Annotated in this window: 62 protein-coding genes (2 of these 62 cut by a window edge); 24 read left to right on the forward strand and 38 right to left on the reverse strand. The window is 38.4% G+C overall.

The window, feature by feature from the left end; all coding sequences use genetic code 11:
• On the reverse strand, positions 1-423 hold the 5' end (the start) of the coding sequence (locus tag A9501_RS06055) for a D-alanyl-D-alanine carboxypeptidase family protein (protein ID WP_065265289.1). 456 nt of this gene lie to the left of the window's left edge; only the first 423 of its 879 coding nucleotides appear in the window; the start codon lies at positions 421-423; the stop codon falls past the left edge of the window.
• A gap of 246 nt (positions 424-669) precedes the next feature.
• Between A9501_RS06055 and A9501_RS06060 the strand changes: the two genes are divergently transcribed.
• From A9501_RS06060 to A9501_RS06085, 6 genes are all read left to right on the forward strand, one after another.
• Positions 670-1,821, forward strand: a complete 1,152-nt coding sequence (locus tag A9501_RS06060; RefSeq protein ID WP_065265290.1) for a bifunctional tRNA (adenosine(37)-C2)-methyltransferase TrmG/ribosomal RNA large subunit methyltransferase RlmN — start codon at positions 670-672, stop codon at positions 1,819-1,821.
• Positions 1,822-1,921: 100 nt separating this feature from the next.
• Positions 1,922-2,464: a type IV pilus biogenesis/stability protein PilW gene (gene pilW, locus A9501_RS06065; RefSeq protein ID WP_065265291.1), complete on the forward strand. Its 543-nt coding sequence runs from the start codon at positions 1,922-1,924 to the stop codon at positions 2,462-2,464.
• A 70-nt stretch (positions 2,465-2,534) separates the two neighbouring features.
• Positions 2,535-3,446, forward strand: coding sequence for a RodZ domain-containing protein (locus tag A9501_RS06070; RefSeq protein WP_065265292.1), 912 nt, complete (start codon positions 2,535-2,537; stop codon positions 3,444-3,446).
• An 11-nt stretch (positions 3,447-3,457) separates the two neighbouring features.
• Positions 3,458-4,564 (forward strand): flavodoxin-dependent (E)-4-hydroxy-3-methylbut-2-enyl-diphosphate synthase, encoded by a 1,107-nt coding sequence (gene ispG / locus A9501_RS06075; RefSeq protein WP_005630108.1) that lies wholly within the window; start codon positions 3,458-3,460, stop codon positions 4,562-4,564.
• Positions 4,565-4,573: 9 nt separating this feature from the next.
• Positions 4,574-5,845, forward strand: a complete 1,272-nt coding sequence (hisS, locus tag A9501_RS06080; RefSeq protein ID WP_065265293.1) for a histidine--tRNA ligase — start codon at positions 4,574-4,576, stop codon at positions 5,843-5,845.
• A 17-nt stretch (positions 5,846-5,862) separates the two neighbouring features.
• A complete protein-coding gene (locus A9501_RS06085) occupies positions 5,863-6,477 on the forward strand; it encodes a YfgM family protein (RefSeq protein WP_065265294.1) in 615 nt (204 codons plus the stop codon).
• A 53-nt stretch (positions 6,478-6,530) separates the two neighbouring features.
• Here the strand turns inward: A9501_RS06085 and A9501_RS06090 are convergent, their stop codons facing one another.
• Entirely contained in the window at positions 6,531-7,292 is a 762-nt protein-coding gene (locus tag A9501_RS06090; RefSeq protein ID WP_065265295.1) for a class I SAM-dependent methyltransferase, read from the reverse strand.
• A gap of 7 nt (positions 7,293-7,299) precedes the next feature.
• Entirely contained in the window at positions 7,300-7,716 is a 417-nt protein-coding gene (locus tag A9501_RS06095) for an EamA family transporter (protein ID WP_065265296.1), read from the reverse strand.
• A gap of 86 nt (positions 7,717-7,802) precedes the next feature.
• On the opposite strand from A9501_RS06095, the gene A9501_RS06100 reads away from it, so the two are divergent.
• From A9501_RS06100 to xseA, 3 genes are read left to right on the forward strand one after another with little or no spacing between them, the layout of a single operon-like run.
• Positions 7,803-8,114, forward strand: coding sequence for an RnfH family protein (locus A9501_RS06100; protein WP_065265297.1), 312 nt, complete (start codon positions 7,803-7,805; stop codon positions 8,112-8,114).
• Between the two features lie 2 nt (positions 8,115-8,116).
• Positions 8,117-9,331 (forward strand): ribosomal protein uL16 3-hydroxylase, encoded by a 1,215-nt coding sequence (locus A9501_RS06105; RefSeq protein ID WP_065265298.1) that lies wholly within the window; start codon positions 8,117-8,119, stop codon positions 9,329-9,331.
• A gap of 60 nt (positions 9,332-9,391) precedes the next feature.
• Positions 9,392-10,711, forward strand: coding sequence for an exodeoxyribonuclease VII large subunit (xseA, locus tag A9501_RS06110; RefSeq protein ID WP_065265299.1), 1,320 nt, complete (start codon positions 9,392-9,394; stop codon positions 10,709-10,711).
• Between the two features lie 64 nt (positions 10,712-10,775).
• On the opposite strand, the gene A9501_RS06115 is transcribed toward xseA, so the two are convergent.
• On the reverse strand, positions 10,776-12,095 hold the full coding sequence (locus A9501_RS06115; protein ID WP_065265300.1) for an NCS2 family permease: 1,320 nt from the start codon (positions 12,093-12,095) through the stop codon (positions 10,776-10,778).
• A gap of 233 nt (positions 12,096-12,328) precedes the next feature.
• Here A9501_RS06115 and A9501_RS06120 point away from each other — a divergent pair, with 233 nt between their 5' ends.
• Both A9501_RS06120 and A9501_RS06125 read left to right on the forward strand, forming a co-directional pair.
• Positions 12,329-12,859 (forward strand): inorganic diphosphatase, encoded by a 531-nt coding sequence (locus A9501_RS06120; RefSeq protein ID WP_005630160.1) that lies wholly within the window; start codon positions 12,329-12,331, stop codon positions 12,857-12,859.
• 328 nt (positions 12,860-13,187) lie between these two features.
• Positions 13,188-15,425: a nitric-oxide reductase large subunit gene (locus A9501_RS06125; RefSeq protein WP_065265301.1), complete on the forward strand. Its 2,238-nt coding sequence runs from the start codon at positions 13,188-13,190 to the stop codon at positions 15,423-15,425.
• 198 nt (positions 15,426-15,623) lie between these two features.
• On the opposite strand, the gene mglC is transcribed toward A9501_RS06125, so the two are convergent.
• From mglC to A9501_RS06145, 4 genes are all read right to left on the reverse strand, one after another.
• A complete protein-coding gene (mglC, locus tag A9501_RS06130; protein WP_048953854.1) occupies positions 15,624-16,634 on the reverse strand; it encodes a galactose/methyl galactoside ABC transporter permease MglC in 1,011 nt (336 codons plus the stop codon).
• Positions 16,635-16,649: 15 nt separating this feature from the next.
• The gene (gene mglA, locus A9501_RS06135; RefSeq protein WP_065265302.1) at positions 16,650-18,170 is read right to left on the reverse strand and encodes a galactose/methyl galactoside ABC transporter ATP-binding protein MglA; all 1,521 of its coding nucleotides are present in this window, start codon (positions 18,168-18,170) and stop codon (positions 16,650-16,652) included.
• Between the two features lie 65 nt (positions 18,171-18,235).
• Positions 18,236-19,231: a galactose/glucose ABC transporter substrate-binding protein MglB gene (gene mglB, locus A9501_RS06140; RefSeq protein ID WP_005628316.1), complete on the reverse strand. Its 996-nt coding sequence runs from the start codon at positions 19,229-19,231 to the stop codon at positions 18,236-18,238.
• A gap of 186 nt (positions 19,232-19,417) precedes the next feature.
• On the reverse strand, positions 19,418-20,416 hold the full coding sequence (locus A9501_RS06145; protein ID WP_065265303.1) for a substrate-binding domain-containing protein: 999 nt from the start codon (positions 20,414-20,416) through the stop codon (positions 19,418-19,420).
• Between the two features lie 210 nt (positions 20,417-20,626).
• Between A9501_RS06145 and galT the strand changes: the two genes are divergently transcribed.
• The 3 genes from galT to galM all read left to right on the forward strand — a co-directional run bounded on the left by galT (position 20,627) and on the right by galM (position 23,938).
• Positions 20,627-21,676 (forward strand): galactose-1-phosphate uridylyltransferase, encoded by a 1,050-nt coding sequence (gene galT / locus A9501_RS06150; RefSeq protein ID WP_065265304.1) that lies wholly within the window; start codon positions 20,627-20,629, stop codon positions 21,674-21,676.
• Positions 21,677-21,745: 69 nt separating this feature from the next.
• Positions 21,746-22,900 carry a galactokinase gene (gene galK, locus A9501_RS06155; protein WP_065265305.1) on the forward strand — a complete coding sequence of 385 codons (1,155 nt, stop codon included), beginning with the start codon at positions 21,746-21,748 and terminating at the stop codon, positions 22,898-22,900.
• Between the two features lie 9 nt (positions 22,901-22,909).
• Positions 22,910-23,938, forward strand: a complete 1,029-nt coding sequence (gene galM, locus A9501_RS06160) for a galactose-1-epimerase (RefSeq protein ID WP_065265306.1) — start codon at positions 22,910-22,912, stop codon at positions 23,936-23,938.
• An 85-nt stretch (positions 23,939-24,023) separates the two neighbouring features.
• On the opposite strand, the gene murA is transcribed toward galM, so the two are convergent.
• From murA to A9501_RS06215, 11 genes are all read right to left on the reverse strand, one after another.
• Entirely contained in the window at positions 24,024-25,298 is a 1,275-nt protein-coding gene (gene murA / locus A9501_RS06165) for a UDP-N-acetylglucosamine 1-carboxyvinyltransferase (RefSeq protein WP_065265307.1), read from the reverse strand.
• Between the two features lie 10 nt (positions 25,299-25,308).
• Complete coding sequence (locus A9501_RS06170; protein WP_005631356.1) at positions 25,309-25,566, reverse strand: BolA family protein; 258 nt, start codon at positions 25,564-25,566, stop codon at positions 25,309-25,311.
• Between the two features lie 11 nt (positions 25,567-25,577).
• Positions 25,578-25,904, reverse strand: coding sequence for an STAS domain-containing protein (locus A9501_RS06175; RefSeq protein ID WP_065265308.1), 327 nt, complete (start codon positions 25,902-25,904; stop codon positions 25,578-25,580).
• 10 nt (positions 25,905-25,914) lie between these two features.
• Entirely contained in the window at positions 25,915-26,559 is a 645-nt protein-coding gene (gene mlaC, locus A9501_RS06180; RefSeq protein ID WP_179222720.1) for a phospholipid-binding protein MlaC, read from the reverse strand.
• 28 nt (positions 26,560-26,587) lie between these two features.
• On the reverse strand, positions 26,588-27,094 hold the full coding sequence (gene mlaD / locus A9501_RS06185; protein WP_065265310.1) for an outer membrane lipid asymmetry maintenance protein MlaD: 507 nt from the start codon (positions 27,092-27,094) through the stop codon (positions 26,588-26,590).
• A 9-nt stretch (positions 27,095-27,103) separates the two neighbouring features.
• Positions 27,104-27,889, reverse strand: coding sequence for a lipid asymmetry maintenance ABC transporter permease subunit MlaE (gene mlaE / locus A9501_RS06190; RefSeq protein WP_065265311.1), 786 nt, complete (start codon positions 27,887-27,889; stop codon positions 27,104-27,106).
• The gene (gene mlaF, locus A9501_RS06195; protein WP_065265312.1) at positions 27,886-28,680 is read right to left on the reverse strand and encodes a phospholipid ABC transporter ATP-binding protein MlaF; all 795 of its coding nucleotides are present in this window, start codon (positions 28,678-28,680) and stop codon (positions 27,886-27,888) included. Before mlaF ends, mlaE begins: the two co-directional genes overlap by 4 nt.
• A gap of 39 nt (positions 28,681-28,719) precedes the next feature.
• Positions 28,720-30,258, reverse strand: a complete 1,539-nt coding sequence (gene lnt, locus A9501_RS06200) for an apolipoprotein N-acyltransferase (protein ID WP_083071915.1) — start codon at positions 30,256-30,258, stop codon at positions 28,720-28,722.
• Between the two features lie 122 nt (positions 30,259-30,380).
• Positions 30,381-31,280 (reverse strand): CNNM family magnesium/cobalt transport protein CorC, encoded by a 900-nt coding sequence (corC, locus tag A9501_RS06205; RefSeq protein ID WP_065265314.1) that lies wholly within the window; start codon positions 31,278-31,280, stop codon positions 30,381-30,383.
• Positions 31,281-31,294: 14 nt separating this feature from the next.
• Positions 31,295-33,052: a DUF3413 domain-containing protein gene (locus tag A9501_RS06210; RefSeq protein WP_065265315.1), complete on the reverse strand. Its 1,758-nt coding sequence runs from the start codon at positions 33,050-33,052 to the stop codon at positions 31,295-31,297.
• Between the two features lies 1 nt (position 33,053).
• A complete protein-coding gene (locus A9501_RS06215) occupies positions 33,054-33,272 on the reverse strand; it encodes a YejL family protein (protein ID WP_005625990.1) in 219 nt (72 codons plus the stop codon).
• Positions 33,273-33,400: 128 nt separating this feature from the next.
• Between A9501_RS06215 and yejK the strand changes: the two genes are divergently transcribed.
• The 4 genes from yejK (at position 33,401) to cpxA (ending at position 37,065) form a co-directional block, all read left to right on the forward strand.
• Entirely contained in the window at positions 33,401-34,417 is a 1,017-nt protein-coding gene (gene yejK / locus A9501_RS06220) for a nucleoid-associated protein YejK (RefSeq protein ID WP_065265316.1), read from the forward strand.
• 64 nt (positions 34,418-34,481) lie between these two features.
• Positions 34,482-34,895, forward strand: coding sequence for an outer membrane protein assembly factor BamE (bamE, locus tag A9501_RS06225; protein WP_005634176.1), 414 nt, complete (start codon positions 34,482-34,484; stop codon positions 34,893-34,895).
• A 54-nt stretch (positions 34,896-34,949) separates the two neighbouring features.
• The gene (locus tag A9501_RS06230; RefSeq protein WP_065265317.1) at positions 34,950-35,657 is read left to right on the forward strand and encodes a response regulator; all 708 of its coding nucleotides are present in this window, start codon (positions 34,950-34,952) and stop codon (positions 35,655-35,657) included.
• Between the two features lie 4 nt (positions 35,658-35,661).
• Entirely contained in the window at positions 35,662-37,065 is a 1,404-nt protein-coding gene (cpxA, locus tag A9501_RS06235) for an envelope stress sensor histidine kinase CpxA (protein ID WP_065265318.1), read from the forward strand.
• A gap of 38 nt (positions 37,066-37,103) precedes the next feature.
• On the opposite strand, the gene epmA is transcribed toward cpxA, so the two are convergent.
• Positions 37,104-38,075, reverse strand: a complete 972-nt coding sequence (epmA, locus tag A9501_RS06240) for an elongation factor P--(R)-beta-lysine ligase (protein ID WP_065265319.1) — start codon at positions 38,073-38,075, stop codon at positions 37,104-37,106.
• Positions 38,076-38,291: 216 nt separating this feature from the next.
• Between epmA and frdA the strand changes: the two genes are divergently transcribed.
• From frdA to frdD, 4 genes are read left to right on the forward strand one after another with little or no spacing between them, the layout of a single operon-like run.
• Positions 38,292-40,091, forward strand: a complete 1,800-nt coding sequence (gene frdA, locus A9501_RS06245) for a fumarate reductase (quinol) flavoprotein subunit (RefSeq protein ID WP_046942098.1) — start codon at positions 38,292-38,294, stop codon at positions 40,089-40,091.
• On the forward strand, positions 40,084-40,854 hold the full coding sequence (locus tag A9501_RS06250; protein WP_005645965.1) for a succinate dehydrogenase/fumarate reductase iron-sulfur subunit: 771 nt from the start codon (positions 40,084-40,086) through the stop codon (positions 40,852-40,854). The genes frdA and A9501_RS06250 overlap by 8 nt, the downstream gene beginning before the upstream one ends.
• Positions 40,855-40,864: 10 nt before the next feature.
• Positions 40,865-41,275 carry a fumarate reductase subunit FrdC gene (gene frdC / locus A9501_RS06255; RefSeq protein ID WP_048953886.1) on the forward strand — a complete coding sequence of 137 codons (411 nt, stop codon included), beginning with the start codon at positions 40,865-40,867 and terminating at the stop codon, positions 41,273-41,275.
• Between the two features lie 12 nt (positions 41,276-41,287).
• Positions 41,288-41,632, forward strand: a complete 345-nt coding sequence (gene frdD / locus A9501_RS06260; protein WP_048953887.1) for a fumarate reductase subunit FrdD — start codon at positions 41,288-41,290, stop codon at positions 41,630-41,632.
• A 128-nt stretch (positions 41,633-41,760) separates the two neighbouring features.
• Here frdD and A9501_RS06265 read toward each other — a convergent pair whose 3' ends face one another.
• The 11 genes from A9501_RS06265 to ccmA form a co-directional block, all read right to left on the reverse strand.
• Positions 41,761-42,054 carry a hypothetical protein gene (locus A9501_RS06265; RefSeq protein WP_048953952.1) on the reverse strand — a complete coding sequence of 98 codons (294 nt, stop codon included), beginning with the start codon at positions 42,052-42,054 and terminating at the stop codon, positions 41,761-41,763.
• An 8-nt stretch (positions 42,055-42,062) separates the two neighbouring features.
• A complete protein-coding gene (locus A9501_RS06270) occupies positions 42,063-42,578 on the reverse strand; it encodes a hypothetical protein (protein ID WP_048953888.1) in 516 nt (171 codons plus the stop codon).
• 210 nt (positions 42,579-42,788) lie between these two features.
• Entirely contained in the window at positions 42,789-43,706 is a 918-nt protein-coding gene (gene ccmI, locus A9501_RS06275; protein ID WP_048953889.1) for a c-type cytochrome biogenesis protein CcmI, read from the reverse strand.
• Positions 43,707-44,168: a cytochrome c-type biogenesis protein gene (locus tag A9501_RS06280; RefSeq protein ID WP_048953890.1), complete on the reverse strand. Its 462-nt coding sequence runs from the start codon at positions 44,166-44,168 to the stop codon at positions 43,707-43,709.
• On the reverse strand, positions 44,168-44,713 hold the full coding sequence (locus A9501_RS06285) for a DsbE family thiol:disulfide interchange protein (protein WP_046942240.1): 546 nt from the start codon (positions 44,711-44,713) through the stop codon (positions 44,168-44,170). Before A9501_RS06285 ends, A9501_RS06280 begins: the two co-directional genes overlap by 1 nt.
• A gap of 113 nt (positions 44,714-44,826) precedes the next feature.
• Entirely contained in the window at positions 44,827-46,773 is a 1,947-nt protein-coding gene (locus A9501_RS06290) for a heme lyase CcmF/NrfE family subunit (RefSeq protein WP_065265320.1), read from the reverse strand.
• Positions 46,770-47,291 carry a cytochrome c maturation protein CcmE gene (gene ccmE, locus A9501_RS06295; RefSeq protein ID WP_065265321.1) on the reverse strand — a complete coding sequence of 174 codons (522 nt, stop codon included), beginning with the start codon at positions 47,289-47,291 and terminating at the stop codon, positions 46,770-46,772. The genes A9501_RS06290 and ccmE overlap by 4 nt, the downstream gene beginning before the upstream one ends.
• Positions 47,288-47,491, reverse strand: a complete 204-nt coding sequence (gene ccmD, locus A9501_RS06300) for a heme exporter protein CcmD (protein ID WP_053466203.1) — start codon at positions 47,489-47,491, stop codon at positions 47,288-47,290. The genes ccmE and ccmD overlap by 4 nt, the downstream gene beginning before the upstream one ends.
• 43 nt (positions 47,492-47,534) lie before the next feature.
• Positions 47,535-48,275 (reverse strand): heme ABC transporter permease, encoded by a 741-nt coding sequence (locus tag A9501_RS06305; RefSeq protein WP_065265322.1) that lies wholly within the window; start codon positions 48,273-48,275, stop codon positions 47,535-47,537.
• Positions 48,276-48,335: 60 nt separating this feature from the next.
• Positions 48,336-49,001: a heme exporter protein CcmB gene (ccmB, locus tag A9501_RS06310; protein WP_065265323.1), complete on the reverse strand. Its 666-nt coding sequence runs from the start codon at positions 48,999-49,001 to the stop codon at positions 48,336-48,338.
• A gap of 4 nt (positions 49,002-49,005) precedes the next feature.
• Positions 49,006-49,644 carry a cytochrome c biogenesis heme-transporting ATPase CcmA gene (ccmA, locus tag A9501_RS06315; protein ID WP_048953892.1) on the reverse strand — a complete coding sequence of 213 codons (639 nt, stop codon included), beginning with the start codon at positions 49,642-49,644 and terminating at the stop codon, positions 49,006-49,008.
• Between the two features lie 261 nt (positions 49,645-49,905).
• Here ccmA and sodA point away from each other — a divergent pair, with 261 nt between their 5' ends.
• Positions 49,906-50,559 carry a superoxide dismutase [Mn] gene (sodA, locus tag A9501_RS06320; RefSeq protein ID WP_048953893.1) on the forward strand — a complete coding sequence of 218 codons (654 nt, stop codon included), beginning with the start codon at positions 49,906-49,908 and terminating at the stop codon, positions 50,557-50,559.
• A gap of 44 nt (positions 50,560-50,603) precedes the next feature.
• Here the strand turns inward: sodA and A9501_RS06325 are convergent, their stop codons facing one another.
• From A9501_RS06325 to A9501_RS06355, 7 genes are all read right to left on the reverse strand, one after another.
• Positions 50,604-51,359 carry a class I SAM-dependent methyltransferase gene (locus tag A9501_RS06325; protein ID WP_048953894.1) on the reverse strand — a complete coding sequence of 252 codons (756 nt, stop codon included), beginning with the start codon at positions 51,357-51,359 and terminating at the stop codon, positions 50,604-50,606.
• 132 nt (positions 51,360-51,491) lie between these two features.
• A complete protein-coding gene (gene nagA / locus A9501_RS06330; RefSeq protein ID WP_048953895.1) occupies positions 51,492-52,637 on the reverse strand; it encodes an N-acetylglucosamine-6-phosphate deacetylase in 1,146 nt (381 codons plus the stop codon).
• A gap of 57 nt (positions 52,638-52,694) precedes the next feature.
• On the reverse strand, positions 52,695-53,498 hold the full coding sequence (gene nagB, locus A9501_RS06335) for a glucosamine-6-phosphate deaminase (RefSeq protein ID WP_048953896.1): 804 nt from the start codon (positions 53,496-53,498) through the stop codon (positions 52,695-52,697).
• A gap of 177 nt (positions 53,499-53,675) precedes the next feature.
• Entirely contained in the window at positions 53,676-54,554 is an 879-nt protein-coding gene (nanA, locus tag A9501_RS06340) for an N-acetylneuraminate lyase (protein WP_005631506.1), read from the reverse strand.
• A 10-nt stretch (positions 54,555-54,564) separates the two neighbouring features.
• Complete coding sequence (locus tag A9501_RS06345; RefSeq protein ID WP_048953897.1) at positions 54,565-55,431, reverse strand: MurR/RpiR family transcriptional regulator; 867 nt, start codon at positions 55,429-55,431, stop codon at positions 54,565-54,567.
• Positions 55,424-56,326 carry an N-acetylmannosamine kinase gene (locus A9501_RS06350; RefSeq protein ID WP_048953898.1) on the reverse strand — a complete coding sequence of 301 codons (903 nt, stop codon included), beginning with the start codon at positions 56,324-56,326 and terminating at the stop codon, positions 55,424-55,426. Before A9501_RS06350 ends, A9501_RS06345 begins: the two co-directional genes overlap by 8 nt.
• Positions 56,327-56,370: 44 nt before the next feature.
• On the reverse strand, positions 56,371-57,057 hold the full coding sequence (locus A9501_RS06355) for a putative N-acetylmannosamine-6-phosphate 2-epimerase (protein WP_048953899.1): 687 nt from the start codon (positions 57,055-57,057) through the stop codon (positions 56,371-56,373).
• Positions 57,058-57,333: 276 nt separating this feature from the next.
• Between A9501_RS06355 and A9501_RS06360 the strand changes: the two genes are divergently transcribed.
• On the forward strand, positions 57,334-57,419 hold the beginning of the coding sequence (locus A9501_RS06360; protein ID WP_080351572.1) for a sialic acid TRAP transporter substrate-binding protein SiaP. The gene runs 901 nt beyond the window's last position; 86 of the gene's 987 nt are visible here — the first part of the coding sequence; its start codon is at positions 57,334-57,336; its stop codon lies beyond the right edge, outside the window.

Consider the following 57,419-nt stretch of genomic DNA (forward strand, 5'->3'; position numbering starts at 1 on the left):
ATCATGAAAACGAGTAGAATACATACCTAATTGACGAGCTTTTTCATTCATTTTATTAATGAATTGTATTCTGCTCATTCCTGCTGCACGAGAAAGCGCATGGGCGGCATAGTTATCAGAATGCACGAGCATCGCCTTTAATAATTCTCTGCAAGCCATCGGAACATTCATCGGTAATTTCGTGCTTGTACCTTTAATGTAATCACGATCGTCACTGGTTATCGCAATAGTGCAATTAGGATTTGTATTATTCTCTAGAAAAACGTTCGCCGTCATTAATTTCGTTACAGAAGCAATAGGCTGAACGCTATCAGGCGCATGGCTTTCCAACACTCGATTATGCGTAAAATCATACACAACATAAGACTGTGCCACTGCAAAAGAAGGACACAAAGATAAAATAAATAAAGCTTTTTTAAACATTATTGGTCACCTTAAAAAATAGGCTCACATTTTACCGCACTTTTTACGCTGTAATTGGAAATATTTTCGATCTAGATCGCAAAAAAGTTCGGTGATATTTTCCATAGTTTTTCAATTCCGCTAGATTATACGGTGACAAATCTGTACAATCGCCGTTCATTTTTTAATTGCGAATTTTTCGTTGTGAGCTTTTGATAAAAACACCAACACAACGCTATCGCCACAATGTGTAATAACGAGGCTAAAATGTCAGAATTATTGTCTGTGCAATCAGATGCACCTGCTAAAAAAATTAATCTAATGGATTTAACGCGCCAACAAATGCGCGAATTTTTTAAAGAACTCGGCGAAAAACCATTCCGAGCAGATCAGTTAGTAAAATGGATTTATCATTTTGGCGAAGATAACTTCGACAATATGACAAACATTAATAAAAAATTACGAGAAAAACTTAAAGCTGTTGCAGAAATTAAAGCCCCAGAAGTTGCCGTTGAACAGCGTTCAGCCGATGGCACAATAAAATGGGCAATGCAAGTGGGTGAACAACAAGTTGAAACTGTGTATATTCCCGAAGCAGATCGCGCTACGCTTTGTGTATCTTCCCAAGTGGGCTGCGCCTTAGCTTGCACATTCTGTTCAACCGCACAACAAGGATTTAATCGCAATTTAACGGTTTCAGAAATTATCGGCCAAGTTTGGAGAGCCTCTAAAATTATTGGCAACTTTGGGGTGACTGGCATTAGACCAATTACCAATGTGGTAATGATGGGAATGGGTGAACCCTTGTTAAATGTCGCTAACGTTGTTCCCGCAATGGAAATTATGTTAGATGATTTTGCCTATGGTTTATCAAAACGTCGTGTCACTTTATCAACTTCTGGCGTCGTGCCAGCACTAGATAATTTGAGCAAAATGATCGATGTGGCTTTGGCTATTTCATTACATGCCCCAAACGATGAATTGCGTGATGAAATTGTGCCAATCAACAAAAAATATAATATCAAAATGTTGATTGACTCGGTAAATCGTTATTTAAGCGTATCAAATGCAAACCACGGCAAAGTTACGATTGAATATGTCATGCTCGATCATGTGAATGATGCTGTAGAACATGCTCATCAACTTGCAGAAGTATTAAAAAATACGCCTTGTAAAATTAATTTAATTCCGTGGAATCCGTTCCCAGAAGCACCTTATGCAAAAAGCTCGAATACGCGTATTGACCGCTTCCAAAAAACCTTGATGGAATATGGCTTTACCGTGATTATCCGTAAAACTCGAGGAGATGACATTGATGCAGCTTGCGGACAGCTAGCCGGAGATGTTATCGATCGTACTAAACGTACGGCAATGAAACGCCAATTTGGACAAAATATTGGGGTGACAGAAATTAATTAATATTCTAGGCATGTGAATTAATCAAATTCACATGCCCTATGTTTTCATAAAAATTAAAGTATATTAAATATTTCTTCCTGCCCTGTTAAAAGGAGAAAAAATGCAAACAATAAGTAAACAACTCAGTGCGGTGATTTTCCCTTTCATTTTTTCTGCTTGCGTTTCTCAATCAACCATTCAAGATTTCAATCAACAATCAGCAGCTAAAGCTCGCGTAGAACTTGCACTAGGTTACCTTCAACAAAATAATCCTCAACTCGCTAAAATCAACTTAGATAAAGCGCTTCAACACGATAAAGATTACTATCTCGTGCATTCAGCGCTTGCGCATTATTATCAACAACAAGGGGAAATCGAGAACGCACATCGTGAATATGAAATAGCTTTAAAACTCAATAATCAACAGGGAGACTTACATAATAATTTTGGCACATTTTTATGTCGTCAAAAGCAATTTGAACAAGCTCAGCAGCAATTTCAACTCGCACTGAATTCACCTAATTATTATCATCAAGCAGATACATTTGAAAATATGGCTCTTTGTGCTTATTCCGCTCAAAAAATGGATATTTATCAACAAGCATTACAAAAATTGCGACAAACAGATAGTAAACGAGCGGAAAAATTTAATACCTTTAAATAAAGCATTGCCAAATCAAGCGTTGGACTTTAAAATTTAGCCTTTATTTATCGCATATTATTTAATTGAATTTATGAATCCAACAACTGAGCAAGAACTTTCACCAGGTGAGATTTTTCGCCAAGCACGTGAAAACTTGAATCTTTCTCTCGAAGACGTGGCCAAAGAAATTTCGCTGCGTCCCTCCATATTACAACAACTTGAAAACAACGAATTTATTCAAAAATCTACCCCTGCAATCTTTGTAAAAGGCTATGTGCGTAGCTATGCCAAGTTCTTACGCTTACCTGATTCTGTATGGGAAAATATTACATTTGCAGAAAATGATAAAAACGATCTGAGTAAAAATGCTCGTTCAACTCGTGAAGTAAATCAATATTCATCGCACTCTCGTTGGGTCGGGCGTTTATCTATCATTGTACTTATTTTAGTCCTTGGCATGACTGGACTTTGGTGGTGGCAAAGTTACCAACAAAATAACCAAGAACGTGATGATTTAGTACAAAGCTATGTTACCTCTACCGAAAATAATCAATCAGCTACAGCTCTTGTGACGACAGAAGAAAGTAATAAAATTGCACCAGAAACAACAGCACCTGTCTCACAACCAGTAGAAATAACAAATAATGTATTACCAGAAATAACACAAGAAAATACCGTTCCACAAACAAAAAACGATGAAAAATCAATTTCAGACACTCAAAGTGCGGTAGAAAATCCATCAATTTCTCCTGCAGCCCCTACTGTGAAAGGAGACTTGATTGTAGAAATCTTAAATAATACTAGCTGGCTCAGCGTAAAAGATAAAAATCGCCGAGTATTAGCACAAAAAGAATACAAAAAAGGTGAAATATTAACTTTTAATGGCAATGAGTTTTCATTAATTGTTGGAGCACCAAGTAATGTACGTATCACCTATAAAGGTGAAAATTATCCATTAAAAGTAGATGGCCGCATTGCAAAATTCAAACTTTCACAGCCTTAATAAGGAAAAAGATGTCAGCTTTTCAACCAAGCATTAAGCGTCGTGAATCGACAAAAATTTATGTGGGAAATGTACCCGTTGGTGGTGATGCACCAATTGCCGTGCAATCAATGACAAATACTCGCACCACTGATGTGGAGGCGACTGTTGCTCAAATTAAATCATTAGAACGTGTTGGCGCAGATATCGTTCGCGTATCTGTTCCAACAATGGATGCCGCAGAAGCATTTAAACAAATTAAACAGCAAGTGAATGTCCCGCTCGTAGCAGATATTCATTTCGACTATCGTATCGCGCTAAAAGTCGCAGAATATGGAGTAGATTGTTTACGTATCAATCCAGGCAATATTGGTCGTGAAGATCGTATCCGTGCCGTTGTTGATTGTGCTCGTGACAAAAATATTCCGATTCGTATCGGCGTAAACGCAGGCTCTTTAGAAAAAGATCTGCAAGAAAAATACGGCGAGCCAACACCAGAAGCATTATTAGAATCAGCATTGCGTCATGTAGAAATTCTAGACCGTCTTAACTTCGATCAATTTAAGGTGAGTGTAAAAGCCTCTGATGTGTTCTTAGCGGTAGAAGCTTATCGTTTACTTGCCAAATCTATCAAACAGCCATTGCATTTAGGTATTACTGAGGCAGGCGGCGCGCGTGCAGGTGCAGTTAAATCTGCAATAGGTTTAGGTATGTTACTTGCCGAAGGTATTGGTGACACATTACGTGTATCATTAGCAGCCGATCCCGTAGAGGAAATTAAAGTAGGTTTTGATATTCTCAAATCTTTACGAATTCGCTCTCGTGGCATTAATTTTATTGCGTGCCCAACCTGCTCTCGCCAAGAATTTGATGTGATCGGTACAGTAAATGCGTTAGAACAACGCCTTGAAGATATTATTACACCAATGGATGTATCAATTATCGGTTGCGTAGTGAATGGTCCTGGCGAAGCGCTCGTATCAGATCTCGGGGTAACTGGTGGTAACAAAAAAAGTGGTTATTATCTTAATGGCGAACGTCAAAAAGAACGCTTCGATAACGAAGATATTGTTAACCAATTAGAAGCAAAAATTCGTGCAAAAGTCGCACAACAAGATCCAAAAAACAGAATTATTTAAGGAAAGCTCGTGGCTAAAACTATTCAAGCAATTCGCGGAATGAACGATTGCTCCCCTACTGAATCTCCATTGTGGCAATGGATTGAAGCGCAAGTACGCCAGGTATTAAACAATTATGGTTATTCCGAAGTGCGTATGCCAGTTGTAGAAAGCACACCATTATTTGCGCGTGCAATCGGTGAAGTAACCGATGTTGTTTCAAAAGAAATGTACACATTTTGGGATAACGACGAACAATTAACCTTACGCCCTGAAGGCACTGCAGGTTGCGTGCGTGCCGCCATTGAACATGGTTGGATCTATAACAATGAACAACGTTTATGGTATATGGGGCCAATGTTCCGTCATGAACGTCCACAAAAAGGTCGTTACCGTCAATTCCATCAAGCAGGTGTTGAGGTATTCGGTATTGCGAATCCAGAAATCGATGCCGAATTAATCATGCTTACCTATCGTTTATGGAAAGCATTAGGTATCGATCAACATGTGACACTTCAACTTAACTCAATTGGCTCTTTAGAAGCACGAGCAAATTATCGTTCAGCTTTGGTTGGATTCTTAGAAAATCATCAAGATTTAATGAGCGATGAAGAAAAAGATCGATTGGTAAAAAATCCGCTTCGTATTTTGGACACAAAAAATCCAGAATTACAAAAAGTATTAGATAACGCACCAAAATTGCTTGATTATCTAGATGATGAAAGCCGTGAGCATTTTGGACAATTATGTTCATTATTAAATGCTGTTGGTATTCAATATGAAATTAATCCTAAACTCGTTCGTGGCTTAGATTATTACAATAAAACTGTATTTGAATGGGTAACCTCAGCCCTTGGTGCACAAGGTACCGTGTGTGGCGGTGGTCGTTATGACGGTTTAGTGGAACAACTTGGCGGACATGCAACGCCAAGCATCGGATTTGCGATGGGATTAGAGCGTTTAATCTTGTTGGTACAAGAAGTTAATCCAAATGTTCCGGTTAAAAGTGCGGTGGATATTTATGTTGTTTATCAAGGTGAAGGCACAACATTAGCCGCTTTTGAATTAGCAGAAAAAGTACGCTCAGAATTACCGCACTTAAATACTATGTTGCACTGCTCTGGCGGTAATTTCAAAAAACAATTTAAACGTGCAGATAAATCTGGTGCAACATTGGCATTAGTTATCGGCGAAAGCGAAGTTCAAAATAAACAAGTCGTTGTTAAACACTTACAAGGTGGTGCAGATCAGCAAACCTTAGATTTAGTGAATATAATCGACTATATTCAAACTCAATTTTAATTTAAAAGGGGAAAAACATGGCTTATTCCATTGAAGAAGAACAAGAGATTAACCAGTTGAAAGACTGGTGGAAAGAGAATGGCAAAACAATTATTGTCGCCTTTATCTTAGGTGTGGGTGGTATGTTTGGATGGCGTTATTGGCAAGCGCACCAAGCAGAACAAATCGCTCAAGCTTCAGCTCAGTATGATGCGTTAATCTATTCTGCACAACAAGATGAACAAGCTAAAAAAGCAAATATAGAACAATTTGTGCAAGCTAACAGCAAAACTGCATACGCTGTCTTTGCTTTGTTAGATGAAGCGAAAAAAGCGACTGAAAAACAAGATTTTGTAGCAGCAGAAGTAAACTTAAATCAAGCATTAACTCAATCTCAAGATGAAGTATTAACATCTATTGTTGCATTACGTCTAAGTGCGGTGCAATTTCAATTAGGTCAATTAGATAATGCGTTAACCAGCTTAAATCAAGTGAAAGGTGAAAGTTTTAATGCTCGTAAAGCGATTTTAACTGGCGATATCCAAGTCGCCAAAGGAGATAAAGTTGCGGCTAAAAACAGCTTTGAGCAAGCACAACAAAGTGGTAGCCAATTAGAACAACAAATGGCCAAAATGAAATTAAACAATCTTTAAAAAATAATACCCGCATCAAGATGCGGGTATTTCTTATCTTTTTAGCCACAAAATCACACAACCTTCCTAGCAAGTATAAAAAGCAAAACGGGGCGATGCTGTAAATCTTTAAATTCATGATGCCATTGAACCTGATCTGCTAACATAGGTTCTTCCATTTGCTCAATTTGAAAACCTACTTTAATCAAATTATTAATAATCGTTGCAGTCGTACGATGATAAGTCTTAAAAGTCTGCTTAAACCAACTCCGTTCTCTTTCTCCTTCATCTCGATAATGATTCAAACGGTAAGCAATTTGCTGTTTATTCTCATTTTTTTCCCAACGTTCCCCCGTCTTATGGCAGGTCGTGATAGGATGTTCTTGAGAAAAAACAAGCACACCATTTGCTTTCAACTTATTAAAAATTGCAGACAACAATTGAGGAAATTCTTTTACATAATGAAAAACAAAAGAACTCGTAATTACATCAAAATTATCTTCTGGTAATTCAATAAGCTTTTCCATAGGTAATTGATAAAGAGAAAAACAATCTTTAAATTCACCGCGCTTTTCTAAATCAATTTTAGCTTGCTTTAACATATTTGCGGACAGATCGATTCCAACTACGTGTCTAGCGCCTCTTGATAAATAAAGTGCTAAATGTTCACCAGCCCCACACCCAAGATCAAGTAATTTTTTTCCTTGTAAGTCTGGCAAAAGTGAAAGCATTGTCGGTTTCTCAACAACTTCATTTAAACTAATAGGATTAGAACGAAGCTTTTGGTAAAGCTCAAAGAAATTTTCCTTATCGTAAACACTGATTTGATTTATCATATTTTCATTATAGCGCTAAAACAAGCACGCCTGATAAAATTAAAATACTACCGATAATTAATTTTAGGCTGAGTGGCTCCCCTAAAATGACAACCCCCAGAATAATTGCAATAACTACACTTAATTTATCAATCGGTGCAACCCAAGAGGCAGGAGCAAGTTGGAGCGCTCGATAATAACAAAGCCAAGACAACCCAGTTGCAATACCTGATAAAATCAGAAAACTAAACGGTTTTACTGCAATATGCTGTGGCAATTGCCACTCGTTACGAGCAGATAGAATGCCTGCCGTCACAAATAAAATGACAAGAGTTCGAATAAAGGTGGCAAGATTACTATTCATCCCTTCTACACCAAGCTTGCCTAAGATCGCCGTGAGCCCTGCAAAAAATGCAGAACCTATCGCAAAAAATACCCAACTCATATCCTTTCCTTATTTACCCACAGCCCCTAAAATTTGCTACACTTTTCCGCTATAATAACGGAAAATTTTTTTATGAAGAAGTAAAAATGAATCAGATTAACATTGAAATCGCTTATGCTTTGCCGGAACGTTATTATTTGAAATCTTTTCAAGTTGATGAAGGAATCACCGTGCAAACTGCGATTACGCAATCAGGGATTTTAAGCCAATTTCCAGAGATTGATTTGAGCACAAATAAAATTGGGATTTTCAGTCGTCCAATTAAATTGACTGATGTATTAAAAGAGGGCGATCGTATTGAAATTTATCGTCCATTACTTGCTGATCCGAAAGAAATTCGCCGTAAACGTGCAGCAGAGCAAGCTGCAGCAGCCAAAGACAAAGAAAAAGGAGCTTAAAAATGACCGCACTTTCATCTGTTGATTTTTGTTTACCTGAACATATCACACCAGAAATTTTTCTATGTGATTATTGGCAGAAAAAGCCACTTGTGATTCGTAACGGTTTGCCTGAAATCGTTGGGCAGTTTGAGCCACAAGATATTATTGAGCTCGCGCAAAATGAAGATGTCACCGCTCGTTTAGTAAAAACATTTTCTGATGACGATTGGAAAGTTTTTTTTAGCCCTTTGAGCAACAAGGATTTTCAAAAGTTACCAGAAAAATGGTCAGTGTTAGTTCAAAATTTGGAGCAATGGTCGCCTGAATTAGGACAACTTTGGAACAAATTTGGCTTTATTCCTCAGTGGCAACGTGACGACATTATGGTGTCTTACGCGCCGAAAGGTGGCTCTGTTGGTAAGCATTATGATGAGTATGATGTATTCTTGGTGCAAGGATATGGTCATCGTCGTTGGCAATTAGGTAAATGGTGTGATCCAAGTACCGAATTTAAACCCAATCAGCCAATCCGTATTTTTGACGATATGGGCGAATTGGTGATTGATGAAGTGATGAATCCGGGCGATATTTTGTATATTCCAGCCCGTATGGCACATTATGGTGTGGCTGAAGATGATTGTTTAACCTTTTCTTTTGGCTTGCGTTATCCAAATTTAAGCAATTTGATTGATGGGATAAGCAAAGGTTTTTGTCATCAAGATCCTGATTTAAATTTAAATGAGTTTGATTTACCGCTACGTTTAAGCCAGTCTGAACAACGTACAGGTAAACTTGCGGATGAAAATATTCAAGCAATGAAACAGCTTTTATTAGATAAATTGGCCCATTCAGAAGCTTTTGATGCATTGTTTAAGCAAGCCGTAGCAAGTGCAGTGAGTTCTCGTCGTTATGAGTTATTAGTCTCTGATGAAATGTGCGATCCTGATGAAGTGCGATCAATTTTAGAAGAGGAGGGGGCATTCCTTTCTCAAGACAACAATTGTAAATTGCTTTACACCGAAAATCCGCTGCGAATTTATGCGAACGGCGAGTGGTTAGATGAACTTAATGTGATTGAGACCGAAGTGTTGAAACGCTTATCTGATGGTGAAAGTTTGGACTGGGCATTTTTATCAAATTTAGTAAATGAAACCGAAGATCCTGAAACCTCAATGGATTTACTGTTGGATTCCATTTGTAACTGGGTTGATGATGGTTGGGTCATTATAGAATAATCAAGCTTCCCTCTTTAGAAAAGAGGGGGATTATCTTTAACTTTTAAGCCATAACAAATTATGTCGGACAATATTTATTCCGTCTCTCAACTGAATTCTGCTGCGCGCCAGATGCTCGAAGGAAATTTTTCACAAATTTGGTTAACGGGTGAAATTTCCAATTTTACGCACCCCGTGTCTGGACATTGGTATTTAACGCTGAAAGATGAAAATGCACAGGTGCGTTGTGCGATGTTTCGCATGAAAAATTTGCGTGTTGCTTTTCGTCCGCAAAATGGGATGCAAGTGCTTGTGCGTGCCAATGTCAGTTTATATGAGCCTCGTGGTGATTATCAGCTTATTATTGATTCTATGCACCCAGCCGGTGAAGGTTTGTTGCAACAGCAGTTTGAAGCATTAAAAATGAAATTGGCCGCGGAAGGATTATTTGCTCAAAATCTTAAGAAAAATCTACCGTACTTTAGTAAAGCGGTTGGGATTATTACGTCTTCTACAGGTGCGGCATTGCAAGATATTTTGCATATTTTGGCACGCCGTGATCCAAGTTTAAAAGTCGTTATTTATCCCACTGCAGTACAAGGCAAAGAGGCGACAGCAGAAATTGTGCAAATGATTGAACTTGCCAATCTGCGACAAGAAGTGGATGTATTAATTGTTGGCCGTGGTGGTGGTTCATTAGAAGATCTTTGGTGTTTTAATGAAGAAGAAGTGGCAAGAGCGATTTTTCGTTCAACCTTACCTATTATCAGTGCTGTGGGGCATGAAACGGATGTAACGATTGCCGATTTTGTCGCAGATCTTCGTGCGCCGACCCCTTCAGCTGCGGCTGAATTAGTGAGTCGTAATCAAGATGAATTATTACAACAACTTCGCCATCAACAGCAACGTTTAGATATGGCATTTGATCGTTTATTTACTCGAAAAAGCCAGCGTTTGAAACAGATAATCTTAAAATTACACAATCAACATCCACAGAATCAGCTACGCACTCAACAAGCGAAAAATGAACAACTTACGCATCGCTTGCAACTTGCTATGTTGCGTCAGTTTGAAAATACACAACAAAAATTCACCGCACTTTCTTCTCGTTTGAAACAAAATCCATTGCCATATCGAGTGCAACGTCATCAACAACGCTTAGAGCAGTTACAAGTGCGGTTAAATTTTTGCGTAAATCGGCAACTGGCGGAACGTCAAAATAAACTGGCAACGTTATGCGGAAAATTGGATGGTTTAAGCCCGTTGAAGGTATTGGCGAGAGGTTATTCCATTGCGGAAAATGCTCAAGGAAAAGCAATAATAAGTACTCAAGATGTGAAGAAAGGTGAATGTATCACGACGCAAGTTAAAGACGGAAGAATTATCAGTAAAGTTATATAATATTTGTCATTTACATCAATAAGCAAAGGGAGTAGCAAATAAGATACTCCCTTTTGTTATTTAATTATGATAATGCCCAACCGCCTGCATAGAATGCAACAAGTACGATTGCAATAATCACAGTCCCTACATTTAAGCGTTTAATATCGCCACTCACGATTCTTCCAATCACTAATGCCGCAAAACCTAGCATAATGCCTGTTACGATGTTAGCGGTAAGTACGATAAACACTGCGCAGATTAATCCGCTCATCGCGCCAACGAAATCATCGAAATCTAATTTGCTTACATTGCTTAACATTAATAAACCAACATACATTAATGCTGGGGCAGTTGCGTATCCAGGCACTAAGAAAGCTAATGGTTGAAAGAAAAGCATTAATAGGAATAACACACCAACAACGATTGCAGTAATACCGGTTTTACCGCCTGCTGCTGTTCCTGCTGCTGATTCAATATAAACAGCAGCTGGTGCTGTACCGAATAAGCCTGAGAATAAGCTACTGATTGAGTCTGAAGTTAAAGCTTTACCGCCATTGATAATTTGACCATCCTTATCAAGCAAGTCTGCTTGACCTGCAACTGCGCGAATTGTACCCGTTGCATCAAATACGGCGGTCATCACCAAAGCAAATACGACAGGCAAGATTGCTGGTTGTAGTGCGCCCATAAAGTCTAATTGTAAGAAAAGAGAATTTTCACCAAATGTTGGCATTTTGAAAATCTCTCCGCCAAATTTTACATTTGGATCAAAAATTAAACCTACGATAGTAATAGCGATAATTACCCATAAAATACCGCCTTTAATTTTCATTTTTTCAAGGCCGATAATGAGCGCCAAACCAATTAAGGACATCATGACTGGGAATGAGGTGAAATCGCCTAATTTTACTGGTAAGCCAGCTTGGTTGTTGACGACTAAACCTACGCCGTTTGCCGCAATTAAAAGTAAAAAGAGTCCGATACCAATGCCTGCTCCGTGAGCGATACTGGATGGTAAATTACGCAAGATCCATGCACGAATACCCGTGGCAGAAATTAAGGTAAACACAACCCCCATTAAGAATACTGCGCCTAGCGCAACAGGAATGGCAACCTTTTGACCAATTACTAGGCTAAATGCTGTAAAAGCTGTAAGAGAAATTGCACAACCAATTGCCATTGGTGCATTTGCCCATAAGCCGATTAAGATAGACCCTAATCCTGCAACTAAGCAGGTGGCAATAAAGACAGATTCCGCCGGAAAACCTGCAGCACCTAGCATATTGGGTACCACGATTACAGAATAAACCATTGCTAAGAACGTGGTTAAACCCGCGATAATTTCTTGACGAACAGTTGAACCACGTTGCTTGAGCTCAAATGTTTTTTCTAAAGTTGGCATAGTGTTCCTTAAAGTTGAGTGAAAAATTGAAGTGAATAAGGCGCGCTATTTTACATCATAAAAATGAGAAGTAAACGTTTGCGTTAGTTTTGTTTAGAATAAAGTGTGGTCAAAATTATGAATAGTTATGAAATAATCTATTTGCTGATTTTCTCTACAAATGAGACTGCGAGTCAGCAGAAAAACTGCTATACTTGTCACGTTTTTTAACTTGATAAAATGAAGGAAACAAAATGGCTGATTTTAATCAAATTTTAACGCCAGGCGATGTAGATGCTGGCATTATCAATGTAGTAAACGAAATTCCAGAAGGTAGCTGCCATAAAATTGAATGGAATCGTAAAGTTGCGGCATTCCAATTAGATCGTGTTGAGCCTGCAATTTTTGCAAAACCAACTAACTATGGTTTCATTCCACAAACTTTAGATGAAGATGGCGATGAGTTAGATGTGTTATTAATCACTCGTCAACCATTAGCAACAGGTGTATTCCTTGAGGCTAAAGTAATTGGTGTCATGAAATTTGTTGATGATGGCGAAGTGGATGACAAAATCGTTTGTGTTCCAGCAGATGATCGTGATACAGGAAATGCCTATAATTCATTAGCAGATTTACCTGCGAACTTAATTAAACAAATTGAGTTCCATTTCAATAACTATAAAGCGCTTAAGAAACCTGGCTCAACGAAAGTAACGCATTGGGGCGATGTAGAAGAAGCGAAAGAAGTGATTCGTGAGTCTATTAAACGTTGGAATGAACGTTAATTAACTTTAAAGATAAAAGAGCGGTGATATTTCACCGCTCTTTGTATTAGAATTACACAAACCAATTTTAATCCCGCCAATCACTCCAATTTTAATTTTGAATAAGCATCTGATTACTAAACATTTAAGTGTGGTTAAATCATTTTTTAATCACACTTTTTTTAATTCCAATCAAAATAACCTACTAATTTAGTCAATTACTTTGTTTGGGGTATTATTTTAACGCCACAATACCCGATATAATTAGTCAGGTATTTTACTTTATGTAAAATATTTGCCTATGATTTTAAATAGGAAGTTAATTTTTCAATAACCTAGGAGTGATAAAATGGGACAGTATAAAAAGTTCTGGTACCTATTAGTCGCCGTATTGATTGGGTCATTCTCAATTTTAGGCTACTACGGGTTCGAAGTTTATCGTGAAGCACCGCCAATTCCGCAACAATATGTTTCTGAATCTGGCGAAAAAGTGATTACGCACGATGATATTTTACATGGTCAAACCGCTTGGCAAACTACAGGCGGTATGCAAGTGGGGTCAGTTTGGGGCCATGGTGCATATCAAGCACCAGACTGGACAGCAGATTGGCTTCACCGTGAACTAATTAACTGGTTGGACATTACAGCGAATCAAGAGTTTGGTAAAAACTTCGCTGATTTAAATGATGAACAACAAACTTTATTAAAAGCGCGTTTAACCAAAGAATATCGTGGTAGCAAAGTTGAAAACGGTACCGTTGTGCTTTCAAACACCCGTTTAGTGGCAATGGAAAAAACGGCACAATACTACATCTCTTTATATAGTGATGATCCTGCAACTAAAGTGACTCGTGAACACTTTGCGATGAAGGATAATACCCTTCCTGACTTACAAGCACGTAAAGACTTAGCTAAATTCTTCTTCTGGACAGCGTGGACTGCCTCCGCTGAACGTCCAAATACTCACGCAAGTTACACCAACAACTGGCCACATGAGCCGTTAATCAACAACGTACCAACACCAGAAAACGTCATTTGGTCTATTGCAAGTGTCGTATTCCTCATTGCCGGTATTGGTTTCGTGGTATGGATTTGGTCATTCAAAAAACGTGAAGATGAAAAAGAACCCGCAACACCTGAATTCGATCCACTTACAAAATTACAACTTACCCCTTCTCAACGTTCGTTAGGTAAATACCTCTTCACTGTGCTTGCATTATTCTTACTGCAAGTGAACTTAGGAGCGATTGTTGCTCACTATACCGTTGAAGGTCAAGAATTCTATGGTATTGATATTTCTCAATACTTACCTTATTCATTAGTGCGTACATGGCATATTCAAGCAGCCTTATTCTGGATTGCAATGGCATTCTTAGCTGGCGGTTTATTCCTTGCACCAATCATTAATGGCGGTAAAGATCCGAAATTCCAAAAATTGGGTGTAGATGTTCTCTACTGGGCATTAGTGGTATTAGTAGTGGGTTCATTTACTGGTAGCTACTTAGCGATTGCGCATATTCTTCCTGAAGAGTGGAGCTTTATGTTCGGCCACCAAGGTTACGAATTCATTGACTTAGGTCGTTTCTGGCAAGCAGTGAAATTCGCAGGCATCTTGTTCTGGTTAGTCTTAATGCTTCGCGGTACAGTGAACGCATTCAAACAACCCGGTGATAAAAACTTATTGGCATTGTTCTTCGCTTCCGTCATTGCGATCGGTTTATTCTATGGCCCAGCATTATTCTATGGCGAGCACACTCACATTTCTGTGATGGAATACTGGCGTTGGTGGGTAGTTCACCTATGGGTAGAAGGCTTCTTCGAAGTATTCTCTGTAGCGGCACTCTCATTCATCTTCGTAAGTTTAGGTTTAGTTTCACGTCGTACTGCGACTGTGGCAACCATTACTGAAGCAGCGTTGTTCTTAATCGGTGGTATCCCTGGCACTTTCCACCACTTATACTTCGCGGGTGCAACCACTCCAATTATTGCTGTAGGTGCCTCTTTCTCTGCACTTGAGGTAGTACCTTTAGTATTATTAGGTCACGAAGCGTGGGAACATTGGGCAATGAAACAAAAAGCACCTTGGATGGAACGCTTAAAATGGCCTCTTTACTGCTTCGTAGCCGTCGCATTCTGGAATATGTTAGGTGCTGGCGTGTTTGGTTTCTTAATCAACCCTCCAATTTCACTCTACTATGTTCAAGGATTGAACACGACTGCAGTTCACGCGCACGCAGCATTATTCGGCGTGTATGGCTTCTTAGCATTAGGCTTCGTATTCTTAATCGCGCGTTATTTACGTCCGGATACACCATTTAACGATAAGTTAATGAAATGGGGCTTCTGGTTATTAAACGGCGGTTTAGTACTGATGATCGTATCAAGCTTACTACCTATCGGTGTTATCCAAGGATATGCAAGTATCTCAGAAGGCTTATGGTATGCACGTAGTGAAGAATTTATGCAACAGCCATTATTCGATACCTTACGTTGGGTACGTCTAGGTGGAGATGTGGTATTCATCTTCGGTGCACTAGCCTTCTTCTGGCAAATCTTTACAATGATTTTCTTCAGACCTAAACATTAATTAGGCCTTCCCAAAAGCGGCTTATGTAAAAGTAAGTCGCTTTTTATTTATATAGACTATAAATACTTAATGATTGATTTTAATATGGTTACCAAGAAATATCTCTTTCAGAATTCTACCTATCTTTAAAACTTATATAAAAAATAACCGCACTTTACAAAGTGCGGTTATTTTCTCTACTCTTTTTATCTAGAATAATTATTTCTTCTTCGCATATTTTAATGAGTCAATGGCTACCGCTAAAATAATAATGCTACCTTTGATGATGTATTGCCAGTAAGGGTTTACACCGATGTAAGTTAAACCGTAGTTGATAACTGTAAAGATGATAACGCCAGTTATGACACCAATTACTGTCCCTACACCACCCGCGAAGGATACGCCACCCACTACGCAAGCAGCAATCGCATCTAATTCATACATAAAACCTAAGTTGTTAGTTGCAGAACCGATACGGCCCGCTTCGAGCATACCACCAAAGGCATAAAACACACCGGCGATCATATAAATAACAACTAAATTACGTGCAACATTCACGCCTGAAACTTTTGCTGCTTCCGGATTTCCCCCAATAGCAAAGATATTTTTACCAAAACGGGTTTTGTTCCACATTATCCACACCAGAAATGAAGCAATTGCAGCATAAATAGTAATATAAGAAAGCTTGAAACTCCCAATTCGGAAAAAGCCTTGAGCAAATGTTGAGAAATTTTCACTAAAACCAGCGATTGGCGATCCACCTACAGCATCATAGTATAGTGAGTTGAAACCATATACGATAATCATGGTTCCCATAGTTGCAATAAACGGTGTTACATTTAAGTAAGCAATAACCAATCCATTTATTAAACCAATAATAGCTCCCACAGCACAAACGGCAAGAATAACAACAGGAATTGGAATTTCACCCATTTCAGGAAATACGCGGTTCATATTTTCCATTGATTGCAACATAGTTGCAGAGATAACTGCAGCCAAACCAACTTGACGACCAGCAGATAAGTCCGTTCCTTGTGTAATTAATAAACCAGCAACCCCAAGTGCAATAATTAAACGAACTGAAGATTGAGTTAAAATATTACTAAAGTTCATCAAATTTAAGAATGTTGGATCTTGCGCAATAATAATACCGAGCAAAATCAATAGCACAAAATAAATGGCATTTTGCTTTAAGAAATCAAAGGATTTGTTTTTTTGTAAGGCACTCATAATCTGTTCCTTTTGTTATAAATATTTCGCAGCGAGTTGCAAGATTTCTTCTTGTGAAGTTTTTGCAGTTTCTACAATACCCGCCAATTTACCGTTACTCATCACTAAAATACGGTCAGTTACACCTAGTAATTCAGGCATTTCTGATGAAATCATAATAATGCCTTTGTCTTTTTTAGCGAGTTCTTGAATGAGTTGGTAAATTTCAAATTTTGCCCCGATGTCGATACCACGAGTCGGCTCATCAAGCATCAGAATTTCAGGTTGAGTTAAAAGCCAACGACCGATAATGACCTTTTGTTGGTTACCACCAGAAAGAGAACCAATTGTTGTTCTATGTGATGGCGTTTTAACATTCATTGAATCAATTACCCACTGGGTATCACTTTTCATTTTCTTCGTGCTAAGTAATTTCCATGGTGTGAGATAAGATTTCATATTTGAAATCAATGAGTTAAATTCAATGCTTAAATTAGAGTAAATACCCGTTGAACGACGCTCCTCAGTGACCAATGCAAAGCCATTATTAATCGCTTCAAGTGCGGTATGATTTTTCACGGTTTTTCCGTGTAACTTGATATTTCCTTCGGTTAATTCACGTACGCCAAAAATAGCTTCAACGATATCAGTACGTTTAGCCCCTACAAGGCCTGCAATACCGAGAATTTCACCTTTTCGTAATTCAAAAGATACGTCTTGAATGGATGGTTGATTTTTAGCGGTAAGATTTTCCACCTGTAAAATTACTTCTTTTGGCGTGTTTGTTTTTTCAGGGAAACGCTGTGTTAATTCACGACCTACCATCATTCCGACAATTTGTTCCATGCTGGATTCTTTCACGTTTACTGTGTTGATCCATTTACCGTCGCGTAAAATAGTAATTTCATCACAGATTTTGAAGATTTCATCCATTTTGTGAGAAATATAAATGATTCCGCAACCGCGTTGTTTTAATTTGTCGATAATTTTAAACAGATGCTCAACTTCTTTTTCAGAAAGTGAGGATGTTGGTTCATCCATGATTACGATTTTAGCGTTATACGAGAACGCCTTCGCAATTTCGATCATCTGCATTTGAGAAACTGAAAGTTTGGCGACTTTTTCTTTAGGATCTACATCAATATCCAATTCATCAAAAATCGCTTTAGTATCACGGTACATTTTTGCGTGATCGACAAAAGGTCCTTTAAGTGGATAGCGTCCAAGCCACAAGTTATCCATTACGCTAGTTTGGCGTACGAGGTTGAGTTCTTGGTGCACCATTGAAATACCATTTTCAAGGGCTTCTTTAGATGTTTTAAAATTGACGGGTTGACCTAAGAAAAGGATTTCACCTTCATCTTTGGCATAAATGCCGAATAAGCATTTTAGTAACGTAGATTTACCCGCACCGTTCTCACCCATTAAAGCATGAACAGAATGTGATCGAACCGTTAAGTTTGCGTTATCTAAGGCTTTTACGCCTGGAAAGGACTTGCAGACATTGGTCATTGTGAGCAGCACTTGGCTGTCTTGACTTTGAGTTTGAGATGTCATATCCAACCTCGTTAAAAAGGGGAAGGGCAACTTCCCCTTGGATTACAACAAAAATTGATGAGAAATTATTTTAAGAAGTCGCCTAAGTTGTCTTTATCTACACCAACATAAGGGATACGTACAACACGATCTTTTAATTCCCATTTTGTGCCTTCAGTTGCTGCTTTGCCTTGTGCTAAGTTGTTAGATAATTGAACAACTGCTTTACCTTGGTTCACACCATCGTTTAACACGGTACCAGCAAGCTCACCTTTTTTGATGAGTTGTAATGCTTCTGGTAACGCATCCACACCGAAGATAGGGAGTTTTTTACCATGTGCTTTGGTTGCTTCTAATGCGCCTAATGCCATACCATCGTTGTTAGAAATAATTACTTCAATGTCGTTTGCTTTAGAGCTAGATAACCAAGCATCTACTTTATCTTTCGCCATTGCAGCATCCCACATACCGGTATCAATAAATAATTGTTCAGTTTGGATACCTTTCGCATTAAGTTCTTCAACTACGAATTTTGTACGCGCTTCAGCATCTGGGTGACCAGGTTCACCTTTTAATAATACGAATTGGATTTTGCCATCTTTATTTAAGTCTAGAGCTGGATTCGCTTTCCATTGTTTTGCAATTAAATCCCCTTGAATTAAGCCAGATTCTTTTGGATCAGTACCTACATAGTAAGCGTGTTCATAAGAACCGATAGCTTTTGCACCTGGGTCTTTATTAAAGAATACAACAGGAATGTTATCTGGTTTTGCTTTGCTAATAATAGTTGGTGCTGCAGCTGGGTCAACTAAGTTAATTGCAAGAGCTTTCACACCTTTGGAAAGTAATACATCAACTTGGTCATTTTGAATTGATTGTGCATTTTGGGAGTCATTCATTAATAAGTTAATGCCACCAAGTGCTTTAGCTTCTTTGTCGATTTCTTTACGCATTAAAGACATGAAGTTGTCATCGTATTTGTAAATGGTTACACCAATTTTGTTACTTGCTGCGAAGCTAGAAGATGCTGCACCTAAACCGATAGCCAAAGCAACCGCACTTAATACTGCTGTTTTTTTCATAATAACGCTCCTATTTTGGAATGTTGATGTTAGAGATAAATATTGCATTACATTCTGCAATTGATGCCATATTAGCGAATAATCTGCTTGGAATCTGTGATCAAACTCACATAAATGAAAACGATTACATTAAAAATTCGGATTTGTGATCGCTATCACATTTTATGAGTGTGTTTATCTTCAAATTTAGATAGATTCCACAGAAAAACGTCGTACTAATGTTGGATTAAATTGAATTGTTGATGGCGTTCTCACCTCATTATCGACAAGGCTTAATGCAAGGTTGGCCGCATAAGTTGCCATTAAATCAATAGGATAGCGAATGGTTGTCAATTTAGGAATTAAATAACGAGCAATTGGCATATCGTCAAAACCAATGATTGAAAATTGGCTTGGTACACTAATATTGTTTTCATTGAGAACTGAAATGGCTCCTGCAGCCATTGAATCATTATAAGCAACGACCGCAGTGAGATCTTTGTTATAACTAAGCAAATCAATCATAGCTTTTTCTCCACCTTCGAAGTCTGGTGAATTGTGCGTGATGGCATGCTCAATAATTGGATAATTGTGATCTTTTAATGCGGTAAGATAACCATCTCGACGCTCAATTTCATCGAAAATTGCATGGTTAGATCCAATATATGCGATATGTTTATGACCACAACGGATAAGCATTTCCGTTGCTAAGTAGGTTCCTTTTTTATTGTCTAAACTTACGCAACGATTTTCATAGCCTTGAATCACTCGGTTGATAATCACCATTCCTGGTACTGTTTTCAAATAATGGCTAAGTTCATCATCAGATAATGCTTTTGAATGCACAACTAAACAACTACAACGCTTGCGAAGTAAAGTATCAATCGCTTCACGTTCCTTCTCTGCATGGTGATAGCCAATACCAATCAAGATTGTTTTACGGTGTGCTTCTGCAACTTTATCTACGGCTTTCACTAAAATAGCAAAAAACGAGTCTGTTACATCGGTAACAACCACACCAATCGTATCGGTGTTTTGTATTGCAAGGGCTTTAGCATTTGCATTGGGTTGATAATTAAGTTGCTCAATTGCTTGTCTTACGGCAAGGCGGGTATCTTCACTCACTGAGGGATGTTGATTTACAACGCGAGAAACAGTAGCAATAGATACATGGGCTAATTCGGCTACATCATGAATGGTGCTCATAGAATGCTCTCCATAATGAAATCACGTTTCTTATTATGTTCTTTCTAAATAAAATTGAAAGCGGTTACTTTCTGATTTGTAACCGAGATCACAAAAAACTTTTAGAGATTTTCCCATTATGTGATACTGATCACGGTTTATTTTTTTGAATTTGCTATCTTATGCGCAGTATTTTGTGTAATCGTTTACAATTTAGAAAGGGAGGCAATTATGAGTGATATTTTTGAACCAACCGAGCATCCACATCGTCGCTATAATCCGTTAATTGATCAATGGGTTTTGGTATCACCACATCGTGCTAAGCGTCCATGGCAAGGGCAACAAGAAAAAGTGAATGAAGAACAAAAACCAAGTTATGATCCAACTTGTTATCTTTGCCCGAGTAATAAGCGTATTACAGGTGAATTAAATCCAGATTATCGTAAACCTTATGTGTTTAAAAATGATTTTTCCGCGCTTTTAGAAGATACGCCAGCCCCTGAAAAATCCTCAGATCCACTTTTCCAGAGTTCTCAAGCTCATGGTGAAAGTCGAGTCATTTGTTTCTCTCCAGATCATAGTAAAACATTGCCATTATTGACCGCACTTGAGATTGAAGAAGTGATTAAAGTATGGCAAGAGCAACTTCGTGAACTTGGCGCGAAATACCAATGGGTGCAAATTTTTGAAAACAAAGGGGCGGCAATGGGTTGTTCGAACCCACATCCGCATGGCCAAATCTGGGCGAACAGTTTCTTACCAAATGAAGTTGCTCGTGAAGATCGCACACAACGCGATTATTTGCTAAAACATGGCTCAGTAATGTTGGTTGATTATGTAAAACGAGAACTGGAATTAAAAGAACGTATTGTCGTTGAAACTGAACATTGGGTAGCTTTAGTGCCTTATTGGGCTGTTTGGCCATTTGAAACATTGCTTTTACCAAAAACTCATATAAAACGTTTAACTGAATTAAGTGACGAACAATCAAAAGATCTTGCGGTTATTTTGAAAAAATTGACAACCAAGTACGACAATCTATTTGAGACTTCTTTCCCATATTCAATGGGATTTCATGCCGCACCGTTTAATGGCGAAGATAACGAACATTGGCAGCTACATGCTCATTTTTATCCTCCTCTTTTACGTTCAGCAACTGTGCGTAAATTTATGGTGGGATATGAAATGTTAGGCGAAAGTCAACGCGATTTAACGGCAGAACAGGCAGCAGAGCGATTACGTGCTTTGAGTGAAGTTCATTATAAAGAAAGAACTAAATAATATAGCTAGTCCCCTCTTTAGCAAAGAGTGGAGAAGATCGAGTACAGATTTAATATAAAGGATAGAAATATGACTCCAATCCAAAATGCTCAACAAATTTTCAATAAACAGCATAAAAATTTGCCAGAAATTACCGTCTATGCACCTGGCCGAGTAAATATTATCGGCGAACATACAGACTACAACGACGGCTTTGTTATGCCTTGTGCGATTAATTTTGGTACGGCCGTTTCTGGTACAAAACGAGATGATCATATTTGGAATGTTTATGCAGCGGATCTTGATGAAACTGATGAATTTTCTCTCAATGTTGAAATTCCGAAGAGTGAACACAAATGGGCTAATTACGTGCGTGGGGTTGTAAAATTTATCCAAGAACGTTACCCGCACTTTCAACAAGGTGCAAATTTAGTGATTTCTGGAAATGTGCCGCTTTCTTCTGGATTAAGTTCATCTGCAGCGTTAGAAGTTGCGGTGGGTAAATTCTGCCAACAACTTGGCGATTTACCGCTTTCTCACACGGATATTGCGTTGAATGGGCAAAAAGCGGAAAACCAATTTGTTGGTGCCAATTGTGGCAATATGGATCAGTTAATTTCTGCACTTGGGCAGGAAAATCACTTACTGATGATTGATTGTCGTAGTCTTGAAACCACTCCAACCCCCGTGCCACAAGATGTCGCCGTAATTATTGTGAACTCAAACGTACCGCACGATTTGGTAACGGGCGAATACAATACTCGCCGTCAGCAATGTGAAGACGCAGCAAAATTTTTTGGAGTAAAAGCATTGCGTGATGTTTCAGTTGAACAATTCCGAAAAAAAGAAGCAGAATTGACCGCACTTTCACCATTAGCAGCAAAACGTGCTCGTCATGTCGTAACAGAAAATCAACGAGTACTCGATGCAGTGGAAGCATTGAAGAAGAATGATTTGACCCGTTTAGGTGAGTTAATGGGGGAATCTCATGATTCAATGCGTGATGATTTTGAAATCACCGTGCCACAAATTGATTATTTAGTTGAATTGGCTCAACTTGTTATTGGTAAAAGTGGCGGTGCCCGTATGACAGGCGGCGGTTTTGGTGGCTGTATTGTCGCACTTGCGCCGCATGATAAAGTCGATGCCGTTCGTAAAATTATTGCGGATAATTACGAGAAAACGACGGGTTTAAAAGAAACTTTTTATGTATGCACGGCATCACAAGGTGTTCGAGTAATTTAAGAAAAAATGATGTTAGAACAAACCACTTTTAATGCACCTGATGGTGCACCCTATCAGCTTATGACCCTGCAAAATGAAAATGGGATGCGTGTTCAATTTATGGATTGGGGGGCAACTTGGCTTTCTTGTAAAGTACCAGTAAATGGCACATTACGCGAGGTTTTATTGGGTTGTAAGGTAGAAGATTATCCCACTCATCAAAGCTATTTAGGCGCAAGCGTAGGGCGTTATGCAAATCGTGTTGCCAATGCACAGTTTGAATTGAATGGTGAAGTCATTCAATTAAAAAGTAATCAAGGTAAACATCAGCTTCATGGTGGAGAGGGCTTTGATAAACGCCGTTGGAAAATTCAAGAGTGCGGTGAGAATTTTGTGTGTTTTTCATTACATTCAGTAGATGGTGAACAAGGTTTTCCTGGTAATGTGGATGTGTCTGTAACCTATACGCTAACAGATGATAATAGCGTAAAAATTGAATATGCAGGGATGAGTGATAAGGATACTGCATTGAACCTAACGAATCATGCCTATTTCAATTTGGAAAATGCAGCGCAAGGCAGTGACGTGCGTGAACATATATTACGTTTAAATGCTGATTTTTATCTGCCTGTAGATAATGAGGGGATTCCTAATTCTCCATTAAAGCACGTAGTGAATACGAGTTTTGACTTCCGTATTGCTAAACCCATCAAACAAGATTTTTTACAAGGGGATCAGCAAGCAACAAAAGGTTACGATCATTCGTTTATTGTCAACAAAGCTTGGCAAAAGCCTTGCGTGTTACTGACTTCTCCAAATGGTGATTTAAGTTTAGAAGTAAGAACCTCGCAAGCCGCATTGCAGGTTTATACGGGTAATTATCTTGCAGGTACGCCAACGAGAAATGGCGAATTATATGCCGATTTTTCTGGCATAGCACTGGAAACCCAATGTTTGCCCGACACGCCTAATCATCCTGAATGGCAAAATTACGGCGGGATTCAAAAAGCAGGCGAGCGATATTATCAATGGACGGAATTTAAGTTTTTTAAAAAGTAATAATTACTGATAAACAGAGGGCTAATTTCTGAAAAACTCGAAATTAGCCCCTATATTAAATGAATCTAATAGTTAGTTTATTTTATTAAACTTCGCTCTCTCCAGAGAAACGTTCAATTCTAGCACCTAAACAACGAAGTTTCTCTTCTATATGTTCATAACCACGATCGATATGATAAATACGATCTACTATGGTTTCACCTGTTGCGATACAACCTGCAAGAACCAAACTGATTGATGCGCGTAAATCTGTCGCCATTACTTCTGCGCCAGATAACTGTTCAACACCATGACATACCGCAGTATTCCCTTCAATTTCAGCTTTACCACCCATGCGAATTAATTCCGGAATATGCATAAAACGATTTTCAAAAATCGTTTCAGTAATAATACTTGTGCCCTCTGCTACCATATTTAATAAGGTGAATTGAGCCTGCATATCAGTAGGGAAACCAGGATGTGGTGCAGTACGAATATTCACTGCTTTAGGGCGATTTCCAAGCATATCTAAAGTGATACTATTCTCAGTAACATCAACTTGAGCGCCAGCTTCACGAAGTTTATCAATCACTGCATCTAAAGTATCAGCCTTAGTATTTTGACAAACAACACGACCACCCGAAATTGCTGCGGCAATTAAGAATGTACCCGTTTCAATACGATCTGGCACGACACTATGCTCACAACCAGTTAAACGTTCAACACCTTCAATCGTAATGTGATCAGAACCTGCACCAGATATTTTCGCGCCCATTTTATTGAGGAAGTCAGCGGTATCTACAATTTCAGGCTCACGAGCCGCGTTTTCAATCACTGTGGTGCCTTTCGCAAGCGTTGCTGCCATCATAATAGATAAAGTTGCACCTACGCTCACTTTTTCCATTACAATACGTGTTCCCACAAGGCGATCTAATACTTGTGCTTTTACATATCCTTCTTCAAGAACGATGTCCGCGCCTAATTTTTCTAAACCGCTAATATGGAGATCAACTGGACGAGCACCGATAGAGCAACCACCAGGTAACGATACTTGGCCTTGATGAAAACGAGCAACCAAAGGCGCCAATGCCCAAATTGAAGCACGCATGGTTTTAACTAATTCATAAGGGGCAGTGAAATGATCGATATTCGATGCATCTAATAAAACTGAGCCAGTTTCATCACGATCTACCACCACGCCTAATTTACGTAAAATTTTCAAAGTGGTTTCAATATCTTTAAGCGCAGGCACGTTCGTGAGTTTAACTGGTTTTGTTGCCAAAATAGCGGCAAAAAGAATTGGAAGTGCGGCATTTTTTGCACCTGAAATATTCACAGTTCCACTTAAACGAGATTGCCCATAAACACGAAATTTTTCCATTTTTGAATCCTTAATTAAGTTGGTTTAATGCACGATCACGTTTCCACTTTTCAGTGGTATAAGTTTTAATTGTTAACGCGTGAATTTCGCCAGTAGTAAAATAAGCCATTAACGGAGCATAAATTGTTTGTTGTTGTTTTACGCGAGAAAGTGCGGCAATTTCATCACTCACTACAATCACGCCAAAATGCGCGTTTTCACCTTGAGCATAAACCTCTTCTACGTTTAGCGCATCTTTTAAAATTCGTTCAATTTCTTGAAGTTCCATCAGATTTCCGTTTAATTAAGATCTGTAAAATTTGCGATCCAATCAGACAAACCAACAAGATCTGCAAGGGTTAATAATTGTTTTGGTGGATAAACTAATCGCACTGTTTTGTTAAGCTTTTGACACTCTCGTAAAAAATCACAAAGCGCTGCAAAACCAGCTGAATCAATATGTTGAATACCAGACAAATCCCATTCAACAACTGTTTTATCCAGCGCATTAGCAGATAAAAAAACGTCACGTTGCTGCCACATAGGCAACAACGTGTTGCGAGATAGCTCCCCTGACAAAAGGAGCGCTATCTTATCATCATTTTTCTTTAAATCCCAATTTAACATGGCAACAAAATTATTTGCTGAATGTTACAGGTTGAGCGGCTGATTTTTGTACTTGAGCCGTTAATGCATCAATACCCTGTTGACGTAAGATACTACTCCATTCTTGTTGTTTTGTTACAACCATACTCACTCCCTCAGCAACCATGTCATAAGCTAACCATTCACCCGTTTTACCATTCTTACGCCATTTAAAATCTAATTTAATTGGTGCTGCACCATTGGTTTGAATAATATTCACACGAATATTTACTAAGTTTTTATCACCTAATGCTTTTTCTGGCTCAATTTGGATTTGTTGATTTGAATATGCCGTTAATACTTGTGCATAAGCTTGTTCAATAAAATCACCAAAAGCTTTAAAGAATTTTTCACGTTGTTCAGGTGTAGTAGATTTGAAATGAGAACCTAAAACTAAAGAACCTGCATAATTGACTTGAACATAAGGCAGTAAATCATTACGAACGATAGTACGTAGATAATTTGGGTTCTTTTTAATCTGGCTTTGATTTGCCTGAATATCAGAAAACAATTTATCTGACGCTTGTTGCATTAATACATAAGGACTTGTTTCAGCCATAGCAGTACCAGCAGCAAAAAGTGCGGTAAATACTAAGGTTAAAATTGCAAACCATTTTTTCACTTGGAAAAATTTCATCATAAATCTCCTAAATAAATGTTAGTTGTTATTGTACTGTAGGCTCAGTCTTTTCACTGTTACCATCAGATTTTTTATCGCCGTAAAGGAATTGGCCGATTAAATCCTCCAACACCATCGCAGATTTTGTATCTTGAATTTGGCTACCTTCTTTAAGCATAGCCGATTCACCATCATCAAACCCCATTGTCAATGCAATATATTGCTCACCTAACAAGCCAGATGTCTTAATTGATAAAGAACTGTTTTCTGGGATTTCATTATATTCCTGATTAATTGCAATACTAACTTTTGGTAAATAGCTTTTTTCATCAAGCGTAATACCGCTCACACGCCCAATAACCACTCCACCAATTTTTAATGGTGCACGTACTTTTAGTCCACCAATATTATCAAAAGTTGCCGTCACAGTATAAGATTTCGTCTCACCAAAACCTTGTACGTTGGCTACGCGTAAACCTAAAAAAACTAAGGCGCCAATACCAAGTAATAAAAATAACCCGACCCAAAATTCATATTTAATTGTTTGTCTCATAAAAAATCCTTAACCTGCTCCAAACATAATAGCAGTCAAAATAAAATCTAATCCTAGAACAACAAGAGATGCATGCACAACTGTTCGTGTTGTAGCTTGGCTGATACCTTCTGATGTTGGCATACAATCATAACCATTAAAAAGCGCAATCCAAGTCACAGCTACAGCAAAGAAAATCGCTTTAATAAAGCCATTTAAAATATCATAGCTCCAACTCACGGAATTTTGCATCACAGACCAAAAGCTACCTGAATCAACACCTTTCCAATCCACACCAACTAAGGAACCGCCCCAAATACCAATCGCGATAAACAAGATTGACAAAATTGGCATGGAAATAACTCCTGCCCAAAAACGAGGTGCAATCACTCGACGTAAAGGATCAACAGCCATCATTTCAAGACTAGAAAGTTGTTCAGTGGCTTTCATTAAGCCTATTTCAGCCGTCAATGCAGAACCTGCTCGACCAGCAAATAAAAGTGCGGTAACAACAGGTCCTAATTCTCGCAAAAGAGAAAGCGCCACAAGCTGACCTAAACTTGTTTCAGCAGAAAAATCGACTAACACGACATAACCTTGTAGTCCTAATACCATTCCAATAAATAAACCGGACAACAAAATAATGAGTAACGATTGGACACCTAAAACATGCATTTGCTTCACAAGCAAAGGAAAATGCTTACGAATTTGTGGCTTGCCGATCAATGCGCCAAATAACATAAAACCTGCTCGCCCTAATGCACGGAAAAAGTCGATCACCTGTTTTCCTAAAGCAGAAATAAAATTGACGATCATTCAAACAATTCCTTCACATAATCTTGCGCTGGGTACTTAAAGCGCACAGGACCATCAGATTCACCTTTTAAGAATTGCACCACGCGCGGATCTTGGCTCTGTAAAAGCTGCTCAGATGTTCCTTCTGCGATAACTTTTTGGTCTGCAATAATATAGGCATAATCTGCAATACTCAATACTTCTTCCACATCGTGCGACACCACGATAGAAGTCAAATTTAACGCTTCATTTAATCGTTTAATCAAGCTCAAAATTACGCCCATACTGATTGGATCTTGCCCAGTAAATGGCTCATCAAACATAATTAAATCAGGATCAAGTGCAATAGCGCGCGCTAATGCAGCTCGACGAGCCATACCTCCGGAAAGTTCTGAAGGCATCAATGCGGCAGCGCCTCGCAACCCAACAGCTTCCAATTTCATCAATACGATTTGACGAATTAAACTTTCAGGCAAATGCGTATGTTCACGAATTGGAAAGGCGACATTATCAAAAGTAGAAATATCCGTAAAAAGCGCACCGGATTGGAATAACATCCCCATCCGCTTGCGTACTTCGTACAGTTCACTATTAGATAGGCGACAAATATCTTGCCCATCAAACAAAATTTCACCTTCTTCTGGCATTAGTTGCCCACCGATCAATTTAAGTAAGGTGGTTTTTCCAATCCCCGACGGTCCCATGATCGCAGTGATTTTTCCCTTTTTTACTTGCAAATTCAGGTTATCGTAAATCACGCGATCACCGCGTTTAAAGGTGAGATTCTTAACTTCAATTAGATTTTGATTCATTAAAATCTCGTTTATAAATAAAAAGTGCGGTCGTTTTGACTAGCGTTTTTGTGAAAGGTTCATCTTACGACGAACAAATGCCATCATGCCGTGTAATACTAAAAACAACAATGACAAACCATATAAAGGCATATTTCCTAGCACAGAATAAGGGGTTTTGCCTTCCGCAGGTGCAATTTTATGCGTCAACGTTGTTTCAATAAATTGCGGTGCCTGCGCTAACACCTTACCTTGTGCATCAACAAAGACTGAAATCCCCGTATTCGTTGCACGAATAAGCGGTTTGCCCAATTCTAAAGCGCGCATTCTTGCCATCTGTAAATGTTGCCAAGGCCCAATCGAATCACCAAACCAGGCATCATTAGAAATTGTCAGTAAATAATCCGTATCTGGTTTCAAATTTTGCCGCACTTGTTCGCCAAAAATAATCTCATAACAAATTGCTGGTGAAAAAGCGCGTTTTTTTGCCATTAAAGATGGCTGAATCGCCTCCCCACTTTGAAATGCAGACATCGGCAAATTAAACACTGAATTAAGTGGTCGCAAAATACTTTCTAGCGGAACATATTCACCGAACGGCACGAGATGATGCTTACTATAACGATTTGAAGTATCTGGCTGATAAGGAAAGTCTGGGTTTCCAGCAGTCATAATAGAATTAAGCAACTTACCAGATTTCGTATCTTGGAATACCGTTCCAACCATTATCTCCGTTTTCGTTTCTTTAGCTGCACGATCTAATCCTTCAAAAAATGGCGTAATCGCATTTTCAAGAGTTGGCAATGCTGACTCAGGCAAAATAATTAAATCGGTTTTACCAAGATTTTCTGCGATTAATTTTTGATAAATCGCCAAAGTAGAATAGAAATAAGCCGGATCCCATTTGAGATTTTGTTCAATATTTCCTTGCGCAAGCGTGACTGAAATTGCCTTATCTTCAACAGATTTTACAAAGTGAATTCGGGATGAATAAGCACTTAATCCCCCCACGATGATCAATAACAAAACATTCGTAAAGACTAATTTAAGATTTTTCGTTTTAAACAAAGACGAAACGAGATTAAATATCACCGCACTTGCCCAAACGGTAAAGAACGTTAATCCTGTTACCCCAAAAATCGGGGCGATGCCATAAAATGGGCTATCAATTTGTGTATAACCAAACTGAAGCCAAGGAAAACCGGTAAAAATCCAACCTCGTAAAAATTCTGTCAATGTCCAAATCACGGCAAAAATTACCGCACTTTGAACGTTGAAACGCTGAACCAAATAGGTAAAGAGCATCGGATATAATGCAAGATAAGCCGCAAGTAAACCGACAAGGAAATAACTCACACCTAAAGACGCGCCACCAAATTGGTGAATACTGACATTAAGCCAACTCACCCCAAAACAGAAAAATCCCATCGACCACAAAAACGTCGCTAAAAGTGCGGTGGATTTTTTAGGATTTTTAGCGACATAAAGTAAACCGAGTAAAGAAACATAGGCTAAAGGCCAATAATCAAATGGCGAGAAGGCAAAAACACCGACTAAACCAGATATAATCGCAATAAGATAAGTAAAATATTTATTCATAAATTCAAGTATATTTTGCACGCCCTCACGAGCGTCTTGTGTGTTGAAATTTTAAATTCCATTCCAAGTAAATAAAAAGCACACGTTAGAAAACGTGCGCCATCATTGAGGATGATAAAATGCTATTCGGCTTTTTCTTCCACATCATCCATTTCTGCCAAATGTTTATCTGGCACAGTGACTCGAAGTTGAATCAATCGGCGACTATCTGCCGAGGTGACTTTAAATTGAAGATTGTTCAACGTAATTTCTTCACCACGTTTTGGTAAATAACCAAAAGTCTGCATAATCAGCCCACCAATGGTATCCACTTCTTCATCATCAAAATCGGTATTAAATTGCGCATTAAAATCATCAATATCTGTGAGCGCACGCACAGCATAAGTATGACGAGAAAGCTGACGAATATCCGCGACCTCTTCTTCATCAAATTCATCTTCAATATCGCCAACAATTTGTTCTAATATATCTTCAATGGTAACAAGGCCGGATACCGCGCCAAATTCGTCCACCACAATAGCCATATGGAAACGCTCAGAGCGGAAATCTTTCAACATACGATCCACTCTTTTGCTTTCTGGAACAATCACTACGGGGCGTAATAATGAAGATAAATCAAACTCTTCGGCATCTTCACGTAAAAATTTCAATAAATCTTTCGCATGCAAAATACCTACGATATTATCGCGATCATCCGCATCGGCAATCACAGGAAAACGAGAATGAGCGGATTCAATAATTGTGTTTAAACAAGTATTTAAATCTTGTTGATCTTCAATAAAAATAATTTGTGAACGAGGAATCATAATATCGCGAACACGAAGCTCCGCAATTTCCATTACACCTTCTATCATTTCGCGAGTATTTTGATCAATTAGATCGTTTTGTTCTGAATCGCGAATTACTTCCACAAGTTCTTCACGATTTTTTAGTTCACCTTGAAAAAAGCGACCAAATAAAGATTGGAAAAAAGGTTTTTTCGTATTTTCAGATTGGTTTAAATTTTGCTGTTCATCGTTCATATTATTTTATCTATCTATTTTTCAAAAAATTGATTTTCAAGTTGAAACGTTTCCAAGAATAAGCCTAACGGCGGTCTATCCGAAGATTGCTCCTCATAGTTAGGGTTAAATTTTTTGTAGTTACCTTTACGATTAATATGATATTGAGTGCCATCTGATTGAATAATTACATTCCAGTTAAAATTAGACGCTTGAACCCAATCACGCCCGCTCAGGTCAAATAAATTAGCCCCTTGTGTATAATCCATTAATCTATTTTCTACATGGAAAATTTGTCTCATCAATGCAGGTAAAATATCGGTATGACTGCTTAACCCATATTGCTTGCCTACCGGTAAATCTTTCCAATATACAAGCAATGGCACTTGAACTTCATCGCGCCCAAAGTAGTTTTCTCGCTCTTTTTCATTCATTTCATTAAAGGTTACACCATGCTCTGAGGTGATAATGACTAATGTATTTTCAAGCGGTGTAGTTTCTAACGCTTTTGCTAAAAGAGAATCAATGTCCTGCAAAGTGCGGTCATAATCTGATGTTTTTTCAGTCTCCAAGGCTAAATCCAAATAAGCAAACCAAGGTGAGTCAGTTTTTTGTGCTTTAATAAAATCATTGAGATTTTTTACCGCACTTTCATTATTTGGTTTGTTGGTTTTATTCGATGGAAGTTTTATTTCACGAAATAATGCTTGGCGGAAGACGCTATCTTTGAAATTTGTAGCAGAAAATAAACCCAATTGATAATGTTCAGCTCGTAATTTTTCGATTAAAACAGATTGGGTATGATTGCTTAAAATGCTATCGGTGTAATTTGCATTTAGCCCGTAAAATAACCCAATTAAGCCTGCGTTGTTACTGTTACCTGTGCTGTAATGATTAGTGAATTCTGTTGAACTTGTCGCAAATTCAGCAAGTTTTGGCATCTTTTCACTAGAAATCGCATCATGGCGCAAACCTGAAACCGTTACGATCAGAATATTAGGTTTATGCGTAATTGGTGCATAAGTGAGTTCTTTTTTCGGATAATCAATTTTTAAGGCATCTAAACGGCCTTCTTGCGCCAATTTTTGCGTATATTCCTCGCCATCCAAGAAACCGTGTTTTTCTAAAAAAGAACGAGCTGTCATTGGATAAGATAAAGGGAAATTAGATCGTTGCATGGTGATAGGACGATACAAATAAGCATCTGCCCAAGCATAAATTAAATGCGTCGCAATGAACGTTGCAGTTAAGAATATACCTGTGCCTTTTAGCCATTTTTGTCGTTCAAGACTGCGTAACTTTTCCCAACTCCAGCGAGAAAATAACATTTGAGCCAGTAAAATTATTGGCATTGGTGCAAAGAATATTTGCCAATCACGTGACATTTCACCGTTTTCTGGATTGACCAGCAAATTCCATACAACAGAGGATAAATGCAGATTAAAACGATTGAAAACTGCGGTATCAAATAATAATAAGGTTGTACAAATCGTGGAAAATATCACGGTTAACCCACGAAAAGTGCGGTGATTTTTAACAATAAAACTCAGTGGAAAGACCACGAGTAAGTACAACGCAAAAACGTTGAAACTGAAATGTCCGAGCAAACTCACAAAGAAATAAAGTTTTCCTGCTAGAGTATCTGGCCAGTCAATGATAAAGGCATAACGGGTGCCAATAAGAATGGCAACAATGATATTAAAAAAAGCAAACCAATGGCCCCACGAAATTTTTCGTGAAACGTCATCGCGGTATTGTTTGCCGCTGAAGGTGCCTTTTTTAATCCATTTCATATTAACGTGTTTTTACCGCATTAATTAAGGAATTCGAAAACGCTTGAGCTAATGCCTCACGTTGAGTTTGTGGCACACTGGTGGTTAATAAATTACTTGCCATGTTACCCAGTGCGATTAAGGATAGATCTACAGGGGCTTTATGCTTTTCTAGCACAGCGATCATATCGTTTACAATCGCACTTAATTGAGCATCCGAATATTTAGAATGTTGAGCCATAATGTTAAAAATAAAACAAAAAATTTGGCTTATGATACCCGATTATTTGGTAGAACCTAAATAATTTCTTTTTTCTTGCTGAAAAAGTGCGGTTATAATTTGCGGCAAATTTTTCAAAGGTGACAAAAATGAGTATTACCGTTAATCAAATTGTTTTGCATCAGTTAGTCAAAAATGTGGATGGCGACAGCATAAAAATGGAAAGCGTATTACGCGATGAGCTGTTGTCAATTACGCCAGAAGTAGAACAAATGATGTTGCAACTTCATCAAGGTTATCAAAATAAAGCGAAGGCTTTTGGCGTGTTTCAGGAAAAGTCTATCTTTGCACAACATTTAAATCGTTTATTGGAACAAGAAATTGAGTTTTTAGGTTTTAGTCAATATTCAACAAAATTGCTTGCAGATGAGCTAGGTAAATATAACTTTGCAGAAAGTGGTACTTTGATTTTATGTCAATATAATTTCTTAGCGACAGATTATTTGTTTATTGCATTGCTTGATAGCCGTCATAGTATGCTAGTCGATGAGCATTTAGAGATTCGTCGTACAGAATATCTTGATATTACTCAGTTTGATATTGCGGCAAGAGTGAATTTGACGGATTTACAGGTGAATGCAAACTCTAATCGTTATTTAACTTTCATAAAAGGCCGTGTCGGTCGCAAAATTAGTGATTTTTTCATGGATTTTTTAGGTGCCGAAGAAGGATTAAATCCACAAGTTCAAAATCAATGTTTATTGCAAGCTGTGAGTGATTATTGTGATCAAGGTGAACTCAACAAAGAGCAAACTCAAGCAGTAAAAAAACAAGTGTTTGAATATTGTAAAGCTCAACTTGCAGACGGTGATGAAATTGAATTGCAGGAACTTTCTGATTCCTTACCCACTCTAAACGAACAGTCTTTTGTTACCTTTGCAGGAGAACAGAATTATGGCTTGGAAGACAGCATTCCGCCAGTACGTTCAACCTTAAAATCCCTAACAAAATTCACGGGTTCAGGAAAGGGGGTGAGTATTAGTTTCGATGCTGATTTATTAAATACTCGAATTCAATGGGAACCGATGACGGATACGCTTACAATCAAAGGTTTGCCACCGAATTTAAAAGATCAATTACAAAAGGCTTTAAAATCAGAGAATTAATTTGGAAATATGCTCAAACTTGGGTATTATTTGACAGTACTTTTGCACAAATAAGGTAAAGAAAATGCAAGTTAAAACACTTTTAGGCGCAACCTTTTTAGCATTAAGCGTCGCTTCTTGTTCCACCGTTGAAAAAGTTGTATATCGAATTGATGTACCACAAGGCAACTATTTAGAAGCGACGACAGTTGCTCAAGTTAAAGAAGGCATGACAGCTCAACAAGTACAATATTTGTTGGGTACGCCAGTATTAATCGATCCTTATAATAGTCAGACTTGGTATTATGTGTTCTTACAACAGCGTGCTTATGAAACACCTGTTCAACATACTTTCACTGTAAAATTTGATCAACGTGGTATTGTGACAGAAACCAATCTTGATAAACCTTTGCCAGAAGTTTCGCAACAAGGCGAGAACAACACCATTATTCAAACTGGTGAGAAAGCAAAATCAAGCTGGTGGCAATTCTGGAAATAATCTTTCTATTTTCACCGCACTACAACAAGAACGATTGATAAAAAGGAATCCCCAATGTCAAAACTCTTGCTCGTTGATGACGATGTTGAATTGACGGAATTACTTTCATCCCTTTTAACGCTAGAAGAGTTTGATGTTCAAACAGCAAATAATGGATTAGAGGCATTACAAAAACTTGATGAAAGCCATGAGTTGGTTTTACTTGATGTGATGATGCCGAAGTTAAATGGTCTTGATACATTAAAAGAAATTCGTAAAGTCTCTAATGTGCCAGTGATGATGCTTACTGCAAGAGGCGAAGACATTGATCGCGTGCTTGGTTTAGAATTGGGTGCGGATGATTATTTGCCTAAACCATTTAATGATCGTGAACTTATTGCCCGTATAAAAGCTATTTTACGCCGTAGCGTCCTCCTCAAAACAGAAAACGGGGAATCTACAAAAAATTCTGAAAATGCAAATTCAGTAATATCCTTTCACGGGATTGAATTACATCCAATTTCTCAACGAGCTATTTATCAAGGTAAAGATTTAAATTTAACTAGCACCGAATTTTTACTATTTTACCAATTAATTCAATCTCCAAATGGTAGCGCAACCAGAGATGAACTCAGTGAGAAAGTATTGGGCAAGCCTCTTACCCCCTTTGACCGTTCCATTGATATGCATATGTCAAATCTACGTAAAAAACTCCCTCTCCGAGAGAATGATCTACCTTGGTTTAGAACCTTACGTGGACGTGGATATCTTTTAGTGCCATAGAATAATGAAACTCACTAAGATTTTTAATATTAACCAATTAGCCATACGTACATTTTCAGTTTTCTGGATAGCATTCTTTGCCATGATGACACTTATTATTATCATGCCTTATTTTGATCTTCGAATTTATACGCCTTTAAAAGAATCTGAAGTAATCAACTACCAGAAAAGAATCATGGATACAATACGGAATAAACAACTTAGTAATCTACTCGTAGAGGCCCCCGTATTACCAACAGATAAATACAATCCATATCGTCCTGTTTTAGTCAATTTACAGACCCAAAATATATTAGGTGAATTACCGGAAGAGCGTGATGCGATTTTAGCATTCTCTGTTGCTTCTGATGATTTTTCTCATCCCAAACGAAAAACTTTCAATGATTTACAAATTGTTGGCCCATTCCAAATTTATCTTAGTGATAAACCTGACGAATATGCTTTATTCTTCATCAATCATATAAATCCACAACAAGCAATTTTAAATTATTTATTTGATAACCCAGCTATGCTTGGTTTCTTAATCTTATTAATTACTACACCATTACTCTGGTGGTTCACAAAAACCATTGTCAACCCAATATCTCGTTTACAAGAAGCCGCCAATTCTGTTGCCTTAGGGAACTTTAAAATTGATCGTAACTTATCCCTATCAGGCCCTCTTGAACTTCGACAAGTTGGAAGAAGTTTTAATAGAATGTCAACGGCGATTGACAATCTTATCTCCAATCAACAATCTTTACTGTCTTCCATTTCACATGAGCTTAAAACACCACTAGCACGTTTACAACTAGCTACAGCGCTTGTTCGCCATGAATGTGGTGAAACAGATAGCGTAAAACGCATTGAAAGAGAAATTGGCCGAATGGATAAAATGATTAGTGAATTGCTTCTACTTTCACGCCAGCAAATGAATAGCCAAATGGAACGGGATATTTTTTATGCTAATACACTTTGGACTGATATTATCAACGATGCAAAATTTGAGGCAGAGCAACGTGGTATAGCGTTTCTCACAAATATTCGTTTACCTAAAAATGAATTACAACTTAACGGCAATTTTAGATTGCTAGAAAGTGCGGTCGAAAACATTGTGACAAATGCTCTTAAATACACCAAGGATAAGATCGAACTTCATATTTTTATCCAAAAAGAAGAAGAAGAAGAATTTCTCAGGATCCGTATAGATGACAACGGATCTGGAGTCCATCCAGATGAATTTGAAAAAATCTTCAAACCGTTTTATCGAGTGGATGAAACGCGAACTAGAACGACTGGTGGCACAGGACTAGGATTGGCGATTGTGTCTAATGTTATTCAGGAGCATCAAGGAAAGGTCTGGGCTGAAAAAAGCCCACTAGGAGGGCTTGCTGTTACTATACGATTGCCATTATGGATCAGTAACTAAAAATCAAAAGTGCGGTAAATCTTTACCGCACTTTTCGTCTAGGCATTATCCACGGCAAAAGAAATCACTTCATTAATTTTTTCACAACCTAACGCAACCATAACCAGACGATCGACTCCTAGCGCAACGCCAGAAGAATTTGGTAAGCCAGCTTCCAATGCAGATAGAAAACGTTCGTCAATGTCTCGAACTGGCAATCCATGTTTCTTTCTTTGCTGATTATCTAATTCAAAACGATGTCTTTGTTCTCGTGCATCTGTCAATTCATGGAAACCATTTGCCAGTTCTAACCCTTTGTAATAAAACTCAAAGCGTTCTGCAACCCGCTGATCTTCTGGGCTAACTTGTGCTAGGGCGGCTTGTGTTGAAGGAAAATGATAAACCGCAACAGGTCGATCTTTTCCTATTTGAGGTTCAACGACTTCACTAAATAAGAACTGTAATAAAGTATCGCGCTCTTCATTATCTTCAGCCATAAAGTTATGTTTACGTGCCGCTTCGATTAATTCTGAACGTTCTGCAGATAAGGGATCTAAACCTACATATTCTTGGAAAACAAATTGGTAGCTTAAACTTTCTGCCGGTGGGCAATCTAAAATTTGTTGGAGTAAATCATCCACTTCATTAATTAAACGATGCATATTAAAGTGCGGTCGATACCATTCCAACATGGTAAATTCTGGATTGTGGCGATTACCGGCTTCTTCATTACGGAACACTTTACTGATTTGGAATATCGGTCCACTGCCTGCAGCAAGCAAGCGTTTCATATGATATTCAGGGCTTGTAGAAAGCCAAAGTGTTTTGGATTGTTCACCAAAAGGCGCGAGAAATTCTGTGCTAAATGTGGAAAGGTGCAAATCAGTGACGCCAAATTCACTTAGAACAGGCGTCTCAACTTCAAGTAAGCCTCGTTCTGTAAAAAATTGACGAATTTCAGCAATAATTTTTGCACGTTTAAGCAGATTTTTTATATCGGCAGAAGGTTGCCAATGAGTAAGTGCGGTCATTTTTATTCCCATTTTTAAATTTGCATCATTGTAAACGAGAGCCCTTCTCAACTCAATCTAAGCTTTTTTGAGGTAGATCACAAAATCATACTTTTTCCCCTTTTCCTACATAAAAAACGTTATTAATTTGTAACAAAAAATGGCAGAATGGCCTTACTAGATTACCCTTTTAGGGTGATTTCTATTTTTTACTTTCTACATTTATTGGAGGATATCGTGCAAACAGTTAATGTCGATATTGCGATTGTTGGCGCTGGTGGTGGCGGTTTACGTGCAGCGATTGCAGCAGCAGAAGCAAATCCTAACTTAAAAATTGCATTAGTTTCAAAAGTGTACCCAATGCGTAGCCATACTGTGGCAGCAGAAGGTGGCGCAGCGGCAGTTATCAAAGAAGAAGATTCTTACGATAAACACTTCCAAGATACTGTGGCTGGTGGTGACTGGCTTTGCGAACAGGATGTTGTGGAATATTTCGTACAACATTCACCAGTGGAAATGACTCAATTAGAACGTTGGGGATGTCCTTGGAGCCGTAAAGCTGATGGCGATGTAAACGTACGTCGTTTTGGTGGAATGAAAATTGAGCGTACTTGGTTCGCCGCTGATAAAACAGGTTTCCACTTATTACACACGCTTTTCCAAACTTCTATTCAATATCCACAAATCCAACGTTTTGATGAACACTTCGTATTAGATATTCTTGTTGATGATGGCCATGCTCGTGGTATGGTTGCGATGAACATGATGGAAGGTTCACTTGTTCAAATCAATGCAAATGCGGTTGTTATTGCAACTGGCGGTGGTTGTCGTGCATTTAAATTCAATACCAATGGCGGTATTGTAACAGGTGACGGCTTATCTATGGCGTATCGTCATGGTGTACCACTTCGTGATATGGAGTTTGTTCAATATCACCCAACAGGTTTACCGAATACCGGCATCTTAATGACTGAAGGTTGTCGTGGTGAAGGCGGTATCTTAGTGAATAAAGATGGCTATCGCTATCTTCAAGATTACGGTCTAGGACCTGAAACTCCAATTGGAAAACCACAAAATAAATATATGGAACTTGGTCCTCGCGATAAAGTTTCTCAAGCATTCTGGCAAGAATGGAAAAAAGGTAATACCTTAAAAACCGCGAAAGGCGTAGATGTTGTGCATTTAGATTTACGTCATCTTGGTGAAAAATATTTACATGAGCGTCTGCCATTCATTTGTGAATTAGCAAGTGCTTATGAAGGTGTAAATCCAGTGAATGAGCCAATCCCAGTTCGTCCAGTTGTTCACTACACGATGGGTGGTATTGAGGTTGACTTTAACAGCGAAACGCGTATCAAAGGTTTATTTGCTGTAGGTGAGTGTGCATCTTCAGGTTTACATGGTGCAAACCGTTTAGGATCTAACTCTTTAGCTGAACTTGTTGTGTTAGGTCGTGTTGCTGGCGAATATGCGGCACAACGTGCTGTAGAGGCTCAATCTGTAAATCAAAGTGCGGTTGATGCTCAAGCAAAAGATGTTGTCGCTCGTTTAGAAGCCCTTCATAAACAAGAAGGTAACGAATCTTGGTCTGAAATCCGTGACGAAATGGGTTCTGTAATGGAAGAAGGCTGTGGTATTTACCGTGACCAAGCAAGCATGCAAAAAGCAGTAGATAAAATTGCAGAATTAAAAGAACGTTACAAACGTATTCGTGTAGCAGATAACTCAAGCGTGTTCAATACAGATGTACTTTATACAGTTGAGTTAGGCTACATCCTAGATGTTGCACAATCTATTGCAAATTCAGCGATTGAACGTAAAGAATCTCGAGGTGCTCACCAACGCTTAGATTACACTGAACGTGATGATGTAAATTATTTAAAACACACACTTGCTTTCTACAATGAAAACGGTGCGCCGCGTATCGAATACAGTCCGGTGAAAATTACTAAATCTCAACCTGCAAAACGTGTTTACGGTGCGGAAGCAGAAGCTCAAGAAGCAGCTGCGAAAGCTAAGGAGCAAGCAAATGGCTAATTCACCAGTAATGAATGTTGAAGTATTACGCTACAATCCTGAAATCGATCAAGAGCCGCATCTAAGTACCTATCAAGTACCTTATGATAATCAAACTTCATTGCTTGATGCGTTAGGTTATATTAAGGATAAACTTGAGCCATCTCTTTCTTATCGTTGGTCTTGCCGTATGGCGATTTGTGGTTCTTGCGGGATGATGGTAAATAATAAACCGAAATTGGCTTGTAAAACGTTCTTACGTGATTACAGTGGCCATATGCGTATTGAGCCGTTAGCAAACTTCCCAATTGAACGTGACTTAGTGGTTGATTTAAGCCACTTTATTGAAAGTTTAGAGGCAATTAAACCTTATATTATTGGTAACGAAGCACCAGCATTAGATGGTAAACCACATCCATCGAAAGAATTACAAGTAAGCCGTACTAAACAAACGCCTGCACAGCTTGAGAAATATCGTCAATTCTCAATGTGTATCAACTGTGGTTTATGCTATGCCGCTTGCCCTCAATTTGGTTTAAATCCTGAATTTTTAGGTCCTGCAGCTATTACGATGGCTCATCGTTATAATCTTGATAACCGTGACCATGGTAAAGCAAAACGTATGTCATTGTTAAATGGTAAAAACGGGGTTTGGAGTTGTACTTTCGTTGGCTATTGCTCAGAAGTTTGTCCAAAACATGTGGATCCTGCTTCTGCAATTAACCAAGGAAAAGTGGAAAGTGCCAAAGATTATGTTATCTCTATGCTAAAACCAAAAAGCTAAGGGGGAAGGAATGTCAGTAACAGTTAGTAAACGTAAAAAATATGTCCGTCCAATGACAGCGACTTGGTGGCAAAAATTGGACTTCTATAAAGCTTATATGCTACGTGAAGCGACTTCAATCTTTGCTGTATGGTTTTGTATTGTATTGCTTTATGGTGTTCTTTGCCTCGCAAGCAATCCAATGCCAGGCTTAGGCATCTTGAGCTTTATTGAGTTTTTAAGAAACCCAATTGTGGTGTTCTTAAATATTATTACGCTTATCGCAACGCTTTATCATACGGTGACATACTTCTTAATGACACCAAAAGTAATGAATATCATTGTGAAAAATGAACGCTTACCACACCGCGTTGTAAGAAATGCACTTTGGGCGGTAACCGCATTAGTTAGCGTGATTGCTTTAGTTTTAGTTTATATCTAAGGGAGAGAAAAAATGGTTGATCAAAATCCAAAACGCTCCGGCGAACCGCCAGTATGGTTAATGTTCGGTGCAGGCGGCACAGTGAGTGCAATTTTTTTCCCTGTCGTTATTTTAATTATCGGTTTGTTATTACCATTTGGTTTAGTCGATGCGCATAATTTAATTACTTTTGCTTATTCTTGGATTGGTAAATTAGTTATTTTAGTGCTTACTATTTTCCCAATGTGGTGCGGTTTACATCGTATTCACCACGGTATGCACGATCTTAAAATACATGTGCCAGCTGGTGGATTTATCTTTTATGGTTTAGCCACAATTTATACCGTTTGGGTGTTATTTGCGGTAACGAGTCTATAAGAGCTAGATTCATTATAAAAAAGCGAGCATAAGCTCGCTTTTTTTACTATAAAATTATCGTCCTTTCTAATTATTACAATCAAAAAAACAGCTATAAAAATATAGCTGTCTAAATTCTCAAATTTCTATTACCAATTATGATAATGATGATAATAACCGACACCCACAGCGGGGACCACAGGAAGAGTAGGGCTAATAATTCTTACTTTCGCTTTCTCATCACTCGCATTCATTTTTAGTGGTGTTTCTTCTTGTTTAGAGACCCGAGCTTTTTGTGAGGCAACAACAGTATTTCCACTCTGCACTCGGGCGTTATATTCCTGAACTGTTTTCATATCATAAATGCCATTATCTGGCTTATTATCAGAAGAACATGCAACTAATAAACATGTTATACCTAATACTAAAATATTTTTTTTCATATCCACCTCTATTTACAAATTACTTCTGTTAACACCGCTTTCCCTTCTGATACATTGTTAACAGCCTTTTCCTTCAATTTCTTATTTTCTATAATTTGAATACGCTCAGATACTTTTTTATCAGAAATAGAATAAACGGGTACATAACTTAAATTTTGCGTATTCTTCCCACCATAAATTGTAGCGCCAGTTACGCTGCCATAATATTCTGTTTTATCATTGGGTGAAAGATAATTGTGGGTTGAATTTGTATAATTTACACCTCTAGCCTTAAACCCTTTACAAATCCCAGCCGGAGATTCATAAATAGTTTGAGATGAACTCATCTCATCCATTTTATAAACTTTTAATTCAATACTCTGCCCCAAAAGCTGTACATCATTATCTGAAATTTCAGACGAAAAGCTTTTTTGATCTGCCGAATCAACATAAGTAATATTACTTGCAATAGAAACCCGAGCAATAACAAGGCTGCTAACCATAAGAAAAAATAACGGAACCGAAATATAAGATTGATGCTTCATATTTATTTTTTCCTTAGTCTTTACTATATTGATATCGCTCTAACGTCAAACCATCAGGCTTAAAAAAGAATAACATTTCAAGCGATAAATTATCTATTCTAATTAGTTCGTATTAATTATGATAGTAACATAATGAAAACCTAATAAATAGGTTCATCATCAATAATCATTTTTACCGCACTATATCAGAAAGCACTACAATGCTCTAGGTTATTTTTCAGGGGTAATACTTTTTGATTTTTCTTCGTTCTGCGCTTCTAAAGCATCACGCGCGGCACGAATACTTTTTTCAATTAATGGAACCCTCTCATCATCTTTCGGCATTAAGCGCAGCATCATCGCCCAAGTCACTGCCGCCATTTTATAATCTTCCGTTTCAAAATAACGGAATGCGAGCAAACTTAGGGCCTCAACATTAGTATGATCTTGACGAATCACTTCACGTAATAAATCGCCACCTTTTAGTTTATCAGTCGCATCATCAGAGAACATCAACACGCGAGCATAGCCTAATTTATATTGCACATTATCTGGTTCTAACTTGTTGGCCTTCTGATAACTATCAAATGCTAAACGTACATCACCTAAATTCATCCCAATCTGACCGAGCATCCACCATTTTTTTGCATCAGTTGGATTTTTCTGCAAATCGATTCGAAGTGCGGTAGAAAATTGCTGCATTTCTGCATCAGAAAATGGATTTTTATCTTCATCTTTCATTCGCTCATAGAAATATGGCAATTTCGCATAAGTTTGCTCTAACATCGATTCAGCTTGCCAAGAGCCCACCATAAAATAAGAAGAGCCCGCGATAATTCCTAGCGCCAACACGCCAGACACAAACCACACTTTTCCATAAGATTTGCCAGAATAATCCGCATTCTCTTGAACCTTGCTCGGCACATCATCAAGCAAGGTCTTCTGTAATTCTTGTTTGAGTTGCTCAACATTTTCAACTAAACCTTGGGAATTATCTTGCTCAATTTCTTCCAAGCGCGAGAAATATAACGCCTTATTTAAATCATCACGTTTTTGCCAATGTTTCGCTTTGAATTGACGCAATAAAGGATAAAAACAAATTAACGCCACAACTAAAGTGGTTAATATAAAAATTAATGCAAAATTCATCTATTTATCCTTGTTTAATAATTCTGCCAAACGCGCATTATCTTCATCAGTTAAAACATCTTGGGATTTCACCGCACTTTGAGCTTTTGGCTTACGTCTTAATAAAAATACCACGCCTAACAACACAAGCAATAATGGCGCAATCCATAGCACTAATGTACTCGCTGTCATAGGTGGATCATAGGTTACAAAATTGCCGTAACGCGCCACCATATACTCCACTACATCATTTTTCGATTTGCCTTCTTGTAAAAGCTCAAATACTTTGCCACGCATATCCACAGCGATAGTCGCATTGGAATCCGCAATATTGTTATTTTGACATTGAGGGCAACGCAAAGATTGTGTTAATTGGTGGTAATCACTCTCTTGCTGTGGAGAACTAAAATTTAATGCGTCAATAGCTGAAAACGCCACTGAGCTAAACAAAAGTGCGGTCAAAAATAGCCATGTTTTTTTCATTATTGTTGCTCCGAAAGTTTGTCATAAATTGGTTTTAAAGTCTGAGTCCAAACTTTTTCGTTTACATCTCCAGCATAACGATAATGAATCACACCTTTTCCATCTACAATGAAAGTTTCTGGTGCCCCATATACTCCTAAATCCAAACCGAAAGAACCTTTTTCATCTTTTAAAACAACTTTATAAGGATTGCCAAGATCTTTTAACCACTTCATTGCTTTAGGTGATTCATCTTTATAATCTAAACCGATAATTCGCACACCGTCTTTAGCAAGTTTGTTTAAATATTGATGTTCGGCATAACAAGTCGGACACCACGTCGCCCACACATTAAGTAAAACTGGCTTACCTTGTTGAAACAATTCGTTCGTGTAAGCTTTATTTTCAAAAAGCTCCGTTAAATTTTTTGCTGGCACAGGCTTTCCAACCAAAGCAGACTCTAATGCTTTAATATCTTCACCTTGCGCATTACGTTTTAATTGCACTAAAAATGCAATTGTTATCGATAAAAAGAGAATAAGAGGAACGAGTAATTTTTTTTTCATTTTTTACCGCACTTTAAATATAAAAAACCAAAGTAGACTTTTATAAAAGCCCGCATTGTTCACATAATCTAATTAAAAGTTAAGGCACACCTTAATCAAGGTGCGCCGTCATATTATTTTTTCAATAAAGCGTTAAATCGATAGCGTCGATCGAACATACACAACAATCCACCTAACGCCATAAACAAGCCGCCAATCCAAATCCAGCGAATAAACGGCTTGTAATATAAGCGTAACGCCCAAGAATTATCATCAATCTTTTCACCGAGAGCCACATAGAGATCACGAGTTAAACCACCAGCAATGGCGGCTTCCGTCATAGACATACGACTTACTGTGTAAAAACGTTTTTCTGCAAATAAGCTTGCTTCTGGTTGCCCATCTTTCGAAATATCAATTTGAGCTTTTCCACCAATATAGTTTGGACCATTCGCATCCGTCACACCGGCGAATTTAAAATCGTAACGACCAATTTGTGCACTCTCGCCGACTTTCATTCGAACATCACGTTCTACGCTGAAGTTTTGGCTAAACGCGATCCCCCAAACTGTCATTGCTACGCCTAAGTGAGCTAACATCATTCCCCAATGAGAACGAGATAGTTTGCGTACGCCAACAAAGAATGATTCACGATGCGTCGCACGTTGTTGCAATTCATAAAGCGCAAGTAGAGCGATAATCACAGTCATCATTGAACCCAGCACCGAACTCACAGTAATTTTATCTTGCAAGAAGTAAGGTAACGCAAAACCTGCAATCACCATAACAAATACGCTGATAACAACAGGCGTACGAATTGCAGAAAATTGGTCTCTACGCCATTTCACCAAAGGACCAATACCAAGCAATAATGCAAATGGTGTCATAATAATTAAGAACATTTGATCAAAGAATGGTGCACCAATAGAAATAGAACCTAAACCAAGTTGTTTGTGAACGAGTGGTAACAATGTTCCTAAGAATACAACGCAAAGAGCGGTCATTAATAAGATATTATTTAATAACAACATGCTTTCACGTGAATAGCGTTCTGCATTATCACGAGAACGAATTTGACTTCCTTTATACGCATAGAGCGCTAGCGAACCACCAATCACCACAACGAGGTAAGCCAAAATATACAAACCACGAGTTGGATCCGATGCAAATGCGTGAACTGAAACTAAAATGCCAGAACGAACTAAGAACGTGCCGAGCAGACAAAGTGAAAAGGCTAAAATCGCAAGTAATACCGTCCAAGCTTTGAAAGAACCACGTTTTTCTGTCACAGAAAGGGAGTGAATCAATGCTGTACCAGCAAGCCAAGGCATAAACGAGGAGTTTTCCACAGGATCCCAGAACCACCAGCCGCCCCAGCCAAGCTCATAATAAGCCCACCAAGAACCGAGTACGATACCTAAAGTTAAAAACACCCAAGCAGCAAGCGTCCAAGGACGTGACCAACGTGCCCAAGCTGAATCTAATTTTCCAGTCATTAAGGATGCGATCGCAAACGCAAATGCCACAGAAAAACCAACATAGCCCATATAAAGTAATGGCGGATGGAAAATTAAGCCTACATCTTGCAACATTGGGTTAAGTTCTTTTCCGTCCACTGGGAAATCTGGGAAAGTACGAGTAAAAGGATTTGAGGTGAACAAGACGAACAACACAAAACCGACGCTAATAATCCCCATTATACCAAGTACACGAGCAACCGCTTCTTGAGGTAAATGTTTACTCAATAAAGCAACGGCAGATGACCAAACGGCCAGTAACCAAATCCACAGTAATAAAGAACCTTCATGAGAGCCCCATACGGCAGACAAACGATAATAAATAGGTAAAGCCGTATTAGAGTTATTCACGACATACTGAACACTAAAATCATTTACTGCGAATAAATAAAATAACGCAGCAAAAGCGATGCTTAGACTTGCCAATAAACCATAAGTCATTGGGCGAGCTAATGCCATTAATTGAGCATTGCCCTTTTCTGCCCCCCACAAAGGGAAAATCGCCAACATAAGCGATACGGCTAAACTTAAAGCCAGCGCATAATTTCCTAATTCAGCAATCATTTTACGCCTTCTTTTTCTTGACGATCACGTGTGCTTTCGCCTTTTAAATCCGCATCACCAATCCCCATTGGCTTATGCACTTTTTTCATTTTTTCACCTAATTCTGGTGGCACATAATTTTCATCGTGTTTAGCCAATACCTCTGTCGCAGTTAAAACGGTTGGCTGAGTTAATACACCTTGAGCCACAATACCTTGTCCTTCACGGAAAAGATCTGGCAAAATACCTTCATATTCAACAGTGATCGCAGGGCCAATATCATTTAGATCGAACCGCACTTTTAAGCTTTTGGGATCACGCACTACCGTGCCTTCAACCACCATACCGCCAACACGAATACGCTGCCCCACTTCAGGTTTTTGATTCGGGTTATTATCCTTGCCTTGAATCACTTCAGATGGCGTATAAAACAAGTCGATATTTTGACGTAACGCATACAGCATCAATCCACTTGCAATAGCAATACCGAGCACAACAAAAATGACTAATTTAAATCTGGATTTACGTCTTGGATTCATAGTGTGTTCCCTTTATTTGCTTGTTGTAAACGTTCTTCGCGTTGTTGTTCACGCAATACATTTTGTAACACTGTCTTGCGTTGTTTTACACTTTGAACGATTAAGGCAATCACTGCCACTAAACTTACTGTATAGGATAACCATACGTAAAAACCGTAGCCACCCATATTAAAAAAATCACTCCAAGTCTGGAAAAACATAAAATATTCCTTATAAAAAAATCGCTAAAAAACTAACCGCACTTTATTTCAGTGTTTGAGCCAATACTTTAACCCAAGGACGTTTCGCATCTTCTTTCAATAATTCCACTCGATAACGCACTAAAGTAAGCCAAATATACAAGGTTAAAAAACCGAATATACACAAAATTAATGGAACCAACATTGGAATTGCAATGGATGGTTTTTCCAGTTTAGTGATACTCGCACCTTGATGTAGCGTGTTCCACCATTCCACAGAAAAATGAATAATCGGTAAAATCACGACCGTTGTAATGCATAAAATCCCCGCTGCTTTTGCTCCTACATTACGATCTGAAAAAGCAGAATAAAGCGCTAAGATACCAAGATAAAGAAAGAATAAAATCAATTCTGCAGTTAAGCGAGCATCCCATACCCACCAAGTGCCCCACATCGGTTTACCCCAAATCGCGCCCGTAACAAGCGATAAGAAAGTAAACAATGCACCAATTGGTGCCATTGCAATCATGGCGAGGTGGGCTTGCTTAATTTGCCACACAAGGGCAACCACAGCTGCAATCGCCATTGATCCGTACACACCCATAGACCAAATCGCTGTCGGCACATGAACATACATAATTCGGAAACTATTACCCTGTTGGTAATCTGCTGGGGCGAATGCTAAGCCCCATACAATGCCAACACCGAGTAAAATAAGTGTAAAAAATGCAAATAGCGGACTCAATTTACCGCAGATACGATACTGAGTTTCGGGTTTTGCATAAGGATGTAACCACTTCCACATAAAAAAGATCCTTAAAAATTAAAGAGAAAAACCACCGCACTTTTATACGGTGAAATGAAACTAATTATCTAAACTAATTCGCAGTGCCGTGGCGATGGCAAAAGGCGAAAGCGTTACTGCGCCAACCATCATTGCACCTAAAATCGCCAGTTGCCCCCCATAAGGCACATTTAGTCCTGCTGCCTCTAATACTGATGAGGCAAAAATTAAAACAGGAATAAACAACGGAACAACAAGCAAACTCAACAACACGCCCCCTTTTCGCAATCCCACCGTTAAAGCCACGCCAATTGCACCAATACAACTCAATACAGGAGTGCCCAGTAACAATGTCAAAACCAATGCCCACCAAATATTGACCTCAAGAGAAAGTAACAAAGCGGCAATAGGTGATAGCAAAATAAGTGGCAAACCAGTGAGCAACCAATGAGCAACGACCTTGGCTAAAGCCGTCATCGGCAAGGGCTGTGCGGTTAACATTAATTGTTCAAGAGAACCATCAATAAAATCATCACGGAATAAACGTTCAAAAGAAAGCAATGCTGAAAGTAATGCTGCTACCCACGCAATACCCGGTGCGATACGGGAAAGCAATTTTGGATCTGGCCCAATAACAAGCGGAAACAAAGTAATCACAAGTAAAAAGAACCATAGCGGATTTAAAATTTCCGCATTTTTGCGCATCGCAATTTGAAGCTCTCGTTTAATTATCTCTAAAAAAATCATTAAGTTATTCCGCTTTATAAGCCGCTAAATTCAATTTTTGCAGATGAGAACTTGGCACTTCTTGGTGGCTGGTTAACAACACAATACCACCTCGTTGAGCATGCTCATCAAAAAGTGCGGTTAGAATTTCCACGCCTTTTTTATCAATCGCAGTAAACGGCTCATCTAAAATCCATAAGGGCGCTTGAGACAGCCATAAGCGACCTAATGCAATACGCTTTTGTTGTCCTGCTGAAAGTTGTGCGGCAGGCAAATCTTCACGACCTAATAATCCCACTTCCTCAAGCAAATCCCACAAAATATCAGTATTTTGTTCCGCTTGGCTAATTCGTTGATAAAACTGCAAATTTTCCCATGCTGTTAGTTCTGGTTTTACGCCTGAAAGATGACCTAAATAAAGCAAATTTTGATGATACTGTTCACGTTGTTTAGAAATTGCTTCAGCATCCCACCGCACTTCGCCTTCTAAAGGTTGAGCTAAACCCGCAAGAATACGTAATAAACTGGTTTTACCTATGCCGTTATGCCCTTCAATTTGCACAAAATCACCGCTATTAAAATAGCAAGTCAAAGCACGAAAAAGTACTCGCTCACCACGTTGGCAGGATAAATTTTGCAGAGATAACTTGTGTGGTTCAAACATAATTGCAAAGGGAAAATAAAAAGTGGCGGTATTCTATCACAAGAGAAATATTTGACGAGATTTTAGCTCTCAAAACAAATAACTCTTTAGAAGTAGATCGATAGGTTTATTGATTTAAAACAAGGTTTAATAAATTCGTCTATTAATGCAAAAGGAAAAACATTTAATGATCTAAATCAAAATTTTTGCTATTATTTGCCCACTTTTGGTTATAGACCAAAACCCTCAACGAAATTTGTCTTTACATAGAAGGAATAAATTATGGCTTACACTCTACCTGAATTAGGCTACGCCTACGATGCATTAGAACCACATTTCGATGCGCAAACAATGGAAATCCACCACAGCAAACACCATCAAGCTTATGTAAACAATGCAAACGCTGCATTAGAAGGTTTACCCGCTGAGTTAGTGGAAATGTGCCCAGGTCAATTAGTTTCTAACCTTGACAAAATCCCTGCAGAAAAACGTGGTGCATTACGCAATAATGCAGGCGGTCACACAAACCACAGTTTATTTTGGAAAAGTTTGAAAAAAGGTACTACTTTACAAGGTACATTAAAAGATGCGATTGAACGTGATTTCGGTTCTGTAGAAACATTTAAAGCTGAATTTGAAAAAGCAGCCGCAACTCGTTTTGGTTCAGGTTGGGCGTGGTTAGTATTAACTGCTGAAGGTAAATTAGCCGTGGTATCAACAGCAAACCAAGATAACCCATTAATGGGTAAAGAAGTGGCAGGTTGTGAAGGTTTCCCACTTTTAGGTTTAGACGTTTGGGAACACGCTTACTACTTGAAATTCCAAAACCGTCGTCCAGACTACATTAAAGAATTCTGGAACGTGGTAAACTGGGATTTCGTTGCAGAACGTTTTGAACAAAAAACAGCCCATTCAGAATGTAATTGTGCTAAATAATAAAAGATAAAGGCCTAGAAAAGTAGGCCTTTGTTTTTTTTATATTATTTTTGACTACATACAGCAATAAAATGTAATTTATGTTCAGGATCATTAAAGGTTTTGAACATTCTTTTAAATTGCTCACGATTTTCTGCTTTCATAGCATTACGGATGATTTTTAACGTCCCAAGAATGCCCTCATCATAAATCATCCCTTTTGGTGAAAGTAAAGTCATCTCACCAGAGAAAGTATCAACATTTCTAAAGCCACTTTCTTGGAATATTCCTTTCCAGCCATCTTTCGTTAATGGCGTTACCGTCACGTTAATCGCTTTGCGCATATTTTCTAGAATCGTTTGATGATCATTCCCCACCAGCATAACATCGTGAGTAAGCAATAAACCATTTGGTTTTAACACTCGAAAATATTCTGCAATGGCTTTTTTCTTAGCTTCCACGGGTAACATCGTGAGCATCGCTTCATTGATGACAATATCAAAACTTTCATCTGCAAAAGGCAACTTCATCGCATTCGCACGCTGCACATGAATTTTGTCTTGAAAGCCATTTGCGACGATATTTGCTTGTGCTTTTTCTAACGCATGTTCGTCTAAATCAACACCTTCAATATGGCAACCAAATTGCTTCGCCAATCCAATGGCTGTCGTTCCCATATTACAGGCAACCTCTAACACTTTTTTATCTTGGCCAAAATCGCCATTGGCAATTAACCAGTCTGTCGCTTTTTTACCGCCTGGACGCAAACGAGTTTTACCTAAACGTGCAAGAAAATTATGCCCTACTTCATCTTTTGCCATATCTATCTCCTAGTAATTAACTTGGTTTTTATATTATAGATGAAAATTATTCTTATTAAAGTAGTAAAGCAAAAAATAACCCAACCGATTGGTTGGGCTATAAAAGATCAGAAAAATTTACCGCACCTTAAATCAATTAGGTTTCCATTCACCATTAAGCACAGTTGCTGTCACTTTATAATCTGACGTAAACACGGCTAAATTTGCGATTTTTCCTTTTTCTACCGAACCTAAACGATCATCCACACCAATTGCTCGTGCAGGATAAAGGTTACTCATTCGAATTGCTTCAGCAAGCGGAATTTCTACAAACTCGACTGCATTCTTAATAGATTCGATCATAGTAATTGATGCTCCAGCAATCGTACCGTTTGCATCAAAACAGCGGCCATCTCGGATATAAATGGTTTTTCCTACGAATGTGAAGGTTTCCAATTCTGGTGGAGCCCCTGCTGCAGCAAGAGAGTCAGTCACAATACAAAGTTTGTCACCTTTGATTTTTTTATCAATGCGAACATTGCCGTAATTGATATGCACACCATCCACGATAATACCGGTGTAAACATCAGAATCTAGTACTGCACCTACTACGCCCATAGCACGTCCAGAACTAATTGGCGACATTGCATTATGCAAGTGAGTCGCAAAAGTTGCGCCTTTGTGGAATGCGGATTTAGCGACTTCATAAGTCGCATTAGAATGGCCTACAGAGACAATAATGCCCGCTTTCACAAAATCAGGCGTATAGTTAATAGTTGGGTTTTCTGCGGCAATGGTAATTTTTGTAATGACATCACCATTTTCACAGAGGAAATCTTTCATTTCAGGCGTAATTTCACGAATATATTCGGGACGGTGTACACCTTTTTTCTCAACACTGATAAACGGCCCTTCAATATGTAAACCAAGTGCTTGGTTTTTATGCTTGTTTAAATATTCACGCATAATTTTCACCGCACTTTTTATGTTTTCATCTGGTGCCGTGATAAAAGTAGGAAGGAAACTGGTACAACCTGATTTCAAGTTAGTTTCCTGCATAATTTCCAAGGTTTCAACGCTAGTTTGGTCGTTAAACATCACGCCACCGCAGCCATTTAATTGAAGATCAATAAAACCCGCCGTTAAATTATTACCTTGTAAATCAATGGTTTTGATGCCTGTTTCTAATTCAGCTTGTGGAACTACCGCTTCAATAATTTCACCGTTAATAATTACCGCAAAATCACGTAAAACATCATATTTTGTGTAAATCACACAATTTGTTAATGCATATCTCATTTTTTGTCCTTAAATAAAATAATCAGAAAAATGACCGCTCTTTTGAGCGGCAGGATCTTATAACACGCTATGAATGGCGCGTTGTTCTAATTCAGTAAAATATTTAACTGTTTTTACTTTCAATTCTTGCTGTGCAGGTTCATCACAAACTAACACAAAATGGCGATGTAATTGAAGTGCACTCACTGTCCACATATGGTTCACACCACCTTCGACTGCTGCTTGAACGGCAAGCGCCTTATGATGGCCAGTTGCAAGGATCATCACTTCTTCTGCATCTAATAATGTGCCTACACCAATAGTCAAAGCATATTTAGGCACTTTATTCACATCATTATCAAAGAAGCGTGAATTTGCGATCAGCGTGTCTTGAGTTAAGGTTTTAATACGAGTACGGGAACTTAATGATGACGCCGGTTCATTAAAGGCAATATGGCCATCATTTCCTACTCCGCCCATAAATAAATTAATTTTTCCGTAAGATTTAATTTTTTTTTCATAACGGTGGCATTCCGCATCATGATCATCCGTATTGCCGTTAAGAATATTGATATTTTCTGGCTGAATATCGATATGATTGAAGAAATTGTTATACATAAAACTATGATAACTTTCAGGATGTTCCTCTGGTAAACCCACATATTCGTCCATATTGAATGTTACTACATGCTTAAAGCTCACCTCTCCCGCTTTACAAAGTGCGATTAATTCTTGGTAAGTTTTTAATGGCGTGCCACCAGTTGGTAAACCGAGAACGAAAGGACGTTCAGCTGTAGGATTAAAATGATTGATACGATCAACAATATGGCGTGCAGCCCAACGACTCACCTGTTGTTCGTTGTGTAGAGGGATAAGACGCATACTATACTTCCTTCATTTTCAATACCGTGGATAAACAAACCAACGGTTAAACATAATGGTTCCCCACTACGAAATAGAAAAACTGAGAAGCAGGAAACGAGAATTGCTACCCCAAGAGGGACAAATTACGAGTAACCTAGGGAAATCACTCCCTAGGTTCTCACGATATTCCATTAATTATAAAAATTTCGCTTTCAACTCTTTTGCTTTAGCAAGCTGAGCATCTGTTGCTTTTGCTGTCATTGGCTCACGGCAATAACCCGCATCCACACCTTCTAATTTAAGCAATTCTTTGATGGTTAAATATAAACCATTCGCTAAAATACCTTCGATTAAATCGTTGGTTACGTGTTGAATTTCTAACGCTTCGGCTAATTTACCCGCTTTGGTTAGTTCAAAAATTTGACGAGCACGAACGCCGTTTACGTTAAAAGTTGAACCAATTGCGCCATCCACACCAAGTGCGGCTGCAGGTAACATCATTTCATCGAAACCAGCCCAAATTAAGTGGTTTGGATAAGCTTTTTTCAAACGTTCTAATAAGTAGAAATCACCTGCTGTGAATTTTACCCCTAATACTTTCGGGTTTTTGTAAAGTTCACCAAATTGTTCAATTCCCATATTCACGCCAGTTAAGAACGGAATAGAATACACGATCATATTATTGCCCGTTTCTGCAATAATGGTGTCGTAATAATGTTTGATTTCAGGGAAACTAAATTTATAGTAGAACGGAGTAACCGCAGATAAGCTATCGTAGCCTAATTCTGTTGCATATTTACCTAATTCAACTGCTTCTTTCAAGTTTACGCTACCCACTTGAGCAATTAGCGCGATTTGATCTTTTGCTTCATCTTTTGCAATACGGAAGATTTCTTTTTTCTCTTCAGTTGAAAGCATAAAGTTTTCGCCTGTTGAACCACCCACATATAAACCATCAACTTTCATCTTGTCGATATTGTGGCGGATAATTTGACGTAAACCTTTTTCATTAATTGTGCCATCTTCATTAAATGACACTAATAATGCACTGAAAATACCTTTTAAATCACGCATAAGTTTTCTCCTATTTTATACGTTGTTCAAGAATCACATTGAGGGTTTTTTGCTTGGTTTGAGCTGCAAGTTCTTCTTCGCCCTGCACTAACAAAGCATAAATTAAATCTAATACAAAAAGCTGTGCAATTTTGGTACCAATGGAGTCACCTTGTAGCTTCCCTTGTTTATTACCATTTACCAAAACATAATCAGCATATTCTGTAACAGGTGAACGCAAACTATGAGTTAATGCCACTGTCGTTGCACCATTTTGTTTAGCAATTTTGAGTGTATGTGCTGTTTCAGCGGAATATCCTGAATGACTTAAACCAATTGCCACATCAGAAGAGGTAAGTAATGCCGCCTGCATATACATAAAATGATTATTGCCTGTTGCATCCACTTGGAAACCGATACGCATCAACTTATTTTTTGCATCTTCAGCGGTCACACCAGATGATCCCACGCCAAATAAAAAGATACGACGTGCTTTTTTAATGGCTTTAACAACTTGCTCAAGCTGTTTCAAATCTAATAAATTAACCGTTTCTTCCATTACATTAGAAACTGCCGTTTGCAACTTTTGTGCAATCGTTAAAGAATCATCGCTCGGCATAATTTCTGTTTCGAGCACTGTTTCATCATTGTTATCTTTAGTAGCAAGCTCAATGGAAAGTTCTAATTTAAAATCGCTGAAACCTTTAAAACCAATGGTTCGACAAAAACGGACGAGCGTAGCTTCTCCAACTTCCAAATGTTTAGCGATTTCTGAAAGGGGACATTGAGACACCAAATCGGGCGAACGTAAAATCGTATCAGCAATTTTTTTCTCTGACTTGGTTAGACTGTGGTAAAGCGAACTAATGGTATTTAACACATTTCCGGATTTAGCCATAAATTGTTCCTTTTGGTTTATCAAGCAGAACATCTTTCACCCAATAAGCTGCGCCGACTAATCCTGCATCTTGACCAAATTTAGCAGATTCAATATCACAGCTATATACAGCAGGCATATCCTGTAAGAAACGTTTGACTAATGGTAAATAACCTTCAGCCAACCCGACACTACCACCTACAACAACTTTTTGTACATCCAATCCAATCACTAAATCCGCCACTAAATTGGCAATGGCTTGGGCTGAACGTTCTATAAGTGCGGTAGCTTTTTCATCATTTTTTCTAAAACGTTCAAAAACTTCTCTTGGCTCACAAGGATCATCCCATTGGGAAGACACCGCTTCAATTGCACGCCCTGCAGCAACTGCTTCTACACAACCTCGACGGCCACAACCACACATTGGGCCATTTGGATCCGCTAATGTATGCCCGATATGTCCCGCGATTCCCTTAGGACCAGTTTGTAATTGTTGGTTTAATATGACACCGCCACCCACGCCAGTAGAAACTGTAATAAAAACAAAGTTTGATACTTTTTCTGAATCTTGAAGTTGGTATTCCGCATAGGTTGCTGCTTGCGCATCATTTAATAAGCCAATTGGTTTATCCGTGTGTTTAGCAATACTTTCTTTTAGTGGAAATTGATTCAAACCACCTAAATTTTTAGGATTAAGTGCGGTTAAAACACCATCATTTATAATACCGGTTGAAGCCACCGCCACATAATCAAATAGCCCTGCATAATGAGTAAGAAGTTGTTCTAATGCTTGATGCATTCCTTCTACCACATTTTCACGCGGTGTATGAATTTGTTGGCGTTGTTCAACTTCGCCATTTTTTACGATAGCCGCTGCGATTTTTGTACCGCCAATGTCTAGAGCTAAACAACGCATAACTTATCCTTATAGTATGAAGTATTTTCTCACACGTCTTACGACTATCTTGCAGATTTCACAGAATTAGCGAACCAACTCACGATATGCTCAAGGCGAGTTAATGCTGAACCAACGGTGACGCAATCTGCGCCAATTTCAATGGCCACTTTTGCCAATTCAGGGGTGTTATAGCGACCTTCTGCCATCACAAAACAACCTGCCGCTTTTAAATCTTTCACTAATTGATAATCAGGCTTTTCAGGAACTGGACCACCTGTATAACCAGACATTGTGCTGCCCACAATATCAAAACCGAGTTTTTGACAATGCAAGCCTTCTTCTAAATTAGAGCAATCTGCCATAGCCAAGCAGCCCATTTCATGGATTTTTTTCACCGCACTTTCAATATCAACTGGACGAGGACGGCTAGTGCCATCTACCGCAATAATATCTGCCCCTGCATTGGCAAGATCTTCAATATCTTGCAGAAATGGCGTAATACGAATCGGACTATCAGGTAAGTCACGTTTTACAATACCGATAATTGGAATGTTTACGAAAGGACGTGTCGCTTTAAGGTTATCTACACCTTCAATACGTAAACCTGATGCGCCACCAGCAACGGAAGCTTGAGCCATGGCAGAAACAATTTCAGGTTTATCCATTGGACCATCATCAACGGGTTGGCAAGAAGCAATGAGACCGTATTGAATTTGAGAAAGCACATCTTGATGAGATAATTTCGACATAATATCACTCCTAAATATAACTGAGCCTGCATTTTCGTCAGTGCTCAGCATTATATAAAAACATAACTCCATTTTAAAATTTTTTTTGAAGTATTTTTTTGCCAATGTGATCTACCTCTCAATTTTGAAATAAAACTTCAAAGAGCAGTTCAAAAAGTATTTTTTTACTTTAGAATAGCGCCCGAGTCGTTTTTTTGATGTCTAAAACATCGAGCATTCACTTTCAATCCAAGCCAATTATGGCTTATATCAACATAGGTTCACACAGGAGCGAACATTATGAAATTTACTAAACTTTTCCTTGCAACTGCTATCACATTAGGCGTTTCTTCAGCCGTTTTTGCCGCAGATTATGACTTAAA

This window comes from Haemophilus sp. CCUG 66565 (assembly GCF_001679495.1).
Taxonomy (GTDB): domain Bacteria; phylum Pseudomonadota; class Gammaproteobacteria; order Enterobacterales; family Pasteurellaceae; genus Haemophilus; species Haemophilus haemolyticus_K.

What these genes read in the sequence shown, in the direction of transcription:
- A9501_RS06060 (WP_065265290.1), top strand. Translation starts at nt 670, where the DNA reads ATGTCAGAATTATTGTCTGTGCAATCAGATGCACCTGCTAAAAAAATT.
- pilW (WP_065265291.1), top strand. Translation starts at nt 1,922, where the DNA reads ATGCAAACAATAAGTAAACAACTCAGTGCGGTGATTTTCCCTTTCATT.
- A9501_RS06070 (WP_065265292.1), top strand. Translation starts at nt 2,535, where the DNA reads ATGAATCCAACAACTGAGCAAGAACTTTCACCAGGTGAGATTTTTCGC.
- ispG (WP_005630108.1), top strand. Translation starts at nt 3,458, where the DNA reads ATGTCAGCTTTTCAACCAAGCATTAAGCGTCGTGAATCGACAAAAATT.
- A9501_RS06085 (WP_065265294.1), top strand. Translation starts at nt 5,863, where the DNA reads ATGGCTTATTCCATTGAAGAAGAACAAGAGATTAACCAGTTGAAAGAC.
- A9501_RS06090 (WP_065265295.1), bottom strand. Translation starts at nt 7,292, where the DNA reads ATGATAAATCAAATCAGTGTTTACGATAAGGAAAATTTCTTTGAGCTT.
- A9501_RS06095 (WP_065265296.1), bottom strand. Translation starts at nt 7,716, where the DNA reads ATGAGTTGGGTATTTTTTGCGATAGGTTCTGCATTTTTTGCAGGGCTC.
- A9501_RS06100 (WP_065265297.1), top strand. Translation starts at nt 7,803, where the DNA reads ATGAATCAGATTAACATTGAAATCGCTTATGCTTTGCCGGAACGTTAT.
- A9501_RS06105 (WP_065265298.1), top strand. Translation starts at nt 8,117, where the DNA reads ATGACCGCACTTTCATCTGTTGATTTTTGTTTACCTGAACATATCACA.
- xseA (WP_065265299.1), top strand. Translation starts at nt 9,392, where the DNA reads ATGTCGGACAATATTTATTCCGTCTCTCAACTGAATTCTGCTGCGCGC.
- A9501_RS06115 (WP_065265300.1), bottom strand. Translation starts at nt 12,095, where the DNA reads ATGCCAACTTTAGAAAAAACATTTGAGCTCAAGCAACGTGGTTCAACT.
- A9501_RS06120 (WP_005630160.1), top strand. Translation starts at nt 12,329, where the DNA reads ATGGCTGATTTTAATCAAATTTTAACGCCAGGCGATGTAGATGCTGGC.
- A9501_RS06125 (WP_065265301.1), top strand. Translation starts at nt 13,188, where the DNA reads ATGGGACAGTATAAAAAGTTCTGGTACCTATTAGTCGCCGTATTGATT.
- mglC (WP_048953854.1), bottom strand. Translation starts at nt 16,634, where the DNA reads ATGAGTGCCTTACAAAAAAACAAATCCTTTGATTTCTTAAAGCAAAAT.
- mglA (WP_065265302.1), bottom strand. Translation starts at nt 18,170, where the DNA reads ATGACATCTCAAACTCAAAGTCAAGACAGCCAAGTGCTGCTCACAATG.
- mglB (WP_005628316.1), bottom strand. Translation starts at nt 19,231, where the DNA reads ATGAAAAAAACAGCAGTATTAAGTGCGGTTGCTTTGGCTATCGGTTTA.
- A9501_RS06145 (WP_065265303.1), bottom strand. Translation starts at nt 20,416, where the DNA reads ATGAGCACCATTCATGATGTAGCCGAATTAGCCCATGTATCTATTGCT.
- galT (WP_065265304.1), top strand. Translation starts at nt 20,627, where the DNA reads ATGAGTGATATTTTTGAACCAACCGAGCATCCACATCGTCGCTATAAT.
- galK (WP_065265305.1), top strand. Translation starts at nt 21,746, where the DNA reads ATGACTCCAATCCAAAATGCTCAACAAATTTTCAATAAACAGCATAAA.
- galM (WP_065265306.1), top strand. Translation starts at nt 22,910, where the DNA reads ATGTTAGAACAAACCACTTTTAATGCACCTGATGGTGCACCCTATCAG.
- murA (WP_065265307.1), bottom strand. Translation starts at nt 25,298, where the DNA reads ATGGAAAAATTTCGTGTTTATGGGCAATCTCGTTTAAGTGGAACTGTG.
- A9501_RS06170 (WP_005631356.1), bottom strand. Translation starts at nt 25,566, where the DNA reads ATGGAACTTCAAGAAATTGAACGAATTTTAAAAGATGCGCTAAACGTA.
- A9501_RS06175 (WP_065265308.1), bottom strand. Translation starts at nt 25,904, where the DNA reads ATGTTAAATTGGGATTTAAAGAAAAATGATGATAAGATAGCGCTCCTT.
- mlaC (WP_179222720.1), bottom strand. Translation starts at nt 26,559, where the DNA reads ATGAAATTTTTCCAAGTGAAAAAATGGTTTGCAATTTTAACCTTAGTA.
- mlaD (WP_065265310.1), bottom strand. Translation starts at nt 27,094, where the DNA reads ATGAGACAAACAATTAAATATGAATTTTGGGTCGGGTTATTTTTATTA.
- mlaE (WP_065265311.1), bottom strand. Translation starts at nt 27,889, where the DNA reads ATGATCGTCAATTTTATTTCTGCTTTAGGAAAACAGGTGATCGACTTT.
- mlaF (WP_065265312.1), bottom strand. Translation starts at nt 28,680, where the DNA reads ATGAATCAAAATCTAATTGAAGTTAAGAATCTCACCTTTAAACGCGGT.
- lnt (WP_083071915.1), bottom strand. Translation starts at nt 30,258, where the DNA reads ATGAATAAATATTTTACTTATCTTATTGCGATTATATCTGGTTTAGTC.
- corC (WP_065265314.1), bottom strand. Translation starts at nt 31,280, where the DNA reads ATGAACGATGAACAGCAAAATTTAAACCAATCTGAAAATACGAAAAAA.
- A9501_RS06210 (WP_065265315.1), bottom strand. Translation starts at nt 33,052, where the DNA reads ATGAAATGGATTAAAAAAGGCACCTTCAGCGGCAAACAATACCGCGAT.
- A9501_RS06215 (WP_005625990.1), bottom strand. Translation starts at nt 33,272, where the DNA reads ATGGCTCAACATTCTAAATATTCGGATGCTCAATTAAGTGCGATTGTA.
- yejK (WP_065265316.1), top strand. Translation starts at nt 33,401, where the DNA reads ATGAGTATTACCGTTAATCAAATTGTTTTGCATCAGTTAGTCAAAAAT.
- bamE (WP_005634176.1), top strand. Translation starts at nt 34,482, where the DNA reads ATGCAAGTTAAAACACTTTTAGGCGCAACCTTTTTAGCATTAAGCGTC.
- A9501_RS06230 (WP_065265317.1), top strand. Translation starts at nt 34,950, where the DNA reads ATGTCAAAACTCTTGCTCGTTGATGACGATGTTGAATTGACGGAATTA.
- cpxA (WP_065265318.1), top strand. Translation starts at nt 35,662, where the DNA reads ATGAAACTCACTAAGATTTTTAATATTAACCAATTAGCCATACGTACA.
- epmA (WP_065265319.1), bottom strand. Translation starts at nt 38,075, where the DNA reads ATGACCGCACTTACTCATTGGCAACCTTCTGCCGATATAAAAAATCTG.
- A9501_RS06250 (WP_005645965.1), top strand. Translation starts at nt 40,084, where the DNA reads ATGGCTAATTCACCAGTAATGAATGTTGAAGTATTACGCTACAATCCT.
- frdC (WP_048953886.1), top strand. Translation starts at nt 40,865, where the DNA reads ATGTCAGTAACAGTTAGTAAACGTAAAAAATATGTCCGTCCAATGACA.
- frdD (WP_048953887.1), top strand. Translation starts at nt 41,288, where the DNA reads ATGGTTGATCAAAATCCAAAACGCTCCGGCGAACCGCCAGTATGGTTA.
- A9501_RS06265 (WP_048953952.1), bottom strand. Translation starts at nt 42,054, where the DNA reads ATGAAAAAAAATATTTTAGTATTAGGTATAACATGTTTATTAGTTGCA.
- A9501_RS06270 (WP_048953888.1), bottom strand. Translation starts at nt 42,578, where the DNA reads ATGAAGCATCAATCTTATATTTCGGTTCCGTTATTTTTTCTTATGGTT.
- ccmI (WP_048953889.1), bottom strand. Translation starts at nt 43,706, where the DNA reads ATGAATTTTGCATTAATTTTTATATTAACCACTTTAGTTGTGGCGTTA.
- A9501_RS06280 (WP_048953890.1), bottom strand. Translation starts at nt 44,168, where the DNA reads ATGAAAAAAACATGGCTATTTTTGACCGCACTTTTGTTTAGCTCAGTG.
- A9501_RS06285 (WP_046942240.1), bottom strand. Translation starts at nt 44,713, where the DNA reads ATGAAAAAAAAATTACTCGTTCCTCTTATTCTCTTTTTATCGATAACA.
- A9501_RS06290 (WP_065265320.1), bottom strand. Translation starts at nt 46,773, where the DNA reads ATGATTGCTGAATTAGGAAATTATGCGCTGGCTTTAAGTTTAGCCGTA.
- ccmE (WP_065265321.1), bottom strand. Translation starts at nt 47,291, where the DNA reads ATGAATCCAAGACGTAAATCCAGATTTAAATTAGTCATTTTTGTTGTG.
- ccmD (WP_053466203.1), bottom strand. Translation starts at nt 47,491, where the DNA reads ATGTTTTTCCAGACTTGGAGTGATTTTTTTAATATGGGTGGCTACGGT.
- A9501_RS06305 (WP_065265322.1), bottom strand. Translation starts at nt 48,275, where the DNA reads ATGTGGAAGTGGTTACATCCTTATGCAAAACCCGAAACTCAGTATCGT.
- ccmB (WP_065265323.1), bottom strand. Translation starts at nt 49,001, where the DNA reads ATGATTTTTTTAGAGATAATTAAACGAGAGCTTCAAATTGCGATGCGC.
- ccmA (WP_048953892.1), bottom strand. Translation starts at nt 49,644, where the DNA reads ATGTTTGAACCACACAAGTTATCTCTGCAAAATTTATCCTGCCAACGT.
- sodA (WP_048953893.1), top strand. Translation starts at nt 49,906, where the DNA reads ATGGCTTACACTCTACCTGAATTAGGCTACGCCTACGATGCATTAGAA.
- A9501_RS06325 (WP_048953894.1), bottom strand. Translation starts at nt 51,359, where the DNA reads ATGGCAAAAGATGAAGTAGGGCATAATTTTCTTGCACGTTTAGGTAAA.
- nagA (WP_048953895.1), bottom strand. Translation starts at nt 52,637, where the DNA reads ATGAGATATGCATTAACAAATTGTGTGATTTACACAAAATATGATGTT.
- nagB (WP_048953896.1), bottom strand. Translation starts at nt 53,498, where the DNA reads ATGCGTCTTATCCCTCTACACAACGAACAACAGGTGAGTCGTTGGGCT.
- nanA (WP_005631506.1), bottom strand. Translation starts at nt 54,554, where the DNA reads ATGCGTGATTTAAAAGGTATTTTCAGTGCATTATTAGTGTCATTTAAT.
- A9501_RS06345 (WP_048953897.1), bottom strand. Translation starts at nt 55,431, where the DNA reads ATGGCTAAATCCGGAAATGTGTTAAATACCATTAGTTCGCTTTACCAC.
- A9501_RS06350 (WP_048953898.1), bottom strand. Translation starts at nt 56,326, where the DNA reads ATGCGTTGTTTAGCTCTAGACATTGGCGGTACAAAAATCGCAGCGGCT.
- A9501_RS06355 (WP_048953899.1), bottom strand. Translation starts at nt 57,057, where the DNA reads ATGTCGAAATTATCTCATCAAGATGTGCTTTCTCAAATTCAATACGGT.